We start from the raw sequence: 57,671 nt of genomic DNA on the forward strand, positions 1-57,671 counted from the left end.
GTAAAAAGCAACGCCAAGTGCGGTTGGCGTTGCTCATTACGCACCTTTAGGTGCTGCTGGAATAATGGCCCTTATAGGGCCGTTCTGCAAACCCCACGTTCAACGTGGGGTTATGATTTTCAGCATCTTGCTCTCTCCTTTCGTGCCTCTGCCTCAACGGCATCGGCAAAATAGTTGGACATTTCTTCGAGTGGGATCTGCAGCAGGCTGCAGGCCCGGAAGGCGTCGGCCATGCTCCAGGGCGTACGCCCATTCAGCCTGGCCGACAGAACCGAACCCGGCCAGCCCATTTCTGCGGCGAACTCCTGATCCTGATATCCGGCATCTTCAATCCGATGCCGCAGCTGCAGGAACAGCCTTCTTTGTACAGGCATTATGTTCCCTCCATTCTTTGTGGATTTCTGCCTTCAAAGCCATGAGAACCTTGAATTCAGCGGGGTCACGCTGCCACAACGGAGTGCGTACGTAACGATCAGCCTGCTCCAGATACTCGACGACCTTTTCAGCAGTGCTCATGGTTTACTCCTTTCCGCCCGCCTTGTGCGGGCTTTTTTATTCCACTGCCCCTTCGCTCAGCTGCCTGATCTCCTGGGCAATGCACTCTTCCCAGAAGCGCACATTGTCGCGAATCCCTTCCCGCGTCTTGCGCCACTCGTCATAGCATTTCCGGGCTTCGTGTGCTTGCCTGCCGGCCTGAGCGGTGTAGCGTTCAATATCCGCCAGCAGCTTGCGGTTCCGATCCAGCTTTGCCTGATATTCGTCCAGCTTGGCCAATCGTTCCGGCGGCACGCCATAGGCCCCGGTCTTACGGATGCTGGGCAGTACATCGTGGGTCACCCAGCGTTTGAAGGCTTTGGCCTCCGGCTTGTCCGACCGAAGGATGACGGAGTACAGGCCGGGTTCGTTGATGATGGTGGTTGACTGGACACGCCCCATCGAATCGATGAGGTCGGTCAAATCGACCTCATCCGGGTCGAGCCGCTTTTTGGTGTCGGTTATATTCCCGATATTCAGCACCCGGCAGACATCCCTCAGCACCCACCACAGGCCGTCATCTCGCTGGACGGTTCGCAGCTGCTCGCCGCTGTACACGAAAATCTGTAAGTTGTTCATGTGGTTCTCCTTTCGGTAGTTGAATTTAATTCAACTTTTCGAGAAAAAAATCTGGTCCTTCTGGACCAAGCTAATTCCAAGCAAATCGCACAGCGAATCAACCTCACTCACTTTAAACTCATTGTAATTGTCGATCTTGCGCTGTAAGGCGTATGGTGTGATACCAAGCACCTGTGCAATGTACTTGTACTTCAACCCAGACTTCTGAATCAAAAGTCTGAGAGCCACAGTATCGGTCAAAATACCACCTCCTTTCGTGGAATTTAATTCCACAACCAGATAATACCACTCGGTTGAATCAAAGTCAACTATTTTTTATGTTTTTATAAAAAAATATTGAATATGATTCAACGGTGTGATACTATCTAATCAAAGAAGGTGTTTTCATGTCAGAGATATACAAAAGAATACGAGAAAGACGCATTGAACTAGGGCTAACAGTAGAAGAACTGGCTCAGCGAATGGGTTACAAAGATAAATCATCTATAAGCAAAATAGAAAACGGTAAAGCTGACATTCCCCAGTCAAAGGTTGTGGCCTTCGCGAAAGCTCTAAATACCACAACTGCTTATCTGATTGGCGCCGATCAAGATAACACCATCCATCTCCCCTCCAACATCATCCCGGTGCCCCCTGCATCCAAGACCGTTCCCCTGCTCGGCACGATTGCCTGTGGTGTTCCAATTCTGGCCGAGGAAAATCTGGACGGCGAAGTCTCCCTGCCTGACTTCGTCCATGCCGATTTTGCTTTGCGCTGCAAGGGTGACAGCATGGTGGAGGCCCGCATCCTGGACGGGGATATTGTATATATCCGCAAACAACCTGACGTGGAAAACGGCGAGATTGCTGCCGTGCTGATTGGCGACGAGGCCACCTTGAAGCGGGTATATAAGTACCCCGGGCAGATTGTTTTGCAACCGGCCAACCCTAAATACTCCCCGATGATCTATGCGGGCGAATCGATCAATGATATGCAGATATTAGGTAAGGCGGTATTTTTTGTCTCTATGGTTAAATAACAATAGTCGAGGTGTACCGTAATGAAACTTCTGTCAATCGTCAAGTCGGCTCTCGCTTCTTCCCTTCGCACTTCCCCCACCGAGAAATTCGACTTAACCACTGTAGAAGGTATTCGAGCGATTCCGAAAACAGCTGTTGCAAAATCGATATTTTTTTCGACTGACCAGATTGAATATGTTTTGCAAAGAAAAGCAACCCAGTATAAAAGCGAGGGAAACTTCGACCTGGCAATCGAGTGTTTGCGAAAATCAAACGAATTGAAACAATACTCCCACACGGTTTATAGCGCGAAAGATTACTACCGCTTAGTGGATTACTTGAAGCTCGCAAGAAGATTTGATGAAGCCAGAGAAGAAAAAGCCAAATTAGACACAATGTTTAACGAAAAGGGAGTATCTCTGGATTTAATAGATGAATGCGAGAAAAGAGCAATCCCGCCCAAAAATCAAAAAAACGATTTGGTATCTATCGGTTACCTTGGTTGCTGCTGTAGCGAATGCGCAAAATTCAGATGCCGCGTTTATTCTTATTACGGAAAAGATCCAAGATTTCCACGCTACCCAGATTTTTTAAAGCAAAACCCAGATCATTGCGGGCTCATGGCTTTCCCTTTCCTTTTTGATTGTCAATCTCTATCTATGCCGTCTGGAAAAGAATTGAGAGGCGCTTCGCTTATTAAGTATTCCAATCGCCCTTTTGTGGATGATCGCTCCGCTGAAGAAAAGGAACTATACGAAAAACAGATTGCGGACGCAGAAAAGGACAGAATTGATCGTACTGCATATGATTGGCTTTGGGAGTATATGCCGGAAATATGTCCGAAAGGATATGGTGCCTACAGAAGAATGAGGAATTCAAACTCTCGGAATTTCCAGCGTATACAACAAGCGGCTTTGGAGCATGGGTTTGATTTACTAACCGGAACAATGACGAAATAACAAAAAATCCCCCACCGGCGGCAACCGGTGGGGGATGATGAACAGGCTTACTCACAAGGGTGAATAATCCGTCCGGACAACGAGATTATACCACCTCCCGAGTAGGCTTGTCAAAGTGCACCTACAGGGAGGTATTTTTATGTCAATTCGCACCAATACGGCCGTCTGGGTCGAGGGCCGCCATCGCTGGCAGATCAATGTGCAGAAGGACGGCGTGCGCAAAACCTTCACCAGCGCGAAGCCCGGCCGTACCGGCCAGCGAGAGGCCAATCGAAAAGCTGATGAGTGGCTGGAGCACTCGGTAATCAGCACATCCACCAAGGTGGACGTGCTCTACCCTCAGTTTTTGGCGTCCAAGCGGGCCACCACCAGTCTCAGCAACTGCCGCCCAATGGATGGCCGCTGGCGGAACAAGATTCAGCCGTTGATCGGCCAGAAGTCCATCGGCCGGCTGACTGATGGACTTCTGCAGCAGGTACTGGACAGAGCCCTTGCCGGTGGATATTCCCGCAAAAGTCTGCAGAACCTGCGGGCGGATCTATGTGCGTTTTTGAAATGGGCTCGCCGGAACCGTTACACCACTCTGACCGGCGAGGACCTTGAAATCTCCAAAGCTGCTCAGAGGGGTCAGAAACGCATTTTGCAGCCGAAGGATGTCCTGATACTCTTTAACGTAGACACCACCATCCTGCGCAAAAATAAGGCCGTGGAAGATTACATCAACGCATACCGGCTGGAGGTGCTCACCGGGCTACGGCCTGGGGAGATCAACGGGCTGGAATGGGCCGACTGGCACGGCGACCGGCTGGAGCTGCGCCGGGCCATCAACTGCTACGGCGAAACCACCACCGGGAAGAACGATAATGCCCGCCGGGTGGTTTACCTCTCTTCCCTGGCCCGCCAGGTGCTGGAAGATCAATATCGCATCACTGGACCGAAGGGGTCTGTATTCTGCGTCTCTAACCTCCAGCACTACCACAGCCGCTGGAAGCGATATTGTAAGGTCAATGGGCTGCCGGATATCGCGCCCTATGAAATCCGGCACACGTTTGTGAGCATCAGCGACGCCCTGCCGGAAGCCCAGATGAAAAAGCTCGTCGGCCACAGCCAGAGCATGGACACCTATGGTGTGTATGGCCACGAAGTGCAGGGCGAAGGAGAAGAGATCAGCCGCAACCTGGATGCCATCTTCTCGAAGATCCTCAGCGCCACATAAAGCCGTATGCAAATATGAAGTGTGTACCTTTGTGTGTACCTGAATACAAAAAAGCCCGGTAGAACCGCATTCTACCGGGCTTTTTCTGGCGGAAAGAGAGGGATTCGAACCCTCGGTGGGTTTATGGCCCACACACGATTTCCAGTCGTGCGCCTTAGACCAGCTCAGCCATCTTTCCATGTGGAGGTGCTGACCAGATTTGAACTGGTGAATGAAGGTTTTGCAGACCTTTGCCTTACCACTTGGCCACAGCACCAAATTTGGAGCGGCTTACGAGGCTCGAACTCGCTACCTCCACCTTGGCAAGGTGGCGCTCTACCAGATGAGCTAAAGCCGCAAATTACTGCTCAGATATAATACCATAGCCTTATGAAAAATGCAACCCCTAAACTGCCACTTTTTTCATTTTTTTATTTTTCTTTTTTAGAGCGATTTCCTTCCCCCACAGCTTCCCTCTTTTCTTCCCAAACCGGCCTGAGGAATCAAATGAAGGGCGGAAAAAGAAAAAAACCGGCAAGCACCTGATGACGCTTGCCGGTTTTGGTTGGGTTGGCGGGATTCGAACCCACGCATGCGGGAGTCAAAGTCCCGTGCCTTACCGCTTGGCGACAACCCAGCAGAAACGCCGTGCGAAAACGGCGGGATGATATAGAAAAAAGCGAACTCTTTCGAATTCGCTTTTTTAGTGGGGTGGCTAGTGGGATTCGAACCCACGGCCTCCAGAGCCACAATCTGGCGCGCTAGCCAACTGCGCCATAGCCACCACATGTTTGGTGCGCCCGGAGGGACTCGAACCCCCGGCCCACTGCTTAGAAGGCAGTTGCTCTATCCACCTGAGCTACGGGCGCTTAGTCGTTCTTCCCTGGGAGACGCTGCTCAAATATAATACCATCCCCCCCTAGTATTGTCAATAGGTTTTTTCGAGTTTTTTTCAATTTTTTTGATTTTTTCTTTTTCCCTCTGTTTTGACCATTTTCATGCGCTGAAACAGGGATGCCGGCGTAAAGCCAGCACCCCTGCTTGCAGCTTGCATGCATTATGCAAAAGAGAGAGAAAGAAGGATATTAGAAATGGTCAAGGGAAAGTCAAAAGGAATCAAGCTCACAGCATGCCCATCTTGGTCATTAAGGCCTTGATACGGTCCTCCTGCTCCTTGGTGACCGGCAGGAAGGGCACGGTACTGGTATCGCTGATGGGCAGACCGCGCAGCTGCAGCGCACGCTTTACCACCGGGATGAAGGGGGTGCCGATGCTGTAGATATCCATCCACTGGTCGATCTCGCGCTGGTACTTCTGGATGTTCTCCATGTCGTTTTCCCGCACGGCCTTGGCCAGTGCGCTGGTGACCTCAGGGATCAGGTTGGACAGGCCGCCGATGCTGCCGTTGCCGCCGCTGATCACATTATGTACAAAGTTATCGTCGTAGCCGGACAGAATCTCGAACTCCGGGAACTCGGGACGCATGGTCTTGATCAGTTCGCGGGTATGCTCCATGGGTACCACGGTGTCCTTGAAGCCCACAATGTTCTTGTGGCGGCGGGCCAGGTTCAGGGTGACCTGAGGCTTGATGTCATAGCCGGTACGGTCCGGGAAATTGTAGATCAGGATGTTGCCGTGGATGCCGTCGGCCACACGGTCAAAATACTCTTCCACACTGGCGTCGCTCAGGGCGAAATAGTAGGGAGGAATGATCATCACGGCCTCGGCGCCCTGATCGATGGCGTAATTGCCCAGCTCAATGGTCTCGCGGTAATCCATGCAGCTGGTGCCGATCAGCAGGCGGGTGCGGCCCTTGATGGTCTCGGCCGCAACACGGATCAGCTCTTTTTTCTGCTCCATGGGCATGCTGAAGAACTCGCCGGTGGAACCCATCACCACGATGCCGTCCACACCGCCCTTGATCAGGTGCTCATAAACCGCTTTATTGCCTTCCACGTCCAGGGTGCCATCCTCATGAAAAACGGTGACCACGGGAGTCATCCAACTGATTTTGCTCATAATCTGCTTGCTCCTTTTGTTCATTGATTTGCAGTTATTCTCGAATGCGGTTGCGGAGAACTCCAATGCCTTCCACTTCGCATTCTATCACATCGCCGGGCTTCATATAGCGTGGCGGGTCAAAGCCCATTCCCACGCCGGCGGGTGTTCCGCTGATGATGATATCCCCCGCTTCCAGCGTCATGCCGCGCGACAGCTCGCTGATCAGCTTTGGGATATCCCGAATAAACGCCCGGGTATTGGAATGCTGGCGCACCTCTCCGTTGAGGCGGCTCTCCACATTCAGATGCAGGGGCATGGTCAGCTCGTCCCGGGTGACGATCCAGGGGCCCATGGCGCAAAAGCCATCCAGGCTTTTACCCCGATACCATTGCACGTGACTGTGCTGCAGGGTGCGGGCGGAAATGTCGTTGAACACGCTGTAGCCGAAGATGTGCTTCTCCACATCCTGGGGTGCAATGTCACGCCCGCCTTTGCCCAGAATGACCGCCAGCTCCACCTCGTAATCCAGCGCCCGGTCCAGACCGGCATGACTTTCCACGCTTTCCTCCGGACCGGTCATCCGGCTGCACCGCTTGGAAAAATACACGGCAGCCTCCGGCTCCTCCATGTGGATCGCGGCGGCGCATTCCTGATAATGTGCCCGGTAGTTGACGCCAACACACAAGATATCATGGATGGGACGCTCCACCGGCGCCAGAAGCTGAAGCTGCTCCAGCAAAAGCCCCTCTGAAGGGCCACGGCCGCTTTTTGCAAACGCTTCCAGCGGCTTCATCTGTTCCGGCGCGGCCCGGCGGATAAACTCCAGCCAATCGGCGGCTTCAAGCCCCTCGCCCAGTGCGGAAACAGGCATGGCTCTTGTTCCCGTCGGGTCCAGGACCGCCAGCCGGGAAGAACTTCCCTCTTCAAATCGAATCAAGCGCATTGGCATTCGCTCCCTTTATTATATAAAGTAAGAGACCACGCAAAGACCCGCCCGTTTTCGAGCGGGCCTTTGCAGCCGGTTCAAGAATTATACGTAGTTGCAGACACGTGCAATCGCCATCTCGGTATAGCCCAGGCTTTCCGCCTTGGTCTGCTGGCCGTTGGCCACCTTCACCACCAGATCCAGCAGCTCGTCGCCCAGCTGCTCCAGAGTCTTGGGTCCGTAGATCACGGGGCTTGCGTCCACATCAATGTTGTCCACCATGTTGGCGTAGGTGATGCGGTTGCCGGTGATCTTGATAACCGGAGCGATGGGGTTGCCGGTGGGAGTGCCGCGGCCGGTGGAGAACACCACAATCTGGCAGCCGCCAGCCACCATGGCCGCCACGCTGGAAGGATCGTTGCCCGGAGTGTCCATGATGACCAGGCCCTCTTCCTTGTTCAGCTGCTTGGCGTAATCGTACACGGCATTCACCGGAGTGTGGCCGCCCTTGTGGATGCAGCCCAGGCTCTTCTCCTCCAGGGTGGTCAGACCGCCTGCCTTGTTGCCGGGGCTGGGATTGCCCTCACGCACTTCCTCGCCCACCAGCTGCAGCGCCTTTTCGTAGCGGTGCACGATCTCGTAGATGCGGTCGTGTACCTCCTTGTTGGCCGCACGGGCTGCCAGCAGATGCTCGCCGCCGATAAACTCGGTGGTCTCGCTGAGTACGCTGGTGGAATTGTGCTGGACCAGCAGGTCGCTCAGCTGGCCGATCAGGGGATTGGCAGCCAGACCGCTGGTGGGATCGGAGCCGCCGCACTCGGTGCCGATGATCAGCTCGCTGATGGGGAACTCCTCACGCTGCAGGATGGAAGCCTCCGCAGCCATCTCCTTTGCATAGCGGACCGCCTGCTCGATGGCCTTCAGCGTACCGCCGGCCTCCTGGATGATGACCTGCTTGAGGGGCTTGTTGGTGCGCTCCTGGATCGCTTTGACCACCAGATCCATCTGACAGTTCTCGCAGCCCAAAGAAATGACCACAGTGCCGTAAACGTTGGGGTTGGCGGCGTAGCCGGCCATCACGTCCATGGTAAGCTGCTGATCGCTGCCCACCTGGCTGCAGCCGTTCTGGTTGTTAAAGGTGACCGCGCCCGTTACCTGGGACGCCACGATCCGGGTGGTATCGGATGCACATACACTTGCGGGCAGGATCAGAATGTGATTGCGGACACCCACGCGGCCGTCCGGACGTTTGTAACCATAGAAAGTCATAGTCGTATCCTCCTTGTTCGTTCTCAGTCGTGCAGGTCTTCGCGCTTGCTCTCGATGTTGTGAGTATGTACATGCTCACCCATCTTAATGTCGCAGGCAGCCATGCCGATGTGCTGGCCGTATTTGGAGACCATGTCGCCCTTCTTGATGTCGTGGCGGGCCAGCTTGTGGTAGATGGTCACATCCGTCACTGCTTTCAGGGTCTGGACCTGTCCGTCCAGCATGTAGTTTACCTCGTCGCCGGCCTTGATGGGCTCGATGGCGACCACCACATCGTCCTTCGCGTCAATAATCATAGCGTTCAGCATAGGTTGTACTCTCCTTTTTCTTGGTTATACCGGCCACATGTATCCCCTGTGAGCCGTTTCACTCAAAATCAATCAGGCCTTTGCCTCTTGTGCCTTGCCCTCCAGAGGGATCTTGGGGCAGCCGTATTTCTTTGCCCACCAGCCGGTGATGAAGGGTACCAGAATGGCGGTGAGAACGGTGGAAGCAGCCACCTGAACAGTAGCCTCGCTCACGAAGGGAGCGTAGGAGGGGTCTGCCAGCGCCACCGCTGCCGGAACCGCCACTGCGTTGCCCGCCGTGGTAGCCACGGCCCAGCCCGCATAACCGGGACGGCGGCCGATGACACGGTCACAGAAGACGATGAAGGAACCGCCGACGAACACGGTGATCAGACCCAGAACGATGCCCTGCGGGCCGCCCTTGACCAGGTTGGTCACGTCGATGCCGGAACCCAGAGTAAAGCCGACGAAGGGGATCAGGATGGAACCGGCAGGAGCCAGGAAATCGGCCAGGCCCCTATCCAGGTTGCCCAGGATCATGCCCACCAGAATGGGGCCTACAGCAGCCAGCAGGGTGATGGGATCGAACTGCGCCAGGCCGGAAGCACCCAGCGCGATCAGGGTGAACAGAGGACCGTCGTTCAGGCTGAGCAGAGCCATGGAAGCCTGGTCGGACTCGTCGCCGTAGGTGCTCATCAGGGCCAGATACACGGAACCGTTGGAGTTGGTCACCGCACTGATGATTGCCAGGCTGGTCATGCCGAACACACCGTTCATGCCGAAGATCTTGCCCACGGCAATACCGATTGCCGCGCCGATAATGAACTTGGAGACCAGCAGGATGCCGCCCCGCTTCAGCACCTTGGGCATATCACGCAGCTGCAGGGTCGTGCCCAGACAGAACAGCTGCGCGCCCATGACTGCCGCCGCACCGGCATTGGTGAAGATCGCCGTGGTGTAGGAACCAATGCCCGTGATCTGCGGAAAGAATGTGTTGATGATGGAACCCAGCAGCAATGGGATCACCATCATACCCGCAGGTATCTTGTTGATAAACTTCATAATCATGATTGCCAAACCTCCCTTTATTTTCAGCCGGTCATCCCTGCCGGCTTCCTTTTCTAATTCGTATTTACGAACTTAATACGTATTCCCGAATCACTGGTTTTAGGATACCCCTCTGTTTTTCATTTGTCAATATTTTTTCCGGATTTGATTCTTTTTCATGAGGTTTGCACAAGGATAAATCAATTTCCTTGTGGAGTATGCTTTTGACTTTTTCCTGCGTTTTACATTTTGGATATTATTTGTTATGATAAAACTACTTATATTTTCCGAATCACTCTACCCAGAAAGAATGTGAACAAAATGGTCAAACCCGATGAACACCGCAGCACTTCCCGTGTGCTGGATATTCTGGAACTGGTCTCTTCCGAGGGTTCCGACGGCTTTACGCTCACCGAGATTTCCAGCCGTCTGAACGCACCGAAAAGCAGCCTGTTCCCCATCATTCACACCCTGCATGCGCGCCGTTTTCTGGAGCTGAACCCGGTCACCGGGCGCTACTGCATCGGCCTGGGCGCCTTTACGGTGGGTGTTGTGTTCGCCAACAAACACACCCTGCTGGAGCACATCCGCAACGAGATGCGCCAGGTAACCGAGGGCTGCGGCGAGATCTGCCAGATGGGCGTAGCAGACCGCGGCAAGGTGCTGTATGTGGCAAAGGTGGAATCGCCCAATGCGATCCGGCTGATCAGCTCGGTGGGCAAGCGGCTCCCCCTTTACTGCACCGCCCTTGGAAAGGCGCTGCTGATGTGCTGGCCGGACGATCAGATCCGCGCGCTGTATCCGGATGCAAGCCTGATGCCCGCCGTCACAGCCAACACCGTTACCACCCCGGAGGCCCTCATCGAACAGGTGCACCAGATGCGCCAGGCAGGCTACGCCAGCGAATGCGGCGAAAGCGATGAAAACATTCGCTGCGTGGCGGTTCCGCTTCTGGCAAACGGTCAGGTGATGGCGGCGCTCAGCGTGAGCGCCCCGCTGTTCCGCTTTGATGAGGAACGCCAGGCACTGGCCCTGGAAAAGCTGTTCATCGCCAAGCAGAACATTGAGTCCCTGCTCAAGCGGCCTGATTTCGCTCCTGAACTGAGCGGTTTTCTGGAATTGATCTAACCAAAAAGGCTCCGGCCGCATTGAACAGCAATGCGGCCGGAGCCTTTTTTGATTAATCTTTGATTTATTTTGCCGCCGGGCGGTTTTCCATCCGCCGCTGCAGCCCGCGCCAGAACACGGCAAACATGATCACCAGGATCACGCCCTTGCAGATGGTGGAGATGGAAATGCTCCACCAGATGCCGTTCAGGCCCAAAGCCGTACTGGTCAGGACCATGGCCAGCGGAATGCGGGCCATGGTGAGCACCATGCTCAGGATGCTGGGCGGGGCGGTATGGCCAAGGCCTGCGTAGGCCCCCTCCACCAGGATCTCCCAGCACATGAACAGCTCGGAAAAGCCCAGAATCACTAGATAGTCCACGCCCAGAGGCAGCACCTCCTGCTCCGGGATGAAGAAGCCGAAGATCGGCCCCGCCGCAAAGATAAGCAGACAGCTGCAGAACACGCCCCACAGACTCATCATAGCAAAGGCGGCGGCGAAGCCCTTCTTGGCCCGCTTCAGATTTCCCGCGCCGTAGTTCTGGCCGATAAAGCTGTTCACCGCGGCGGCAAAGCCGTCCGCCGTCATCCAGCTGATGGACTCGATCTGGCTGCCCACCTTCTGTACCGCCACCGCGTTGTCGCCAAAGGCAGCCACCATGCGGGCAATGTACATGGAGATCAGCGGGAACACCACGTTCATCACCGCCGCCGGACCGCTGATGCGCACCAGAGCGGCCAGCTCCGCCGGAGTGGTACGCTGGGTCAGCCGCACCTGGTCAAAGAGGCAGCTGTCCTGCCGGGCATAGGCAACCAGCAGCACAAACACCACCACCTGAGCCAGCACAGTGGCCAAGGCAGCGCCCGCCACCTCCATGCGGGGCACAGGGCCCACGCCGAAGATGAGCACCGGGTCCAGCACAAAATTCAGTCCCAGACCGCAGCACATGGCCAGGAAGGGGGTATGGCTGTTGCCGGTGGCGTTGACCACCGCAATCAGCACCTGATTCAGGAAAGAAAAGAACATGCCAAGGCCCACGATGATCAGGTATACCCGGGCCTGAGCCGCCACCTGGGGGCTGTTCAGCTTGAAGAAACCGATCAGCGGCCCCGCCCCTGCCACCATGAGCAGGGTGTACAGCAGCGAGATCACCGTTGCCAACTGAATGGCAGCGCCCGCATACCGGGCCGCCGCCTGCTTGTCCCCCGCGCCCAGGCGCTGGGCCACCAGCACCTGCCCGCCGGTCTTGCCCAGAATCGCCAGCCCGTTGGAGAGCCACATAAACATACCGGCCGCACCCACGGCGGCCACTGCTCCCGCGCCTACCCGGCCGACCCAGATCATATCCACCAGATTGTACGCCATCTGCACCAGCTGGGAGCCCATGATGGGCAGTGCCAGCGCGGTGAGGCTTTTCAGGATGCTGCCCCGCAGCAGATCCACCTGCTTTGCCATTGTACTTCCTCCTCCTTTTCCCGTTCAGCGAATGACGAGCCCCAGCACCCGGGCCAGGTCCGCCGCCTGATTCACGTTCACAATCGCACCCCGCAGCTCCTTGCCGGTATCGCTGACCACAATGCCCTCCATACGGCTGTCGGTGAAATCCAGCCCATTCAGAAGGGTACCGAAAAAGCTGGTTCCCATCAGGGTGCATTCCCGGAACGCCAGGCCCTTGTGGCGGCACTGAGCCAGAAAGGCCTCGCTCAGGTCGGTTTGCTTCATCAGCACCTGCTGCAGCAGTGCTCCCGTCAGGTTTGCCTGCCGGAGATTGCTGTTCTCCAGCCGCACATGCGCCAGGCGGCTGCCCGCAAAGCCTGCCCCCATAGCCTTGATGTTTTCCATCCGGCAGCGGCAGAAGTCTGCATCCTCCGCCTGCAGCGCCGAGCATTCACAGTTTCGGAACACCACATCCGCAAACCGGGCTCCGTGCCAGTTGGCCCCGGTGAACCGGCAACCCTGGAACAGGCAGCCCTGCACCTCCAGCTCGGTCAAATCCATCCCGGTCAGGTCCGCCCCCACGATCTGCCAGCCGGTGAGCGCATCGCCCCGGGCCAGCGCCATATCTACCAGCTCCTCCGGCCGCTCCGCCAGCTCCAGCCGGGCAGGCAGCGCAGGCTCCAGCAGCTTGTTCCGTTCCACGGTCCATTCCCTCCTGTTGCTGGCGGTAAGGGTCCTTCGCCTTTGCCGCCTTGTTTTGTACACATTTCTTCTATCATAATCCATTCAAGCGGGCGGTACAATCCCCTTTTGGCTTTTCTTTTCGCCAAAGCAAACAAACCCCGGCGGCCCCCTCCCATGGGAAGGGGGCCGCCGGGGCATTTTGAATGGAATTACAGGCTGGGCTCAGGCCGTGTTCAACCCTGCTTGCGGCGCAGCAGCACCAATGCGGCAGCGCTGCTCAGCGCCAGACCGCTCAGAGCAGCCACCGGCCAAAGGCTGTCGCCGGTCTGGGCAGATGCGGTACCTGTGGGTGCAGCCGTGGCAGACGGCGCCGCGGTGGAGCCGCTGCCGCTCTGGCCGCCCTGATCACCACCGCCCTGGCCCGGGTCGGGCGTGGGAGTGGGCACAGGGGTGGGCACCGGCGTCGGGGTGGGGGTCTCCTCCGGCTGCTCCGGTTCACCGGCATCCTTGGTATAAGAGCCGGTCACCACCAAATTCCGCTCCGGCATGGTCTCGGGCAGGTTCTGCCAGCCGCTGAAGGTGTAGCCCTCATGCGCCGGCGCGACGGGTGCGGCGATCTTCTCGCCTGCCTTATACTGCAGGGTGGCAAAGCTTTCCTCGGCAAAATACTCGCCGGTGATCCGGAAGGTCACGGTGTAGCGTGCATCTGCCTTCTTTTCCAGACTGCGCACAGCCCGGAACAGCTCGCTCGTGGCTCCGTTGATGGCTTCCTGGCTCTGCTGAGCCTGGGTCTGGGCGGAAGCGGACCGGGCGGCGGATTCCACAAACAGCGTGCCGTCCAGCGCGGCAGCCTGCTCCGCCTTGTCCTTCTTCTGCTGCATCCGGTCCCAGCTGGCCGGGGTGTACAGGCTCTCGTCCAGCTCTTCCAGGAACGCGATCATCTTTTTCAGGCCTGTGGCATTGGTGCGGTAATAGCTTTCGCCTGCCTGCAGAGCAAACTGGCGGTACATGGCCATTTCGCTGCCGCTGCCTGCGGTGATGCAGAACTTGCCGGTCTGGCTCAGGAAGTACTCGGTGCCGTCCAGCAGGGTGCTGATCCGGTAGCCGCCTTCCCCGTCGCCGGTGATGGCAAAACAGGTGGGAGTTTCCTTGAGCGGAGGATAGTTGCCCCCGGTCTCGCCCTCCACAGCCAGGTACCAGCCGGGCCGGGCCATGCTTTCCAGGGTATAGCCCTGCCCGGTTTTGGCCAGCTTCCACAGCTGGGTGTTGGCGTCAAAGCCGGTGTTCAGATTCAGCTCACCCGCTTCATCGCTCACGTCCACCTGGTCGGCGGCAGTGCCGGTGGCGCTGGAGTACAGTGCCTTGCCCCCGGCCACGATGGCATACACGCCGTCCTCAATGGCGGTCTGTACCTTCAGCAGCGGGTTCTCTCCACGGGCCACACCCTCGATCACGCCGCCGTTTTCAAATTCATCCGGCAGGGTCACGGTGTTCTCGTCGGACACATAGACCCGGACGCTGTCCTGCAGGGTGAGGGTCTTGTCTTCCATCTTCACCTGCGCGGTCACGGTCAAAGTACCCTTACCCGCTGCCTGAGCGGTCAGGGTCACAGTCTCGCCCGCGCCGCTCTCGGTCTTGTCCAGCGCAGCCACAGCGGTTTCCTTGTCGCTGGTCAGGCTCCACTGTAGCCGGGCATCCTGCGGGATACCCGCCGCGCTGGCGCTCACCTGGACGGCATCGCCCGCGTCACAGGCAATGTCGCCAGTGTTCAGGGTCAGCTGCGGGGCCTGGGCCAGATAGCTCCAGCCCTCACCCAGCAGATCGGTCATTGCAAAGGAATCATACAGGATGTAGCCGACGCCATAGCTGGTATCTTCCTTTTCATACAGCAGGCCCAGGGCTTCGCCCTCCAGCTGGGTCAGGCAGGAATACAGGTAGCTGCCGGGGTATTTCACATCCGCCGGGTTCAGCCAGGTCACCTGATTGGTGGCCGCGTCGATGCTGCCGATGCGCAGCACGCCATTGTTCCGTCCGCTGCCCTTGGGATAGGATGCGGCGATCAGGTTGCCGTACACGTTTCCTTCCGCGTCTACCAGAGCGCCGTCCACATTGATGAAGGACACCATGCAGTTGCCCACATAGCTCAGCGCCTCATCCTTGTAGGAGGGACCCCAGGTCACGCCGCCGTCGTAGCTGTCGGCATAGCTGATGGTACCGATGTTGTTGCGGGAATACATGCGGATGCCGCCGTCCGGCAGCAGAACGGTCTGGGACTCGCTGGTCTTGCCCACGTTGTTGGTCACATGCTGACCACGCTGCCAGGTGGCGCCGCCGTCATCGGTGTAGATGACGCTGGCCCGCTCCTGGCCGGTGGCGTTGTCGTAGACCTGGAACAGCACCCGCTCGGTGCCGTTCTCGCCCAGCCCCACGGTCAGGCCGCGGCCGGGGCACACGCCCACAAAGCCCTCGCCCGGCTGCTTCACGTTCAGGATCTGGGGCTCGCTCCACTGGATGCCCGTTCCGGTCACGGTGCCGGTGCGCAGCCAGATGTGGAAGGTGGGATAGATCTTCCATTCCGACTGGCTGTAGAACACGTTGTTCTGCACGGTCTTGCCGCTGATTTCCTGCTTGCACAGAGACTTCACGACCGCATTGCCGCTGGTCTCGTACAGGTTGTATTCCGCGTCCACCCAGGCGCCGGTGAGCGCACCGGACGCGTCCTTGATGGGATAGAGGGTCCGGTTCTGGCCCTCCACCACCTTGGTCTGGGGGTCCTTGGAATCGATGTAGTAGGTGTAATCCGCCGCCTTGGTGGAGGCGATGGAACCGGCCTCGCCCTTGGCGATCACCAGATTGCCGTTTGCGTCAAAGCCGGTGCTTTCCTTGCCGGCGGTGCCGCCGTTCTGCAGGCCGGAATAGGCCGGGCAGGCGTCCACCACCATGTAGATGGTGCCGTCCTCACTCTGGATCAGCGCCGGGTCGATGAAAGAGGCACTCTTCCGGTAAGCGCCGGGAGTCTGGTCCGGGAAGTCGGCAAAGTGGTTGATCATCTGCCACTCCCAGGTCTTGCCGCCGTCCTTGGACAAGCTGACCAGTCCGTCCAGGTTGTTGGCCGCGTCCATGGTGGAGCCCCAGCGGGCGTCCGCCGCGCTCAGAATCCAGCCGTTGTCCAGCGTGATCATGGCGGGAATGCGGAACCGGCGGCTGGAACCGGTCTCGTTCGGGATATAGGGCTGGTCCTGGGTCACGCCGGAATAGCCGCCCTCCACCGGGCCGTCGTAGCTGGCCAGATAGCTCCAGCCCTCGCCCAGCATGCCGGTGATGGTCAGATCGGTGTAATAGATGCCGCCCGCGCCGCCGTTTTCGGTGCTGCCGGGGCCGGCGGTGCCGGACTCAAACAGCAGGCCCAGCGCGTCGCCCTTCTTCTGGGTCAGGCAGGAATACTGGTACCGGCCCGCAAAATCCACCTGGGCATCGTTCAGCCAGGTGATGGTGCCGGTGTCGTTCATGGAGCCCACACGGATCACGCCGTCGGTACGTCCGCCGCCCGCCGGGTAGGAGGCAATGATCAGATTGCCGTAGACCTTGCCCTCCGGGCTCTTGGCATAACCGGCCGCATTGATGAAGGACACCATGCAGTTGGAGGTGTAGTTCAGGGCGCTGTCCGCAGTGGCCTGGCCCCAGGTCGCGCCGCCGTCGTAGCTGTCGGCGAAGGTGATCTGGCCGCCCAGGTTGCGGCAGAAAATGCGCATGCCGCCGTCCGGCAGGTTCACCACCTGAGACTCACTGGTCTTGCTGCCGCTGGCCAGATTGTTCACCCGGTCACCGCGGGTCCAGGTTGCGCCGTTGTCGTCGCTGTAGATCACGCTGGCGTACTCCTGACCGGTGGCGTTGTCGTACAGGGGGAATACGATGCGCTGCTTGCCCTCCACGGTGGTCACCAGACCACGGCCGGGGCACACGCCGGTGAAGGACTCATTCTCGGTGTACTTGATATCCAGGAAGGTGGGCTCGCCCCACACCAGGCCATCCGCCGTTACCTCGGCGCTGCGCAGCATGATGTAGAACACAGGATAGGCCTTCCAGGCGCTGCTGCGGTAGAACAGGTTGGTCTGTACCATCTCGCTGCTGCTCAGCTGCTCCCGCATCACCTTCTCCACCGGACCGGACGCGCCGTCCCAGGCGAACAGATCCAGCTCCGCATTCACCCACTGGCCGGTGGCTTCGCCGCTCTCGGTGGTGATGGGATACAGCTTCAGCTCCTGGCCCTGCACGGTGACCCGGGCAGGTTCAGCGTTCAGATCCACCCGGTAGGTGTAGGCACTCTTTTCCTTGGGAGCGTCGCCGTTCTCGCCGGCAAGGGCCACCAGCATGCGGCCCTGCTCGTCAAAGCCGCTGCTCTGATTGCCCATGCGGTTGCCGTACATCAGGCCCGCATAGGAGGGACAGGCATCCACCACCATGTACAGCTTACCATCCGGCCCCTGCACCATGGAGGGGTCGATGAAGGAGGCGCTGGCCTGGCTGGTGGCGCTGTTGGCCTGGTCGTCAAAATAGTTTACGATCTCATAGCTCCAGGTGGCGCCGCCGTCCTTGGAGACACTCACGATGGTATCCAGGTTCTGGGGGGAGTCGGCAGTGGTCTGCCAGCGCATATCCGCCGCAGCCACCATCCAGCCGTTGTCCAGGGTGGTCAGCGAGGGGATGCGGTAGTTTTTGCCGTTGCCGCCGTCCGGCTCGCCGTTCACAAAGGGCTGGCCCTGGGTGGTGCCGGTGATGGCTTTCTCCGGACCGCAGGCAGTCAGGGCCACGGTTCCCAGCTCCACCGTTTTGTCCTGGGTGTAAACCAGCTTGCCGGCCGCCGTGCCGGCGCCGCTGGCCTTGAGCGCGGTGAGCACACCATTTTCCAGCCGGAACGCGCCGTCCGGATTTTCGGTCAGGGCCCACTCCACCTTTGCCGGGTGCGCGCCCTGGGCGTCGGTGTAGATCCATTCGGCGCCGCCGGTCACTGCCAGCTGGCTGGTGCCTGCATAGCCCTGCTCTACCACAGCCTTGGTACGCACCAGGGCGGGCTGCTCGGCCTTTTTCAGGAACAGCTGCACCGGGCTGCCCTGTGCATTGGCGGTAAAGCCGCCGTTCTCCACCGCCAGCTTGGCTTCGCCTGCGCTGAGGGTGTAGGTGTTGTTTTCATTCTTCGTCACGGTGAGCAGCACCGGGGCGTCGCTGCGGAACACGCCTTCGCTGCCCAGGCCCAGATAAATCGGGCCGCTCTCGGTCATGGCGGTGAGATACACTCCGCCCTGGGTGCTGGTCAGCGACAGGTCCGCCCCAGCCAGCGCCTCTTCCGTATTGGTCAGCTTGCCGGTCCGGTCATCCCGCACCGCCGCGTTGGCGTTGTTCGCACCGCTGGTGGAAAGCACCCGGAAGCCCTCGTCATAGCCCACCACCGCATAAACGCCGTCGGTCAGGACGTCGGTCTGCGCCTGGGTGTAGCCGTCGATCTTCAGGTCGGTCTCGTTCAGGGTGATGTCCCGGGCGTAGAGCCACAGGGTATAGCTCTTGCCCTCCGCCAGGCTGCGGGGACCCCAGAAATCGGTGATGTTATTGGGGTACTGGGTGGTATCGCCCTTGCGGTTAAAGTCCAGCACCCGCTTGGCGCCGCTGATCTGCCAGCCGTCGCCCGCCTTGGCCACACCCAGGCTCACCCCCTGATCCGCCACCATGCTGCTCTCGGCCAGCGCCAGATAGTTGCCGCTCTTGGCATTCTGCAGGCTGAAGCCGCCGTCCATGGTGCTGCCCACCAGGGTCAGGTCCTCCAGAGCCAGGGAACTGCCGTCCTTCAGCCAAGAGGCCTGCACGCCCCCTTCCGCCAAAGTTAGCTTTGCGGTCACGGTTCCATCCGCGCCGCTGAGGGAGCCAGGATTCAGGCTCTTGCCCTCCTCGCTCAGATACAGCGCGTACACCTCATCCTTGTAGGCCTCGTCCTTGCCGCGGGCCACGATCAGATACTCTTTGCTCAGATCCAGCTGACTGCTGGTGTACAGCGAGAAGCCGGGGATCTGAGGCGCGTTTTCATCCGACTGGCGGGCATACAGATAGATGCTGTAGTCCGTCTCGGCCTGCGGGCCCCAGAAGTCGGTCTGGGCACTGGTGAACTTGCCGCCGTCGCCGTTGATGTTGAAGCTCAGCACCCGGTTATTCGCTGCATTTTTCAGCAGGTAGGAGCCGTCCGCCTTTTTCTGGACCGAGCAGAAGCTCTCAGCCGCAGCGGTCATGCTGCCGTCCAGCTTGAGCCACTGACCGGTGACGCTGTTGGAAAAGGCAACCTTGCCGTCTTCACTCTGTTTTGCATCCAGCAGCAGCTGGTCCAACGTGAGGGATTCGCCGTTTTTGAGCCAGGCGGCGGTGACGCCGTTCTCGCTCAGGGTCAGCTGGGCGGTCACCGCGCCCTTGGCCTTCAAGGCTCCGGGGCTGGTGGACGCGCCGTCCGCGCTGAGGTACAACGCATAAACGCCGGTCTCTCCCTCCCGCTGATCCTGGGCCACCAGGATGTACTGCTGTGCCGTGTCGATGACGTCGCCGGTGTACAGCTCAAAGCCCGGAATCTGGGGCGCAGCCTTTCTGGTCTGGGCCAGTTTGTCCGCTCCATCCTCCGCCACCGGCGCTTCGCTCACCGCCGGCGTTTCCGTGGGAGCAGGAGTTTCCGTGGCCACCGGTGCTTCGGTGGGAGCGGGTGTTTCGGTTACCGCGGGGGATTCCGTGGCCGCAGGCACTTCCGTTGCCGCAGGCACTTCGGTTGCCGCGGGCGCTTCCGTCTCTGCAGGCACTTCGGTAGCCGCAGGCGTTTCGGTTGCTGCGGGTGCTTCGGTGGGCAGAGGCAGTTCTCCGTCGGTCTCCTCCGTCGACACCGTCGGCTGCTCCAGCGGCAGCTCGTCCGCCGCAAAAACAGGGGCCGCCGTGCTGGCCATCACACAAACTGCCAGCAGCAATGCCACCATGCGTTTCAGTTTCAATCTCATGCTATCCTTAACCTTTCCGCTGTTTGCTTTTCATTCCTTGCGCAACGCTGTTTCTGTGCCTTCCTCCTTTCCTGTCCATTCATTTGCATATTGCACAGATTTTCTCGTCAATGATAGCATTTTTCAGTGATATGTATATCCATTTTTCCACTTTTTGGATTAATGGAAAAATTTTTCAGCCTTTTGTGTAAATTATGAAAATTTTCTTCATCAAAACGCCTATTTTTTCAATGGATTTTTGTTTGGTATGAATATTGCCTTTTTGCCGATCATATGTTCTAAGAAAACGCAGGGCCGACATTTATCACCGCATCATCCTTCTTGTTTCCCCGGTTTTGTGGTCTGTTTTCGCTGTATCGTTCATCCTGGTGCTTTATTTATCTTGTGCTTTCTTGCTGTGCATCGCTGCCTCTGAGCACTCCAACCGGGACGAGCCGAAGAGAAAACTCTGAAAGAGCGCCCTTTCTGGCGATGGCCGCTGCGCTCCTGTTCGATTTTTTCCAGGGTAGAACCAGCCGGCAAACAAACGAAAAAGCCCCGGTCGAACGACCGGGGCTTTGACTGACGAAAAGGAAAAATCCCGAATGCTTTCGCATTCGGGATTTTGGTGCGGATGAAGGGACTTGAACCCCCACGGTATCGCTACCACTAGAACCTGAATCTAGCGCGTCTGCCAATTCCGCCACATCCGCATATGCTGTTGTTGCAGCCAGCAAGCCGGAGCTCTTGCCCCTTGCCTGCTTTGTGGAGCAGGTGATGGGAGTCGAACCCACGTCCTCAGCTTGGAAGGCTGATGTACTAGCCGTTGTACGACACCTGCGCATCAGCTCTCTCGTGTCGGCTGCGAAATGTATTATAGCACGGTGTTTTGGAAAACGCAAGCCCTTTTTTAAAATATTTTTCAAAAATTTTTTCTGCTTTTTCTCCAGGGCCCGGTGAGAGGCATAAAGATATATGTTATAATTAATATTACTGCGCTTTTTGCAAGCCGCGCATTCCCCGGCTGGCCCTGCAGCCGTGTGCTGCTCCGCCGGGCAAATTTTCTGCGAGGGAGTTTTCATTTATGAGCCTGATCGAACTGTTTATTCTGGCAGTCGGCCTTTCCATGGATGCGTTCGCCGTTTCCATCTGCAAGGGGCTGAGCCTTCCCGCCCTGAAGCCCCGTCATGCCGCCATCACCGGCCTGTACTTCGGCGGCTTCCAGGCACTGATGCCCCTGGTGGGCTACCTGCTGGGCACCCAGTTCCAGCAATTCATCACCAACGTGGACCACTGGATCGCTTTTGGCCTGCTGGTGTTCATCGGTGTGAACATGATTCGGGAATCCCGCTCGGAGCCGGAGGAGCTGAACTGCCAGTTCAGCCCGGCGGCCATGCTGCCTCTGGCGGTGGCCACCAGCATCGACGCGCTGGCTGTGGGTGTGACCTTCGCCTTCCTGTCGGTGGACATCGTGCCCGCTGTAAGCTTCATCGGCGTGACCACCTTCTGCCTGTCCGCCGTGGGCGTGGCCATTGGCCACCGGTTCGGCGCCCGCTACAAATCCCGCGCTGAACTGGCGGGCGGCATCGTTCTGGTGCTGATGGGCTGCAAGATCCTGCTGGAGCATCTGGGCCTGCTGGCATTTTGAGCTGCGGCGTTGCATCCCGCCTCGTTTTGTGGCATAATCGTTTTATAATCCTTCTTGTCTTTTTGACAAAATCCGTAACCTCAGGGAGGCCCGCCGATGGAATTTTATGAATATCTTCCCTTTTGGCCCAAGCTCACCCGCGAGCAGCAGCAGTTTCTGGCCCAGAACGTGACGTTGCATCACGTGAGCAAGGGCGAGGTGGTGCACAACGGCTCCGAGGACTGCGTGGGCCCGCTGATTGTGGTACACGGCCAGCTGCGGGGGTACTCCTTTTCCGAAGAGGGGCGCGAGGTCACTCTGTACCGTCTGTTCGAGCGGGATGTGTGCATCCTCTCGGCCTACTGCATGCTCAACAGCCTGCAGTTCGACATCTCGGTGCAGGCGGAAAAGGACTGCGTCCTCTACCGTATCCCCGCGCCGGTCTATAAGAAGCTGATGCAGGAATCCGCCCCGGTGGCCAACTACACCACCGAGCTGATTGCCAGCCGCTTTTCCGATGTGATGTGGCTGCTGGACCAGATTCTCTACAAGCATCTGGACAGCCGCCTGGCCGCCTTCCTGGTGGGAGAAGCCCAGCTGAACGACACCACCGAGCTTCGCCTGACCCACGAGGAGATTGCCCATCATCTGGGCAGCGCCCGGGAGGTGGTGACCCGGATGCTCAAATACTTCCAGACCGAAAAGATGGTACTCATCGCCCGAGGCTGTATTACCCTGCTGGACATGGACAAGCTGCGCGAGGTGGCAAAGGACAGTTTGCGCTGAGTCTTCAAACCTTCACCAGTCCGGTATAATTAAGGTGATTATATCACGGATAACCGGCCCCAGCGCTGGTATACTAAGGCCAATGGATGAACTGCTCCGCAGCGAATGCGGAGCCCCTCAAATAAAAAGGAGTGTTATGAAATGAGCGTTGTAACTGTAAATAAAGCAAACTTCGAGCAGGAGGTCCTGCAGAGCAGCACCCCCGTTCTGGTGGATTTCTGGGCGACCTGGTGCGGTCCCTGCCGCATGATGGCTCCCATCGTGGATGAGCTGGCCGAGGAGAAGGCTGGTCAGGTGAAGGTCTGCAAGATCGACATCGACGAGAACCCCGAGCTGGCCATGCAGTTCGGCGTGATGAGCATCCCCACTCTGATGGTGTTCAAGAACGGCGCCATCGCCAACAAGAGCGTGGGCCTGAAGCCCAAGGCCGCTGTGGAAGAGCTACTGAAATAAGTTGATTCGCGAAAGCCGCTGGTGGAAACCGGCGGCTTTCTTTTTTGCGCGCACAAAAAACGCCTGCCCGGCTGTTTTGCCCGGGCAGGCGTTTTGATGCTTGCGGATTTACTTTTTCTTTGAAGTCTTCGGCGGCTGGGCCGGAGCCTTCGGGGCCTGTTGGGCAGGCGCCAGCATATACTTTGCCTTTTCCACACCGCGGCGGCGCAGACGCTCCCGGGTGGCGGTGCGCAGCAGACTGTAAAGCACCGAGCACAGCGGGATCATCACCAGCATACCCACCACGCCGAAGGTGCTGCCGCCCAGAGTAACCGCAGCCAGCACCCACACCGAGGGCAGGCCCACCGAGCTGCCCACCACGCGGGGGTAGATCAGGTTGCCTTCGATCTGCTGGATCACCAGGAACAGGATCACGAACACCACGGCCTGCATGGGGTTCTGGATCAGAATCAGGAACGCGCCCACAAAGCAGCCGATGAAGGCGCCGAATACCGGAATCAGCGCGGTGACCGCCACCAGCACACTGATCAGCAGGACATAAGGCATGCGGAACAGCAGCATGCCCACCGCGAACAGCGCACCCAGGATACCGGCCTCCAGGCACTGACCGGACAAAAAGTTCGAGAAGGTCTTGTTGGCCAGCCGCACCACCTCCAGCACCTTTTCCGCGTGCTCCGGCCGCATCCAGGCAAACAGGAGCATCCGTCCCTGACGGCTCAGCGTCTCCTTCTGGAACAGCAGGTAGATGGCGAAGATGAAGGCAATGAAGAAGTTCACAAAACCCGAGATGATGCCGGTGGCGGCGGTGACCGTGTTGCCCACCAGAGCAAGACCGCCGTTCTTCAGCCAATCCATCACCTGCTGGGTCACGTTGCGCAGGTTCAGATTCCCGGCCTCGCTCAGCCAGTCCGCCAGCTCAGGATAGCGGATCATCAGCTCGTTGGCCCACTCCTGAGCCTGCTCCCAGAAGGCGGGCATGCGGGCCGCAATGGTCTGCACGGTATTTTGCAGCTGCGGCAGCACCAGCAGCGACACCAACATGACCACGCCGATCACTGCGGCCAGTGTGAGCACCAGCGAGATGCCCCGATGGGCCCGCTGCAGCTTTTGGGGCAGATGGCCCTCGATGGCGCGCATGGGCACATTGAAGATGAAGGCCATGGCTGCACCCAGCAGAAAGGGCATGAGCAGACCAGCCACCATGCCCAGGAAGTTGCCCACCCGGTCCATATTCTGCAATCCCCAGTAAAGCAGGATGCAGAAGGCGGCAATGCCCAGTACATTGCGCAAAAAAGTTTTGTTTTCCATATTATTCTCCTAAACAGCGGATAAATTTCTTGTTCCATAGCCGGGGCGGCCTTGCTGCGGCCCGTCCCGGCATTGCCTTAACGATAGCATGTTTTTGCCGGTGATGCAACCTTATTCCTCGGCCAGGATCAGCGCAATCCGATCCAGCTTATCCTGTGCCGCGCGCCACAGCTCATAGTAGTCCGGCTCGTCGGGGTCGGTCTCCGGCTGGTAGCCGTTCTTGCCCGCCGCCCGGATCAGCGGCAGATAGTCCTTGTAGCTGTAGTTCAGGTCCACGTTGCCGTTGACGCCGCTGACCTGCCCCACCGAGGAATACTGCCACATGCCATAGTTTCCGCCATAGTCCACATAGCCCCGGTAATCGGCCACCCACAGGGGGTAATCCGCCAGCTGCTGGGTGTTGATGTAGCGGCGCAGAAATTCGGTGTAGCTGTAATAGCCCGGGAACCAGCCCTTCTGGTCCAGCACATCCATGGAAAACTGGATCAGACTGGTCACAGCGTCCCGCCCCAGGCTGGCCAGCGAAGCGTCCTCCGCGTCCACATAGACCGGATACTCCAGCCGGTGGCCTTCCAGAGCCTTTAAGAACACATCCAGCTCCCGGATAACCTCACTTTCGGTTTTGGCATAGGTGTAAAAATACGCCCCAACCCGCAGCCCGGCGGCGTGTGCCCCCTGCACATTGCGGGTAAAATAGGGGTCCACATAGGGCCCGCTCTGGTTGCTGGAACCCACCCGGATAATAGCGAACTCCTTGCCCGCCGCGGCCATGGCGGACCAGTCCACCACGCCCTGATAACGGGATACGTCGATCCCTTCCTGGAATACAGTCATCATGCTCCCCTCCTTGCCCGCATTGTATGCGGCAGAAAGGGAAAGCGTTCCGGCCCCGGCTTTTACACCACCAGGCCGCCGTTCACGCCCAGCACCTGACCGGTGATGTAGTCCGCGTCGTCGCTGGCCAGAAACAGGATGGCCTTCGCCACCTGCTCCGGGCTGCCCAGACTGCCCAGCGGCGTCTCCTCTGCCAGGGCCGCCTTGTCCTCGACGGAAAAGGCGGCCATCATGTCGGTCTCGATCACGCCGGGGGCCACACAGTTTACCGTGATGCCGCTGGGGCCCTCCTCCTTGGCCAGGGCCCGGGTCAGGCCGATCAGCCCTGCCTTAGCGGCGGAATAGGCCACCTCGCAGCTGCCGCCCACCTGCCCCCACATGGAGCTCACGGTCACGATGCGTCCCCATTTCTGGTGCAGCATGTGGGGCAGCGCGCACTGGCAGCAATGGAACGCGCCGCTCAGGTGTACGTCCAGCATCCGCTGCCAGGCCTCCGGGGTCACGTCGGTGAACAGCTCCTGCCGGGCAATGCCCGCGTTGCAGACCAGCACGTCCACCCCGCCGAAGGCCTCTTCCACCTGGCGGAACATGGCCTCCACCTGTGCCCGGTCGGCTACGTCTGCCTGCACCGGCAGCATCCGGCCCGGCCACTGGGCTGCCAGAGTTTCAGCCTCAGCCCGGCTGGTGTTATAGTTGACAACCAGCCGGTATCCGGCATGGGCAAAGGCTCGGGCTACCGCCGCGCCAATGCCCCGGCTTGCCCCGGTGACCAGCACTGTTTTTTCTCTCATTTTCCCTTTTTCTCCTCCCGTTTACGCCGCAGCATGGCAAAAAACTCCTGAAGCAGGGCGGCGGCCTCCTGCTCCCGCAATCCGCTCTCGATCACCGGATGGTGATTGAACGGGTAGGCGAACAGGTCCACCAGCGAGCCGCAGCAGCCCGCTTTGGTATCCTTCGCGCCGTAGACCACCCGCTTGATGCGGCTGTTGATGATGGCGCCGCTGCACATGGGGCAGGGCTCCAGCGTCACGAACAGCTCACATTGCCACAGCCGCCAGCCGCCCAGCTTTTTGCAGGCCGCGTCGATGGCCAGCAGCTCGGCGTGGTGAAGGGCGTTCTTCTCGGTCTCCCGGGTGTTGTGGGCCAGGGCGATGGGCTCGCCGTCCTTGGCCACCACCGCCCCCACGGGTACCTCGCCCAGGGCGGCGGCTTTTTTGGCTTCCTCCAGGGCAAGGCCCATCAGTTCTTCGTCGGTCATTGGGTTTCTCCTTCGTGAAAGATCATGTAAAGGTGGCGTGCAGCATCTGCACAGCCAGCAGCGCCGCCGCCAGTCCGTAGCCGGGGCAGCGAACCAGTATGCCCGCGCCATTGCCGTGCAGGCGGGGCACAAGCTTCGGCTTCATTGCCCACACCGCCAGCGCGGCGGCGGGCAGGCCGAACAGCAGCAGCGGCTGGACCCATGCCGGGTCCGCACCGGTCTGCCCCAGCAGAGCCAGGGTATTGTTGTAAAGATGAAAGGCCATACCCGGCCAAAGGCTGCCGCTGGTTTCGGCGCAAAGGCCCAGCGCCAGCCCGGAAAGCAAAGCAGAAAGGCAGGCCGGGGCCTCGCCGTGCAGCAGTGCGAACAGCACCGCCTGGCCCCATACCGCCGCCCGGCCGCCCCAGGGGCGCAGATAGCCCTGCATCAGCCCGCGGAAGAGCAGCTCCTCACCCACCGCAGGAACCAGCGCCAGCCGCAGCCACAGCAGCCCGGCCGGAGTGCCCGCCAGCTGCACGCCCGCGGCTTCCCCCAGCACGGCGCGCAGGCCGGTGCTGGCCAGGTTGCCCACCATGGTGAGCGCCCAGAACACAAGAAACAGCGCCGGGAGCATTCCCCTCCGGGGCCGCTTGAGGAGCACCGGGGCACCGGGCGGACTTGCCAGCGCCACCAGCAGAGGAGCGGCCAGTGCCAGCAGATTTTTGCCCAGCGCCACCAGCTCGCCCGCCGCCGGGGACAGGCTGTCCACCGATGGGCCCAGCAGCCCGCTCAGAGCAGAGTCTGCCGCCAGATAGACCAGCGCGGCCAGGCCGCATAGGGCGGCGGCCCGCTGCAATTCATGCGTCAACGGCTCCGTCGTCTGTTTGGAAAGCGTCCGTTTCATGCCGTTTTAACGCTTGTCGTCCAGATCGCGCCAGTCGGCCTCCACCACATCCGCATCGTCAAAGGCGGAATCGGTGAGCATCTCCTGCATCTGGTCGGCCATATCCTGGGCGGCCTTTTTCAGGCCTTTCAGCTGGATCGCGGCCCAGATGTACCCAACCAGATTCAATGCGCCCTCCACCATCAGAATCACGCCGATGGCCATGACCAGCAACTCCACGGTGCCGAACGGATTCCACAGCATCACCGCGCCCAGCACCACGCTGACCAGCGCCAGGATCAGCAGACTCCACCAGCGGTCATAGCCCGCCGCCCGCAGCTCAAAGGCGCTCTGCACCCGCATTACGCCGTCCATGATGACGAACAGGCCCACCAGAATGGGCAGGATGGACACCACGGTCTGGGGCCGGATCAGCAGAAAGATGCCCAGTGCCACCGCAGCCGCGCCGAACAGCCAGCCGAAGTAGCTGAAGAAGCCCCGTACCTCGGCCTTCAAAAAGCTGTAGATGCTGCCCACACCCTTCATCAGGATCACCAGGCCGAACAGCCCGCACACGACCCGAAGGGATGCCTCCGGCCAGAGCAGCAGTGCCAGGCCCACCAGAATGAACGCCACCGACGAGATGGGAAAAGTCTTGCGGAAATTTTTCATAATAAATTCCTCACTTCATACGGGCATGCTGTGTTTGAAATGCCCGTTTTGATACTTTTTTGATTATTATACCATAAAAACGATCGGTTTCCCGTTGCATAGCGCACATCCCAACTTTTTTGCGCCGCCGGAGTAAGTGTGGTATGATAAAGTGGAAAAATGCTGCGGCATTTCCACTGGAAAGTGCCGCCTTAAAGGAGTATTTCCACATGCCTGACTCGTTCCCTCCTCTTCTGGAAGCGCTGGCCTGCCACAGCACCGGCGGCCCCGCTCCCATGCACATGCCCGGCCACAAGCGGAATGCTGCCCTGGCTCCCTATCTGGCCGCTCTGGGCGCGGCCTATGACATAACCGAGATCCACGGCTTTGACGATCTGCACGAGGCCGAAGGCATTCTAAAGGATTCCATGGACCGGGCCGACCGGCTGTGGGGTGCGCAGCGCAGCTTTTATCTGGTAAACGGCAGCACCTGCGGCATCCTGGCCGGTATCCGGGCCGCTGTGGGCCGGGGCAGCAAGGTAATTTTAAGCCGCGGCTGTCACAAATCCGTCTACCACGCACTGGAGCTTTGCGGCGCGGTGCCGGTCTGGCTGGCCCCGCCGGTGGATGCATCCTTCGGTGTGCTGGCCTCCATCACACCGGAACAGGTGCGCGCCGCCTTGGACGCCCACCCGGACGCAAAGCTGCTGGTGCTCACCAGCCCCACCTATGAGGGCGTGATCAGCGACCTGGCCGCTATCTGCACCGCCGCTCACGCCGCCGGGGTCCCGGTACTGGTGGACGAAGCTCACGGCGCACATCTGGGCCTTGCCCCCGGCTGGCCCACCGGGGCGGTGGCCGCCGGGGCAGACGTGGTGGTCCAGAGTCTGCACAAGACCCTTCCCAGCCTGACCCAGACCGGCATTCTGCACCAGCAGGGCAATTTGATTCCGGCTGAGTCGCTGGCCCGCCAGCTGGGCATCTTCGAGACCAGCAGCCCCTCCTATCTGCTGATGGCCAGCATGGATGGCTGCGTGGACCTTCTGGAACGCAAGGGCGGCGAACTGTTTGCCCGCTGGCAGGCAGCGCTGGCCGCCTTTGACCGGGCGATTGCCGGGCTGAGCCGGCTGCGGGTGCTCTGCCACGGGGCGGACACACCGGAACAGCACCCCGGCCTTTTTGCCCACGATCCGGGCAAGCTGGCGATCTCCACCCGGGGAACCGCTCTCACCGGCCCCGGACTGATGGTTCGGCTGCGAGAGGAATTTTCCATTGAACTGGAGATGGCCAGCGGCGACTGGGCCATTGCCATGACCGGCCTGGGCGACACCGAAGAGAACCTGCTGCGGCTGGCCACTGCGCTGACCGCCATCGACAAGAGCCTTGCCGCCTGCCCGATGCCGCCAGAGGCCGAGCCGCTGCCCTTGCCTCCCGCCGCTTTGCCGGTGGCGCAGGCGCTGGAGCTGCCCTTTGAGGAGGTACCGCTTGCCGCCTGTGAGGGCCGGGTGAGCGCCGAATATGTGTGGGCCTATCCCCCGGGCATCCCGCTGATCGTGCCCGGCGAGAGTGTGGATCGGGTCTTTCTGGACTGCTGCGCCCGGCTGAACCGCCAAGGCGTGCGGCTGCACAGCACCGGCGGCACCATGCCCCGGGCGCTGCGGGTATTGACCGCTGCTTCCAATCTAAGCAAAGGAGATTGATCCCATGTTATCCAGCTTTTCCTATGCGGAGACCTTTGTAAACCGCCACCGGCGTATGGTTCCTGCCGCCGGGGTAATAAGCGGGCTGTTCTGCGCCTTGTTCCTGCTCTGGGCCTGTCAGGTGTGGTCCCCTCCCGCCTTCTGTTTGTTCTGGGGTATCTGCTTTGTCTGCGCGGTGCGCGGGCTGTGCGCCAGGCCCTCCCGCCGGGAGGGGCTTGCTTGCGGCGTGCTGGGCACGGTGTTCTGCTTTTTCACGTTAGGGCAGAACGCGGTGGCGGGAACCATGCAGTTTGACCTTTCCTTTTTGGCATTCTGGGTGCTGCTCAGCGCCCTTTGTTTCCCCATTCTGCTGGGACTGTGCCGCTTTCTGGCCCACTTGCCAGCCGCGGATTCCCCCACCGCCCCCGCCGGGCCGCTGTGGCGGCAGCTGGCGCTGTACACCGGGATCATCCTGGTGCTTTGGCTGCCGGTCTTTTTGTGCTGGGGCCCGGTGCGGCTGGACGTGGATTCGGTGCAGCTGCTGGAGCAGGCCTTTCACGGCGGGCTGAACGACGCCCACCCCATCCTTTACACTCTGCTGCTGCGGCTGATCCTCTGGCCCTTTTACAAGCTGGGCCTGATGGAGCTGGGCGCTTACCTGTTCGGCTTTTTGCAGATGACCGCCGTGGCCGCCATGCTGGCCTACAGCCTGGTCTGGATGCGGCGGCGGGGCGCGGGACTGATCGCCGTGGGGCTGGGCTTTGCTCTCTTCGGCGGCTGCACCATGTACGCCTTCCAGAGCCTGGTAGTCTGGAAGGACCCGCTGTTCAACGGGGTGCTGCTGCTCTACTGCCTGTTTTTGTTCGACACCGCCCGCTGCAAGGGGGAAAACCTGCGGCAGAAAGGCCCTCTGATTCATTTTGTGATGCTCACTCTGCTGCTGTGCTTTCTGCGGGGCAACGGCTGGCCCATCGCGGCGGTGGTCTGCCTTGCGCTATGCGCTTTACGCCCGGCCCGCCGCCGCATTCTCACTGTGCTGCTGCCGGTGCTGATCGGCGTGAAGCTGATCACCGGGCCGGTTTACGGCGCACTGGGCTTGCAGAGCACCCTCACCGCCGAGGCCTGGGCGGTGCCTCTGCAGCAGGTGGCCTATATGGCCGCCTCGGAACCGGAGGCCTTCAGCCCCCAGCAGGCTGAGACCATCGGGCGAGTGATTCCGGTGGAGGCCATGGCTCAGAGCTACAGCTCCATTACGGTGGACCCGGTGAAAACCAGCTCGGAATTCAACGCCGAGCATTTTGCCACGCTCCAGGGCAAGCTGGACCTGCTCTCGGTGTGGGCCCAGCTGCTGCCCGGCCACTGGCAGAGCTACCTGAAGGCCTGGCTGGCCGAGGTGGCGGGCTACGTGAGCCCCCGGTTTGACGGCGGCAGCTATTCCTTCCCCTATGAGGGCAGCAACGGAGCCTTCGGCATCACCAGCAAGGACATTGTGCTGGGCCTCACCGGCTGGGCTGGCCTGCGGGACGAGCTGGAAGCCCGGGCGGTGTTCGTTCCGCCCGCGCTCATGGCCTGGGGACTGCTTTTGTGCGGTGTGGTACAGCTGCTGCGCCTCCGTGCCCGGCTGCTGCTGGCCTATCTGCCGCTGTATCTGGTGTGGTTCGGTCTGGTGGTGGGCGCGCCCAATTATATGCAGATCCGTTACCTGCTGGCCTTCGCCTACTTCATTCCATGCGCGCTGTTCACCCTGCTGGCCCCCGTCGGGGCTGCCAAAGTAGGTATTGACGAAAAGGCCGCTTCCATTGTATAATAAACGCAAGTTTCTATAGGTTTCTTAAGCACCGGGCATTCCCGCCCGGTTCCCGGAAATTTATGGTATAGAAAGGGGGACGTATCGATGAACCGGATTCAGACTCTCGAGACCCGCGACCTGGCCAAGAGCGTACAGACCGGCGGCTGCGGCGAATGCCAGACTTCCTGCCAGTCTGCCTGCAAAACCTCCTGCGGTGTTGCTAACCAGATGTGCGAGCATAAGAACGACGAGAAGTAATTCTTGCCTTGCAGCATACCGCCTGCCGCATTGTGCGCAGGCGGTATTTTTTGCGTTTTCATCCAGCCGGGGCCTGCCCCCGCCGGATTTTTGAATAGATCCTTCTTTTTTCGATAGATTCATTACAGAAAGGAACCTTCGTTTCATGATCCATCAGTATAAACTCAACGGATACAACATCGTGCTGGACGTATTCAGCGGCTCGGTCCACGTGGTGGACGAGGTGGCCTACGACGTGATCGGCCTGTACGAGACCACTCCCGCCGACGAGATCGTGGCCAAAATGCTGGAAAAATACGCCGGCCGTGAGGATGTGACCGAGGCCGACCTGCGCCAGTGTCTCGAGGACATCGCCGAGCTGGAGAAGGCCGGCAAGCTGTTCGCCAAGGACATCTACGGCGACATGGCCTTCGATTTCAAAAAGCGGGTGACTGAAGTGAAGGCCATGTGCCTGCATGTGGCCCACACCTGCAACCTGAACTGCGAATACTGCTTCGCCAGCCAGGGCAACTACCACGGTGAGCGTGCTCTGATGAGCTTTGAGGTGGGCAAGCAGGCTCTGGACTTCCTGGTGGCCAACAGCGGCAAGCGCCGCAACCTGGAGGTGGACTTCTTCGGCGGCGAGCCCCTGATGAACTGGGATGTGGTCAAGCAGCTGGTTGCCTACGGCCGCAGCCTGGAGGAACCCAACAACAAGAAGTTCCGCTTCACCCTGACCACCAACGGCGTTCTGGTGGACGACGAGGTCATCGAGTTCGCCAACAAGGAAATGAACAACGTGGTCATGAGCATCGACGGCCGCAAGGAGGTCCACGACCGGCTGCGCAAGAACTACGCCGGTCAGGGCAGCTACGACACCATCGTGCCCAAGTTCCAGAAGTTCGCCAAAGCCCGCGGCGATAAGGAATACTATGTGCGCGGCACCTTCACCCACAACAACGTGGATTTCACCAACGACATCTTCCACCTGGCCGACCTGGGCTTCGACCAGCTGAGCATGGAGCCGGTGGTCTGCGCCCCCGGCGACCCCTACGCCCTCACCGAGGAGGACCTGCCCAAGATCATGGAGCAGTACGAGATCCTGGCCAAGGAGATGCTGCGCCGCGAGAGCGAGGGCAAGGGCTTCACCTTCTACCATTACATGATCGACCTGAACCACGGCCCCTGCATCTACAAGCGCATCTCCGGCTGCGGCAGCGGCACCGAGTATCTGGCCGTGACCCCCTGGGGCGAGCTGTTCCCCTGCCATCAGTTCGTGGGCGACCCGAAGTACAGCATGGGCAACGTGTGGGACGGCGTGACCAACACCGCCCTGCGGGATGAGTTCAAGCTGTGCAACGCCTACGCCCGCCCCGGCTGCAAGGACTGCTGGGCAAAGCTGTACTGCTCCGGCGGCTGCGCGGCCAACGCCTACCACGCCACCGGCAGCATCACCGGCGTTTACGAGTACGGCTGCGAGCTGTTCCGCAAGCGGATGGAATGCGCCATCATGATGAAGGTGGCCGAGGCAGGCATGAAAAAGTAATTTTTCCACAGCCTTTCCACGAAGTTTTCCACAATCCGGCACACAGCCGGTGAAAAACTGACCTCACAGGTTCAAAATCCCCCGGCAGCTGCGCACTGCGCATGGCTGCCGGGGGATTTTTGCCTTTGCCGTAAGAAAATCGCATGAAAACTGAAAGCCGGCCGCAAAACACCCGCGGCTATTTTTTGTTATAACAGAAGTATCCCAATACCACGCCCGGCAGCGAACCTTTTGCCGCCGGGCAAAGAAAGGCCGATGCTTGTTATGACCACTCAGCGCACCCTGCGCCCCCGCTGCCCGGTATGTCAGCCCGCGGCGGCCCGCCGTGTTACTCCCGCCCCGCGCCGCCGGGCAAAGCGCCGCCGCCGAAGCCGCCGCGGTCCGCGGACCCTGTGGGCGCTGGCCCTGCTGTTGTTCGCGGCGCTGGCATGGCTCAAAACCGTCTCCTTTGACGCGTCTGATTTCCCACCGCAGGATTTCGCTTTCTCCTCTTCCCTGCCCGCCCTGAGCGATCTCTCCAGCCCTCGTGCCGCGTTGCTGGACCGGACAAGCGGCGAGCTGATCGCCGGGCAGAATACCGACGCCAAGGCCCCGCCCGCCTCGCTCACCAAGATCATGACGGCACTGCTGGCCATTGAAATCCTGCCGGACCTGGACCAGACCGTGACTGTTCCCGCCGAAATCTTCAATGACCTGTGGGCGGAAAACGCCTCGCTGGCGGGGTTCGCGCCCGGCGAAGCGGTACCTTTGCGAGATCTTCTCTACGGGGCAATGCTGCCCTCCGGCGCGGAATGCTGCCTGACTCTGGCCCAGCAGGTCAGCGGCAGCGAGGAGGCCTTTGTGAAGCAGATGAACCGGCGGGCGGAGGAGCTGGGGCTGGAGCACACCCATTTCACCAACTGCACCGGTCTGGAGGACCCGGACCATTATGCATCGGCCGCGGGCCTTGCCCGTCTACTGGACACAGCGCTGGAAAACGAGACCTTCCGCCAGGTGTTCACCTCCCGCAGCTATACCACCTGCCCCACCGGCGAGCATCCCCAGGGCTTCACCATGTACAGCTCCATGTTCGCCCGGCTGGATGCCATGCCCGGCCAGGGCGGCGAGCTGCTGGGCGGCAAAACCGGTTACACCAGTCAGGCAGGGCTGTGTCTGGCCAGCCTGATCGGGATGGATGGCCGGGAATACATTCTGGTCACCACCGGCGCGCCCGGCGACCATTCCACCGAGCCCTACCACCTGCTGGACGCCCTGGAGGTCTGCAAGCAGCTGCGCAGCGGCACACTCAGCGCATGAAAAAAACGGAGCGATAAAAATCGCTCCGTTTTTTGTTTATCCCAGTGCCACGTCCAGGATCATCATCACCAGAAAACCGGCCATCACACCCAGGGTGCCCACGTTGGAGTGTTCGCCCAGATGGGCCTGGGGAATCAGCTCCTCCACCACAACATAGATCATGGCGCCCGCCGCAAAAGCCAGCAGCCAGGGCATGAAGGGCCCGATGAAGCCGGACAGCAGCACCACCAGAATGCCGAAGATGGGTTCCACCACGCCGGAAGCGCTGCCGTACAAAAACGCCTTGCCCCGGCTCATGCCCTCCTGGTGCAGGGGCAGCGAAATGGCTGCACCCTCGGGGAAGTTCTGGATGCCGATGCCAATGGCCAGCGCCATGGCCCCGGTGAGCGCGGCCTGTGCCCCGCTCTGCTGGGCCGCCAGCGCAAAGGACAGGCCCACCGCCATGCCCTCGGGAATGTTATGCAGTGTCACCGCCAGCACCAGCAGCGTGGTGCGCCGCCAGTTTGCGTGCAGGCCCTCCGGCTGGGCCGCGCCCGCGTGCAGGTGGGGCAGCAGCCCGTCCATCAGCATCAAAAAGGCCGCGCCCAGCACAAAACCGCCCGCCGCCGGAATCCAGCCGATCTGGCCCGCCGCCTCGGCCTGCTCAATGGCCGGGATCAGCAGGCTCCACACCGAGGCCGCGATCATCACGCCGGCCGCAAAGCCCAGAAAGATCCGCTGCATCCCCTCGCTGGTCTTTTTGCGCAGCAGGAACACCATGGCCGACCCCAAACTGGTCATGCCGAAGGTGACCCCCGTGCCCAACGCCGCCCAAAGCAACGCTTTCGTCATTGTTTCCTCCGTTCCGCGGGCCACAATGCCCGCTGTATGCTTCCTTTGCCTGAAGTATATAAGAGTAATTCCTATTTGTCAAGTGACTTTGTTGCACAGCTGTTTTCCCATTCCGGCCAAACCGAACAAAAAGCGGCTTTCCCGCAATTGCAGGAAAGCCGCTTTTCGGACAAACTCAGCAGTCGGTGTAATATTTGCCCAGCTCGTCCGCCGCCAGAATGGCCGCGTATACGCTCTCGGCATCCACCGGGAAGGGCATGTTGTGCAGGGTGTCGGCGTCGGCGCAGGCCAGCTTGGCAACCTCCATCAGCTGCTCCTGGGTGGGATTTTCCACGCCCAGGTCTGCCAGGGTGGTGGGCAGGCCCACCTCGGTGCAGAACTCCAGCACCTCTTCCAGCTCCTCCAGAGGAGCATTCTCCAGCACCAGCTGGACCAGGGTACCGAAGGCCACCTTCTCGCCGTGGTACAGGCTGTGGGTCTCGGGGATGGCGGTCAGGCCGTTGTGGATGGCATGCGCGCCTGCCAGGCCGCCGCTCTCAAAGCCCACGCCGGACAGGTAGGTGTTGGCCTCGATCACATTCTCCACCGCCTTGGTGCAGACGTGGCGCTCCACCGCCAGCTTGGCCTTCAGGCCGTCGGCCAGCAGGGTCTCGTAGCACAGGCGGGCCAGGCTCATGGCTGCCAGAGTCACCTTGCCGCCCACGCAGTTGGACGCGCCGGAGGCCTGGCAGGCCCGGGCCTCAAAGTAGGTGGCCAGCGCGTCACCCATGCCGGATACCAGCAGGCGGGCGGGGGCAGCGGCCACGATATCGGTGTCCACCAGGACCACGGTGGGGTTGGCGGGCAGGAACAGATAACGCTCGAACACGCCTTCATCGGTGTAGATCACGGACAGGGCGCTGCAGGGTGCGTCGGTGGAGGCGATGGTGGGCACGATGACCACCGGAGCGCCTGCATAGTAAGCGGCCGCCTTGGCGGTATCGTGGATCTTGCCGCCACCGATGCCGACCACCACGCTGCAGCCGGAGGCCTTGAAGGCCTCGACCACACGGTCGATCTCCTTCTGGCTGCACTCGCCGTTGAAGGTCTCATAAACCACCTTGGCGTCAGTGCCTTCCACGCTCTGGGCAATTTTGCCCTCCACACGCTTTTTGCCGGAAGCGCTTACCAGCACGAACAGATCCTTGCCGTATTTCTCACAATGCTCATACAGATGAGCCAGTTCCCCGCGTCCCTGCACGTAACGGGAGGGGCTGCCGATCACATTTGCCATGTTCACTCTCTCCTTTTCCGATGCGCGGATTCTTTCCGCGCAAAACTTTCTTCGGCCATTATACCACTGTTTTTCGAACAAATTCTACTGGCAATCGTTAAAAAAAGAACAGGCAAATTTTATGAATTCTGCCCTTACCGGGCCGTTTCCACGCATATCTTGCGCATCTTTCGTCTTTCCAAAAGTATGGCTTTTTTCATTTCTTCTTTTGTTTATTAAACGCTTTCCGGAATAATGCGGCATTTTTTTACGAAATTAAAGCTTTGTTCATAAACTATCAAATATTTTCATAGTATAATAGGGGCATGCGGCAAAAAAATTGGCCGGCGAGGGCTTTTTCAGGCTATTTTAGCAAAGCGTACCCGTCCCGGCGGCTTCGGCCTTTGGTTGACAAGATATCTTTTTATTTGTTACCCTATTAATATAGGTTTTTAAACGAACCGGAATGAAACAAGAGAGGGGTTCGAGATTCGCATGAATGTATTACTGGAAGAATTCGTGCTTCCGCGCGATTTGGAAATGATTTTGAACAACAGCCCCAGCATCATCATCCCCAAAACGGAGGAGATGCTGTATGATCTGATCTTCGGCAATGGCAGCACCAAGCAGATCGACGTTTCCTACGACGTGAACGGCACTCTGGTGAAGGAGGCCGACGTGGTGCGCTGCAAGAACGGCGCCGTGGTCAACTACGTGGAGGACTACATGCGCCGCCGCGATCCGGACTGCATGCGCATCGGCGATGACAAGCCCACCGACAAGCCCCGTTTCAAAGACGTTTACGGCTACGACTTCAACACCCTGAAGGTGGATACTTACAAATGGCTGGCCCGCCAGGAGCTGATTCTGGTGCCCTTCATGGCCGGCGGCTACGAATACGGCTACCAGGCCCTGCTGGTCTGCCCCCGCAACGCGGCTTTCTTCGCGTTCGCGCTGTCTCAGCTGCAGGCCTTCGTCTGCGCCAAGGACATCCACAACTTCAAGCCCCGTGCCATCGTGTATGTGGCTCCTCCTTTCCGTCACACTCACTTTGACGGCAAGCAGGTGTGCGTACACAACCGGCTGGACGACCGTCACGAGGTCTTTGCCTATAATCTGTATCCCGGCCCCTCCGCCAAAAAGGGCATCTACAGCGTTCTGCTGGACATCGGCGAGCAGGAGGGCTGGGTCACCGCCCACGCCTCCGCGGCCAAGATCGTGACCCCCTACGAAAACGAGATGGTCATGATGCACGAGGGCGCTTCCGGCGGCGGCAAGAGCGAGCTGCTGCAGGATGTGCACCGCGTGCCGGACGGCCGCGTGCTGCTGGGCACCAACCTGGAAAGCGGCGACCGTGACTACCTGCACATGAGCGATACCTGTACCATCTACCCGGTCACCGACGATATGGCCATCTGCCATCCCTCCTTCCAGACCGGCAGCGGCAAGCTGGCCCTGTACGACGGTGAGGACGGCTGGTTCCTGCGTGTGGACGGTATCACCGAGTACGGCTCCGACCCCATGTACGAGCGCATCACCATCCACAGCAAAAAGCCTCTGGTGTTCTTCAACATCGAGGGTGTGCCCGGTTCCACCTGCCTGGTGTGGGAGCACACCATGGACTCCACCGGCAAGCCCTGCCCCAACCCCCGCGTGATCGTTCCCCGCAGAATGGTGGACAACATCGTGGATAAGCCGGTTGAGGTGGATGTGCGCAGCTTCGGCGTGCGCATGCCGCCCTCCAGCGCCGCTCATCCGGACTACGGCATCATGGGCCTGATGCACATCATCCCGCCCGCCCTGGCCTGGCTGTGGCGTCTGGTGGCCCCCCGCGGCTTCAAGAATCCCAGCATCAGCGGCAACGCTCCTCTGGCCAGCGAGGGCGTGGGCTCCTACTGGCCCTTTGCCACCGGCCTGCGGGTGCGCCAGGCAAACCTGCTGCTGGAGCAGATTCTGGCCTGCCCCAACACCAAGTATGTACTGATCCCCAACCAGCACATCGGCGTATACCGCATCGGCTTCGCGGCCGAGTGGATCAGCCGTGAATATCTGGCCCGCCGCGGCGGCGTCAACATGAAGATGGACCGCCTGTCCCCCGCTCCCTGCGCTCTGCTGGGCTACTGCATGAAGGAGATGAAGGTGGACGGTCAGGACATCCGTTCCGCCTTCCTGCATCCCGAGACCCAGGATCAGCTGGGCATGGAGGGCTACGAAAAGGGCGCCCAGATCCTGTACGATTTCTTCGCCAAGGAGCTGGAAGCCTTCGACGTGGAGGAGCTGCACCCGGTGGGCAAGCAGATCCTGGAGTGCTTCAAAAAGCGCGGCAGCATTGAAGACTACTGCGCCATCACTCCCCTGGGCCTGAAATAAAGCTTCTGCCAAACAAGGCCTCCCGGCCGCTGACCGGGAGGCCTTTTGCATCTTATGCGGGCCTGCCCCGCTTTCCGGAGGAATTGTATGAAACGCTGCTTTTCTCTTTTGAACGGCGACCAGCTCGTCTGCACCGAGCAGGCCGCGATCCTCACCTTTTCTGGTCCCCGGGCGGTGCTTTCCACCGCGGCCAACGGCGGCGGCCTGCGCCGGGACCTGACCGCCGTATTCAATTACAGTGACTGCGGCCCCGCCGGAGTCTGCCAGCCCATGGAGGGTGATACCCTGCGGAATCATCAGCAGGCTGTGGCGCGGCGGCTGGGCCTGGACCCGGAACACACCGCCGGGCTGGACACCGCCGTTAATCTGGACAACATGGTCCTGGTTACCCGCCGCTGGCAGGAGCTTTGGGTCACGGCAGCAGTCTCTGCCGGGGCAGACGTGAACGCTCTCTGCGCCGGGGACCCGGCCACCCTCACCGAGCAGGACGGCCAGCCCTGTGCCGTTCCTGCGGGCACCATCAATATCTTTCTCATCACCGGTCAATCCCTTTCTCCCGGGGCCATGGTGGAGCTGGTCCTCACCGCCACCGAAGCCAAAACCGCCGTGCTGCGGGACCTGATGCAGGGCAGCAGCGTTTCGCCCCGTCTGGCTACCGGCACCGGCACCGACGGGCTGGTGATCGTTTGTGACGATTCCGGCACCTCGCCCTGCCTCTTGAACGCAGGCAAGCACTTCAAATTCGGTGAGCTTGCTGCCCAGGCCGTGAGCCAGGCGGTAACGGAAGCCCTGATGCGCCAAACCGGCCTGTGCCCGGAGTTCCAGCGCAGTCTGCTGCGGCGGCTGCAGCGGTTCGGCGTCACTGCCGATAGCTTGCGGGCCCGCTGCCCCAAAGAGCTGCCCGGCGGCGACACCGCCTTCCACCGGGCGCTGACCAAGCTGGACCATGACGCCTTTGCAGTGAGCGCGGCGGCGCTGTACCTTCATCTGGCAGACCAGCTGCAGGCCGGGCTGCTCACCGCCGCTCAGGCCGGTGACTGGGCGAACCATCTGCTGGGCGAGCTGGCCGCTCACTTCCATTTTGACGCGCCCGTTCCGGATGCCTCCCTGCCTTTGGAACAGCGTCTGGAGGCCTTTCTGTCGGCTCTCCTCTTGGCTCATCTGCGGGAACAGGAGCGGCTTTATCCCGCCCCCTGAAAGCGCCGCCATCCTTCGCTTTTCTTCCTCCGGCGTTTTTCCCTATCCGATTTATTGACATGTGTTTTTTGATGTGATATCCTTTTCAAACACCAGTCAATCATAGTACGACTTTCCCCTTTTTCAAGCAACATAATCTCTTCGTTTCAGACCAAAACAAGGAGGACTTCATGGACCTTTGCCAGCGTACAAAAGAAATCTGGGCGGCTTATCTGGCCAACTGCAACGCGGGCTCCTTCGACGGCCTGGCCAGCTTTGCTCCGGACTGCTCGATCATCGGCACCGGCAGCCACGAGCTTTACCGGGACCTGGAGCAGTTTTCCCGGGCGATGCAGGCGAACCTGGCGGACCGGGGCAGCATCCAATTTCATTTCCGGGATTTCTGGTGCACCGAGCAGGTGGTGGACGACCAGTGCAGTCTGGTCTACGGCGGGCTGTACATCCTGGGGGAAAGCGAAGAGAGCCAGGTCCATGTGAACATGGACAGCCGCTTCTCCATCCTGTACAAAAAGGTGGAGGGCGAGTGGAAGATCCTGCACCTGCACCAGTCCATCCCGAACCCTGAGCAGATGGAGGGAGAATATTACCCCCGAACCCTCACCCAGCAGATCGAGCGCTCCCAGGAGACCATTGAATATCTGACCCGCCTTGCTCAGCGGGACAGCCTGACCGGCCTGATCAATTTCAGCACCCTGCAAAGCATCTACACCGATCTGGACAAGCACGATGCCTGGATCTTCGTGGTGGACATGGACGATTTCAAGGCCATCAACGACAACCACGGCCATCTGGCGGGCAACCACATGCTCAAACGGCTTTCCGAGCTGCTCATGGCGACCGTGCGTTCTCACGATCTGGTCTGCCGCATGGGTGGTGATGAGTTCGTGCTGCTGTGCTGCGGACTGGGTTCGGAGCAGAACGCGCAGGACCTGATGCGGCGGCTTCTGGCCCGCACCGCCGAGGTTTCCAGCGAAGAGCCCGCCTGGACCGGCATCTCCATCGGCGGTACGCCCATCCACAGCGACGACTGCCTGGAAAGCGCCTTCAAGCGAGCAGACAAAGCGCTGTATCAGGCCAAAACTCAGGGCAAAAACCGAGGCAGCATCCTGTAAAATCCTCTCACCATTCCATACAAAAAACACCGCCCTGCCGGGAGCTTCCGGCAGGGCGGCGTCTTTTGTTTGTTAGAACTGGCCGTCCAGAAGCAGCTGACGGACCTCAAACAGGTCCTTGCAGCAGCGGCTGTACAGCGCGCGGATCTCCTCGTTGGGCTGGGCGATGTCCGGCACCATCACAGTGACCGCTCCGGCCGCGTGGCCAGCGCGCACACCGTTGAAGCTGTCCTCCAGAACGAGGCAATCCCGGATGTCCACACCCAGGCGGCGGGCCGCCTCCAGGAAGATATCCGGCGCGGGCTTGCTGTGGCGCACGTCTGCACCGCAGACCACCTGGTCAAAATACCGGGCCATGCCGGTGGTTTCCAGATTCTTCAGGATCAGCGCACGGGGGCTGGAGCTTGCCACGATGCGGGGCAGCTTTTTCTCCTCCAGCGTTTCCAGCAACTCGGCCAGGCCCGGCTTGCAGGGCACGCCCTGGGTAAACCGCTCCTCAGCCAGCTCCCAGATCTTCTCCACGATCACCTGCGGGTCCGCCTGGGGGAAGAATTTTCGAATGTGCTCATTGAGCTTCACGCCCGCAAGCCCCCGGCCTCCCGCGTAAAAAGCATCCAGATCCTCCGGCATGCGCAGGCCCAGCGCCTCGCAGGCCGGCTCCCACAAAGTATCCCACAGACGCTCGGTGTCAAACATCAGACCGTCCATATCAAAAAGAACCGCTTTTATCATAAAAGAATTTCCTTCCTTGTGTTTGTTTTCGCAGCCTCTATTCTACCCCATTTCCCACGGATTGGCAACCGAAGTTTCCGGCGCATCTGCGACAGCAGTGCACGGCGGGATTTTGGTGTTTGCCTTCCCCATCAGCGCCGGGCCCCGTTCCAGCCTGAGACCAGCCCGCAGGAGTTTGAACCGCATGCTTGCATGAAACAGAGAGCAGCCCGTTTTAGTGGACTGCTCTCTGTTTTTGTTGTTCAAATGTTTGTTCCAGTGTCCGGTGCAGTGCATCACAGTTTCAGATGAAACATGAAACGGCCTTCCATCGGAGTCGATTTTCCATAAAACTTCAATTGCCCGAGCCGCTTATGTGCTCTTGAAGGATACGTTGAAAATCTGCGCTATAACTCTCATTCCCGATTTCTTTGTATCCCGAATTCACATCGTCTCCTATCTTTAAGACCAAGGTGCTTTCATTCATCCAAACCGTCACTGTCATCTGTGCAACATTCGATTTTTCTTTCCCCACAAAAATAACCGCATTGGGAATCTCATCTGTAAGTTCAGATTTTTCAGCATCCTGTGTGTTCATTAAAGCAAAAAGAATGGTGCTGATTTCATCCGGATTCTTCAACGGTTCTGCCTTTGTAAAATCAATTCCCGACAATTCATTTCCCGCTGCATTCACAGAGATTCCAATCTGTATGCGGTAATCGCTTTGTTGCGCTTTTCTGATAAAAAACACATTACTTATAATCAACGCAACAATAAGCACGGCAATTGTAACTTTTCTCACCATTTTGTTCACACTTTCCCTGAAGTCATTTCTTCAATTCCGCGTGATAATCTCCATCTGTAATGTGCAATTCATAAACTTTTCCATTGGGAAGTTCCAGCGTTGTTCCGTCCGAAAAATGATCAGAGGGTAATCGCTCCAGTGTATCCGGGTCTACGGGAACAAAGATTTTGTAGTCGGAATTTTCCTCGATCAAAATTCCCTCGTAATATCCCGCTTTATAAATCACTTTGCCCTCTATCACATAATCTTCCGGTAAATAGTAATAATCTTCGCCCAATTCACAGGTTTCCATGTTGGGGGCCGGAAAACTCCCTGCCATGCTATTCTCCTGCCGTTTCACATTCCAAACAATTGCAGCAGCAAGAAGTCCCACAATAAGGATCGCAATCATTACTTTTGAACGTGTATGTTTCATCGTTGCCACCTCCCGTAGTTTAATCGTTTTCGCACTCAGCTCTCGTCTTTTCTCATTGCCTCCCTTCATTTTGTTTGTAAAACACTATTTTTATCAGCATATTCTATTTCCCACCAGATTCCCATAAAACTGTAACACAAAACAACAGCCTTCGCACTTCTTTTCCTGCGCCGTCGTCACAGCCTCGGCCAGATAGTAGCAATTCTGCTTGCCGAGGATGCAGCCGACCTTGCGGTTTTTCCAGAAGAAGCATTTGCGGCAGGTATCGGGCCTGTCCGCATAGTACCGGATTCCATCAATCAGAATGATTTTACGCTTTGCTTTTTTGCTCATTTCGATATCCTCCTTGCTTTGATCCGTTTCCGGCATCGTCCGAAAACGACAAAAGCCCTGTGGTGAGGGTCAGTCACCACAGGGCTATGTAAGATATCGATATTTCGTTTTCACGGGCACTTGAAGCCGTAATTATTACGCTTCACTCTTCTGGGACAAGCAAGAAACAGCGAGACACGCCAATCCGATTCCGAGCATGCCCATTCCCGAAGTTGCGTCCAATTCATCAGTTCCACCTCCACAATCGAATAGCACATCTTGGTGATGACCGGCTCCTCAATGGCAACGGGATTCTCATAGATTACAGTGTTTTCCATATGTATTTCCTCACTTTCACTTCGGATTGCGGTTGCCCGCAATGCTTATCAGGGAAACTCCACACATTCCGGAATGGGAAACGGGTCCTCGGGGTCCAGATGCAGGCTCGCCCGTATGCTTTCATCAATGCGCTGCATGTGCTTTTGACTGGTGCGCCCCAGATATTTGATGATCTGCCCCTTGTTGATGGTGACGATTTGCTCTGCCACGCTCATGGACGGCTCATTCAGACCATGCTGCTTGTTCAAAACATAGTGCGTCGGCTGCTTCAGCTTCTTCAGCTCCGTTGTGAGCGGCACGACGATCAGTGTCGGCCCGAAGAAGCTGCCGCTGTTGTTCTGGATATTGATAACTGGTCGGATGCCGCCCTGAATGTGGCCACGATGCTCCCCCAGATCCGCCAGATAAATATCCCCTCGTCTGTAACTCCAATTGTTTCTAAGCATGTAATTCGCCTCCTTCAAGGTTGTATATGGAAAGGGGCGAGATATCGCTTCTCGCCCAATAAAGCCATTGTTGGCTAAATCTCAATTTTATGTTATCCCCACATTTGTCCTCGACACCCCTGGGAACTGGCAGACGCTCAGGCCCGCCGGGAATACATTCAGGCGTCTGGCTGCTACCAGATCCATGGGACTCTCACCCCTCCGTGGTACTCACCGAGCTGCGTACAGAAGTATCATTATGCTGTGATGGATCATCGCTATATACCGGAAGCAATCCGATACTTACAGGCCGGTTCGCGCTCCTGTCTGGTGGCAATCGTTGCGCTTTGCCGCTGATGTGGCTCCTCATCACAGGTTTGTGCCTGAAGAATGATATGTACTTTTCAAGGTGCGCGGCAAGAAGTTTCTTGGCTCCTTACATGTTCAAGTTTATCCCGGTTGAGCGGAAATCTTTAGGTACCAGCAGTACCGGTTACCCGCCCTGGTTGTACGGATTTGCGGGCTTATACAGTTTGCGAGAATGGCATAGCCTAATTTTCTTAAAATCAAAAAAACAATAAAAAGGACCACTGGCTAACCGGTGATCCTGTAAAACGAGAGAAAACTCGCGGCTTTGACTCATCGTCGGAGGGCACGAGTTTCTGTTTGCGGCGGAAATGTGTGCATACCAGTACGCATCGCCTTTTAGTCACAAAAGATGGAACTCGTATATATTGATTTTCCAATCGGAGATTTTAGTTTTCAATAAGCTTTAGTAAAAAGAAACGATATAAATATAATTGGAGAAAATATCCGGTTTATTTTTTAGATTGTCAAAGTCGGTGTGATTCCGACTATACTAAACAAATTGAAATATTCCCATGATACACTAGCATCGTCATTCTTTTTTTATTTTATCTAAAAAATTTTTAGTGAGTTTCAAACTGAAACATGTCCAAACCAGATTTTGATCGAACGGACACAAAGTGCTAACATTGATACATAGTCAAAACACCCACCGGTACACACCGGCCAAAACCGAGAGGTGAAAAGATGAAACTGCAGAATCGTTCGTTTGTGTTTTATCTGTCCGGTCTTCGGGACAACGATACCGCTGTACAGTACTGGATTCATAAGCTGTACAGTGGCTATGATACAATGTTATTCAAGCTACCGTATACGCCGCCGTATCAGGATTTCGAATCGATCCGCGCGTTCCAGATACAAAGCCGGTTTCATCCTTTTACCGATACGCTGCAAAAGGAAAAACTGGCCGTGATCGATCTTTCTGAATGGATTGGTGTTGATGTGCAGTTAGACTACTTGGAAATCTTTTTTCAGTTTCTGCACGACTACCACTCTTTTTACCACTTCCAGTACATCTTTACGGTGGGGGCAGCCAGTCGAAACCAAGCAATGCCGCTGTGTCAGATGGCTTGCCGTTATCTTGCTTCCGGACGCATTCATGAGGACCACATGTTCACTACTCCTGCGCTGCTAGCCAGCTTCTTGCAGGCCAACTATCCTCTGCACATGGATGTAGCTCTGGGGTTAGCTAAGATATTTGCTGCACAGAAAGAGGGCCCAGCTCAGATAGACGCCGTAGTTAACGACTTGCTTAGCCGGGTGCGCTCCAAATCTGGCGACCTTATCACCAAACAGGACCTGCTGTGTCAGTTCGACCAGGTGCGGCACAGCAAGGCATTTTTGTTATACGAGCGCGAACTTTTAATCTGGAAGAACGAAAAGCAGACGACAGACAGTGGGAGGGGTTCCACATGAAAAACATGACGGCCTACGACTATCAGACGGCTTGGAGCAAGTATGCCTTTGAAGACGAAGATTGTCGTTTTCTCACAAACTCCGAAGAGGATCTGCAAAAGATCTGCGACTGTATCGACCTCAGCAATCCTGACCATCCAAAAACATCCGGCGGCATTCCTGTCCACTATGAGAACGGACGCCTATATGTGCTGAAAGAAGGCCCTCACACAAGAGTATGCGGAGAGTCCGGCAGCAAAAAATCCCGCACGGTGTGCCGCGGTGCACTGGTTTCTGCTGTAGAAAACAAAGACAGCATCATCCTGAACGACCCGAAGGGTGAGATCAGCGGCGATTCCAAAATTCAGGGACTGCTGCAGGAACACAATGTAAATGTGTACATTCTCGACTTTCGAAAATTTGATAAGGATGGTTTCAATTGTCTGGCACATGCCTACAAGCTGGCACGGAAGGGCGACATGAGCAGAGCATGCGCTCTGCTGGACAGCTTTGTGAACATGACGGTTGAGAAAAACAAGGGCGGTGACGATCCGTTTTGGAACAGTTCCGCCAGCAATCTGATCAATTTTGCAGCCAAAATCCTGCTGCGTGCGTTACTGCAGCTTCCGAACGGGGAAGAATCTTTCCATCTTGCCAGTGTGAAAAGCTTTATCCGGCAGGACCGCGACCATATGCGCATGATCCTGGCACGGCTGCGATCCGATTCTTCCAACCAACTGCTGCACGATCCCGTGGATGGCTTTGCTGAAATACTGGAAAACCCGGAACGCACCTATGCCTGTATCGTCCAGTCGGCCAATGCTTTGCTGAGCGCGTTCTGCTCCTCGGAAAATATTCTGAATATGCTCAGCATCCAAACCTTTGATCTGCGAAGCTTTTACGAACAGCCTTCGGTACTGTTTCTGGTAGTGCCAGATGAGCGAAAAACATACGACATGGTGGTCGGCTATCTAATTGATACCTTTTATCAGATTCTGGTGGAGGAGTACTGCGATGTATACCAGGACCACCGTCAACCACCCTGCTCGATTAAATTTGTGTGTGACGAAGCAGCATCAATTCACATCAACGACATGAGCAGCAAGATCTCAGCCAGTCGCAGCCGTCAGATTGACTGGACCCTGATCTACCAGTCTGACCGGCAGATGCAGAAAGCCTACCCGGACGATTTTGCCACCATCTGCGGCAATGCCAAAAACTATATTTTTCTTGGTTCCAGCGATCCTGAAATGCTGGCGGCAGTATCTGCTCAGACTGGCACCACCCATATTGCGCCCGGCGGACGAGCTGCTCCGCTTGTCAGTGTGGACGACTTGCGCCGGATGCGCAAGAAGAAGGAGTTCAAGGATGCTCTGCTGATCACTGGTAACCATCTCTATGCCGCAAAACTGCCGGATTATGATGTTTATCCGTTTCTCAAGGATCAGCCAACGCCTCCCTGGCCGACCCATGTAAAACAGGCAACACTACACGTATTCACCCCAGAAGAGCTTCTGGAACGTGTAAACCGTGGAGAAGTGGCACTGTACAAATAAAAAAGCCGAGGTCTCACAGGAAAAGAGGCTGTATGGAAGATCTATTCAAATAAGGAGGATTGTTGTATGCTGCCAAGTATCAAACGCATCACCAAAATCGGCCCCGAAGTGGTCGATCTGTTTACCTATCGTTTTACGGAAACGCGCAGTATCTGGCTGCTGGGTGAAGTGAATGACCGCACGGCGGCAGAGATCTGTCTGCAGCTGGAATATCTGGACGGCATCGGGAGCGAGGATATTTTGCTGTACATCAACAGCCCCGGTGGTTCCGTAGCGGCAGGTCTTTCCATTGTGGATGCTATCCGGCGATGCCGCTGTGATGTCGTTACGATTGCCACCGGCATCGCTGCCAGTATGGGGGCCTTTATCTTGTCCTGCGGAACGAAGGGAAAACGGTATGTGACACCGCTGGCGGAAGTGATGATCCATCAGCCGCTGGGTGGAGCACAGGGACAGGCGTCCGATATCGAGTTGGTGGCCAGGCATATTGTCCAGACCAAAATGCGGCTGAATCAGGTGCTGGCGGAAAACACCGGCCATACTGTCGAGGAGGTGGCGCTGGACAGTGACCGCGACTGCTACATGACCGCACAGCAGGCGATCGACTACGGTATTGCTGACTGTCTGCTGAAAAGTAATGAATTGTTGTGAGGGAAACTTGCAAGATATTCATCAGCGGTGTACTATTATATCGAAATAAAGTGGAAGTTTAGAAACAGGTAATGGAGGTATAAAGGATGCGGACATATACAGATGCACGCAGGATTTTGGAGTCCATGGGATATCCGGAGTTTCTTCCCTTGCAGGAAAAAGCGTTCCGGGACCCGGCGCTGTATGACCCGGAGAAAAACATTTTTATTACCGGAGATACTTCCAGCGGAAAAACACTGATCCCTCTGATTCACTATCTTCTGGAAAAAGAAAAGAACCCCGATTACAAAATGCTGTTTCTGGTTCCTTACCGTGCGCTGGCATCACAAAAGCAGTCTGAAATTCAAGAACTTCTGCACCGTGTACAGCCTAAACTGCATGTGGCATTGTCCACCGGCGAATACCGGGAAGAAGACGATAATATCCGCGCCGGTGAAGTGGATATGGCGGTCATCATTTATGAAAAGGCATATTACTTTGCCTGTAACACCGATGGATTCTTGCAACACTATCAGACGTTGGTGTACGACGAATTTGCCCTCAGTGAAGACGATACCCGCGGCGTGAACTGTGACCTGATGCTTCTGCGCGGACAGAGGGAGAAATGCCGTCTGTTTGCTCTGTCCACCCCGCATTATAACTGGGATCGCTACATTTGCAACAACGACTTTACTGCCATTCAGGTAACCGAACAAAGCAGCGGTGTCCCACGCGAAGAAATTCCGATCTTTCTGGACGCTGCCAGCAACAGCGGTCAGATCTGCGCCTTTCACGATTATAACGGAAAACCTATAGTTCTTGAAGGTGTACGTGAGCAGGGATCGAAGGATGATCTGATCGAGGATCTTTGTGTGCGGCACCTTGCACAGGGACATCGGATTCTGGTGTTTATGAATAACTGTGCCGAGGTTCGCAACCTGTCCCGAAAACTGGCTCACAGGCTACGAAAGAATCACCCGGAACTGCTGAATCCGGTGGACACAGACAGAACGGTATGTTTTCAGCGAGTTTTGGACGAAACCGGCGTACTGGAGGAAGATCTGCTTGATCTGATGGACCCGGACGAATGTCTCTCTTTTGCCCAGGGAATCTGTTACCATAACAGTTGGTTGGGCTATACACTGCGTTCGATGGTTGAGCGCGAGATTCTTACAGACGAAGGGAATCTGAAAGTCGTATTCTGTACAGAGACGATGGCCTACGGAATCAACTCCAGTGTGGACGTCGTTATCGTGGCCGATATGCACAAAAGCCTCAGAAGCCGCGATTACATTCCCGAAAAAGGAGAAGACAACCGGATGCGCATCCATGGAGATGGCCATCAGGTCAATCGTTTCCTGACGCTGAACGAATACCAAAATTACATTGGACGCGCCGGACGATATGGCCGCACAGACCGCGGGTATGCGTACGCTCTGATGATCCAGAAACCGGAAAAAAACTCCATTCGCGAAAGGTGGAGTCATCTGATGAGAATGCGGGAGCAGCCACTCACTGCAACCAGTACATTGCTTAAGCTGGACCCTTACTGCAACAGAAAAAATGGATGCAGCTATTTTCCGGACAACTGCCCCAAGTGCAGTCTGCAGGCCAACGAATTTGCAATGCCAGTGATGAGTCTGATCACGACGGAAGGCGTAACCTATCGCCAGATCAAAAACCAGCTCAAGCGGCTGCCCGGGCTGACACGGGACGGTGCATGGCTCGACCGCAACATCAACACCGCACTCAAGCGGCTCATTTGGTCCACTCGACCTACTCCCAGTGACTACGGTTGGGTGCGATTTGAAAAGGACGAGCTAAACGATGAGGTCACCTATCATCTGACCAAGTCAGGACAGTGCATGTCCGGTTTCATGGTCACGATGTATGAGGCAAATGTGATGATGCAATACCTGATGGGCAGAAGGAACAGTATGCCGGAACGGCGCAGCTATACGCCGCAAGCACTCAAGCAGCTGATCGAGCGCGACCCGTTCGACCTGTTTTTTCAGCTTTGTTATCTTCCCGAACTGCAAAAGATTGCGTTTGATTTTTTTGAGATCAACGACGTGGGCAATGAGGCAGGAAGCCATCGGCGTGATCTGTACCAGGAGCTGTGTACTAAACAGCTGCGCAGCTACCGAAAAAAAGCGATTTCCAACGAATTGTACAGGCAGCTGATCTATCCTGCTACCAATACCTACAATTATACGCTTGGACTTCCCACGCTGTACCGCACGCTGCTTTCCATCCTGATATATGAGTGGTACAAAAACGCATCGGTGGGGCAGCTCAACGACGAGCTGAACGCCGGTTCCGGGATCTTCACCATCACACCGGGACGTATTTCCCGTCTCAGCCAGCAGGTTTCTTTCTATCTGCAGGTGACACAGGCGCTGTGCCGGACTCTCTCTGACGAAGCGTATGAGGATATCGCCCAACTCCTGAACCGGATGGAGCTGTGTCTGTATTTCGGCATCCGAGAGAACGACGCCTGGAAAATCGATGTGTTGCAGCTGCGTCGGCTCACACGCCAGCAGCAACTGATGGTGTCACAGATTCTGGATTTCTGCGCCAATCATCCAGCCTTTACCTCGCCCGAACAGCTCACGCGCCGGGAGCGCGGAGACTGGAAACGGATTGTACGCATGCTCCGTTCGATTTCCGAAGATTCGGAGATCCCACAGACATTACGGAAAATATACCCAATCTTGAATACGGCCAAAGACCTGTTATATAAGGAGTGATTGTATGAATATGCATGAATTTCTCGCCGAACGCCGACTGGTCCCCGAAGGCAAAAAGTTTGCTGAGCGCGGAGAATGGGACGGCAAATTAACCAGTATGCAGGAAACCGTGGTCACGAGTGCTTCGTTCTGGGATCAGAACAAAAATATCGTTATCCACGGTCCAACCTCCAGCGGCAAAACGCTGCTGGCCGAGATCGCCGCACTGCACCAGATTCAGGAAGAAGGCAAGAATGTGCTGTTTCTGGTGCCGTTGCGCGTACTTGTCACCTCCCAGTGCCGACAGCTGCAGAGGGATTTTGAACAAATAACAAAAACGGACGGAAAACCGCTAAATATCTTTGAATCCTCGGCGGATTATCAGGACCACGATGCGGAGATCCTTGCCGGAAACTATGATATCGCAGTAATCGTTTACGAAAAGTTTTTTGCCATGCTCCACAACAGCCCGAACCGCATGCTGGATTGCTGCGGTCTGATCGTGGTGGACGAATTGCAGATGCTCAGCAGCGATGACCGCGGCCCTAAAATGGAATTTTCGATCATGCGGATACTGGAAGCTCAGAGGGAAATGCGCGCCCGGGGACAGTCGATTCGCCTTATCGGTATGACCACCTCCGAAAGTGGTGTGGAGAATGTATGCCGCTGGCTAAATGCGGAAAATCTGGGCAACGACGTCCGTCCTGTATCACTGAAACAGCATTTTGTTTCCTGTCGCTTATCTACTACAGTACGGCTGGGAGAGGTCTGGTCACAGTATATTCCTGGCGGTACAGAGCATGCACCAGAAGAGCAAGAGCCTCCCTTCCAGTTGGAAATCGCCGCTGCTGCAGAGGAAAAGGGGAAAGATAAAAGCACCGAAAAAAACCGCTGCTTTTTTGCTTTGCTGAAAAGATGGATGGAACGGCCAAATGAAGAGGATGCGAAGGCCAAAATTCTGATTTTCAGCAGTGCGAAGCGCAGTGTTCGCTTCCTTGCTAATGAACTTCGAAAAAAATACCCTCGCTTTGCAAGTCCGAATCCAGACAATGAAACAGATCGAAAAAAGCTTCAGTCGGCAATGAATGACGCGCTGAACGAATTTGGCGATGAGGATGATATCTCTAACCTTAGCGCACTGATCCAGCATGGAATCGCGTTTCATCACAGCGGGCTTCCCAGTACAGTACGCGAAGCCATCGAGAACGATTTTCGCAGCAAGAGCGGACAAATCCAGATTATCGTCTGTACTGAAACACTGATGATCGGTGTGAATCTGCCGGCAGACGTGGTGATCCTGTACGACAACACCGTCTTCCGCGGCGAACCGTTGCCCCTCCTACTCACCCTGCAAGAATACAAAAACTTCATTGGTCGCGCCGGACGTCTTGGCATGAGCAATGGCGGCGAAAGCTATATGCTGACCGAGCATCTGCACCAGGATTTCGCCACATACACTTCGTCCCAAAAAACCGAAATCGTATCTCCATTCAAAAAAAGCAGCCCTAGGGAGATCGCTCCCTATTTTCTGAGCTGGATCGGGAACAGCCGGGATGCCCAGGAACGCATCCTGTACGGATTAGAACAGGGTTTTTACTGCAATCAGGAGCAGCAGGAATCTGAAAACATCGAAAATTTTGCAAAAAAAATCTTGAAAGAACTGCAAAAGCTGGGAAAGAAAAACACCGACGGGAGTACATTGCGCCTTGTAGAGGAAATCGATATGGGGCTGGAGACAGCCTGGACACTTACAACGCTCGGAGGGTATCTGGCACCGTACGCTCTCACACTGAATACAGATGCGGTTCTGCTGAATTATGTCATTTGCCACCGTGATACGCTGCATATGGAACAGCTGCGTCTGGAAATGACCAGGGACAAGGAGCCACTTCCCAGTGCAGCGCTATTGGAACTGCTGTACACGATCTGCAAATGTACAGAAGTAGAAAAAAACCCGGTCCTCAAGCTTCCTACCAAAGAAGACCAGATTCGTGAACTGGGCCGGGGTCTGAAAAAGTATCTGCATAAGGTATATCCAAATCGTCCCCAGTCGCATACGGACCAAAAATCGCTTGGACAAATCGCCTATATGGAGAGCGTTTTGGAAAACAGGGAAGCTCTTGCCGCCATGCGTGCAGTGATCCTGGCATTGTGGATGGCAGGATGTCCGATCCGCTTTATCCGCAGATATACTAATTTCAACGTTTCCATCAACACAAGCGATGTGGAGCGTCTGTCCGAATCCGTTGCGTATTTGATGGAAGCGGTGAGCAACTGCCAAAAGGCGCTGGAGATGGACGAAGCGGATATTGGGGGCATGTATGCACTGTCCACCAGTATGAAATACGGGGTACCGCGTCCATTGGTACCTCTTGCCAACCTCCATGTGCGCAAGGTCACACGTCCGTTCCTGCTGAAGATCGGCGAACTGGCCAAAGCAGGTGGAAAAATGCCGGTGGAGTATATTCTGGCAAGCACGGAAAAAAGCTATGAATCTCTCCAAAAAGCTCTGCGTGAGCGTGAATATACGAACAACTACAAGCAGCAGCTTGAGAATCGTACACTGGAAATCCCCGACAAGCTCAATTCGTTGCTCACGGTGCTCGGCGGTTTCGACTGTTCCATCAACGCGGACGCAACGGTTGTTTACAATCGTCTGAAAGAGTTCTTTGAAGAACTTCGTCTCATTGAAAAGGACCCCACTGACAGCGGAATCCAGGTGCATGACGAAGAAGCTGGATTGCAGATTCAATTCAGCTGTAACGGTGGAGGCATCAGACAGATCTATTTCAAGACGCTGCGACCTGTATCGGACGAAGATAAGCAGTGGACAGAATCCGTGCTGGAGTTCCGAGACAAGGTCCATGAGGAAGCGGTGAAGGCCGGTATCCAGCACACTCATTCGGTCACCGTCCTGTGCGGCGAGCCACCCGCGGGTGCAGAAAATCTCCCAGCCGATGAACTGGTGATCTCCAGCGAGATGCTGGGTGTGCTGTTGCTGGCATGCCTGCTGGAAAATCTCGATATGACAAACGATCTGATCTGCCGGGTTCTGTCGGATCTACAGGGAAACTTCATCCTGGGCGGCTCCGGATTCTTCAATGGATACGGCCAGCTGTGGGAACTGGTTAAAGGCTATTCCCTGCCGCCCGTCCTTCCGCATGACAAGCATCTGCAACTGTTTTACTACCCCGGCCTGTTCGATTCCAAACGCGGCGTCCTGGCTAATCAAGCTGCATATATCGAATTCCCCTGGGGATATGAGGAATCGGCTGGCGGCCACCGAAGAGCGGCTTTCTATCATCCCGCCATGCAGTACAGTCGGCAGGGCAAGGTCACACTGCAGCACTGCAACATCATCTGCTGTAACGACGAGGACGCTGAACAGGTGAATACTCTGCTTTCAACAGCCGGGGCTATCTATGTAAAAGAGCCACAAACAGGTATGGATGAGCTGCTTCGTGAATTTTCTGAACGACTTACCAAAGAACAGAACCCCTGCACCTACGATGTGGGCATTTCCTTCCGAGGAATATACAACACACAGATGCAGACACTGCGCGAGCAGCTGGAACAGCGCGGAAAAACGGTGCTGTGCATGGAGACAGACAAGTTTGAACGTGAGATGGACAGCACAGATCTCCATGAGTCACTGCGAGAACATTTTTCGCAATGCCGCCACATCATTGTCTGCGATACCGCCGATTACGACCAGAGTTCTTACACCCTGGTGGAATACAACGTAATCGTGGACAAACTGACTTATGCGCTACAGAACTGTGAGCGCATCCCCGTATATCTTGTCAGTATCCCCGGTGTGAAGCGCAGCAGAAAACTTTCAAACTTCTTCCGCTACGGTTTCACCAATACCTACGATGAAAAAGCTGTCGACACGCTGATCGATAGATTGATCAACCAGATGGCTGAGGCTGATCAAAGCAACCAGGACACCGCATCCTCCCGTTAAATTTCAGAAAGCACCGTCCGCGCTTCCCTGTGAAGCGCGGACGGTGCTTTTGTGTACAGGCAATTTCATTTTGAAACTCTGTCATTGCATTTCTTTCGCATCATACAATTTCCGCTTATTATATAGACATGGAAAGCAACCACCCAGCACTGCGAAAGGAAAGGTCAAAAATGGTCAAATATAAAAAGCTTCCCAAAAAGCCCAATCGACTCAAGCTCCCGGTGTGGAAAAACGAGTCTTTTCCGCGTCTTGCAGGCATGATGGACAGCCTGATGCACAAAGCTCAGATCACTCATACCGCTCAGGAACAGGAGCTTCTGCACAGTGGACGCGTGGTGCGGGTACAGCGCCGCTTCCATGAGTATGAGTCGGCCATGCGGGAATATCTTCTCCATGTGTTGCTTCCCCTGGAGGAAGAAACCCGGCAATTGCTTGTAACCTGTAATCAGACTGTTCCGGAAAACTTTCAGCTGCATGCACACACCTCGGCCAACCTGCGAGCGGCAAGAGCAGCCGCCGCCCAGCGCCAGCAGCTGCTTGAGCAGATTCAGGAAAGCCGTGTGCAGCTGGCACAGCTGGTCCGTAAGTTGCAATATAAATGTGAAGTAGCCGAAAGTCAGCTGCAACAGGCTTTCTTCTGTGCCAATGCCGAACTGGCTCGCTACGCAAAGGCAACTGTGTTTGCTGTTGTTGAAAAGGAGATTCCCACCCTGACCCGCAGCTTTTATCCCGAACAACTACTTGACAAACAACTGCTGCTCCAGGCCAACAGCGTCACAACGGAGGTGTGAGAAGATGAAAAACCCATTTGCAAAGTTCCGACAGCGCCGCCGCGAAGAGAAGATCACCATCGACTGGCCACACCAATACATTGTACACCATATTTTGTACGACACTCCGAATGTGACCACCTCATGCGGATCGTATAAAGAGATCACCGAAGAGGATTTCAAAGGACTTCTGGATCATGTGCGGGAGACACTTGGAAAGCTGGATGTCAACGCTGACAGCTCTCACATTTTTGACACGTTGCTGAAGAGCAAGCAGACTACGCTTCTGTGTGATCTCACAGAGACCCGGCTGTTGCACCTACGGGATTCCATCGCGATGCGCACAGATATCGAGAAAGAATATCACCTGTACGAAAGCCGTATAAAACAGCTTAAAGCACTCCAGCAAGAGCTGGAATCCGAAAAACAAGCGCTGCAGCCCGGGCATTGGCAGAGAAGGAGGAAACAAGATGTTCAAAAAGAAGGATATCCTGCAGAACAGTAAATCCCATGGATGCAACCAGTGGCTGGTGGCTTTGATCGTACTCATCTGTACGGCAAGCGACTTTATCACTATTTATACCTTCTCGGCATCCACTTTCAACGAAACACCGATTATCTCCATCGTTGTTTCGATCGTGTCCGCCATCTGTCTGGATGCCAGTCTGTGGTATGCCGCGACCCTTATGAACCGGTGTACCGGAACCTCCAGTCCCGCGGTCCGTAACCGGTGCCGTGTGTTGATAGGGCTGCTGATAGCGGTGTTTGCAATTTCATACGCAGGTCTCATCCTACTGGCATGGTCGGATGCATCGCGGGCTGACACAGATCTTGTCACATCCGGTACGCTCACCCGTCTTCTGCTGCCCACAGCCACCTCGATTCTGTCGTTCGTAATGGGCCTTGCCTTGAACCCGAACGATGAACGTCTTTCACAGATCAACAGCCAGCTTGCCGAACTGAACCGGGAGCTGGACGTCACCACTGCCACCGTACAGAGACTGCAGGCGGCCTTCAGCCTGTACGACCCCGCACAGTACGATCTCGAGCAGTACCGGCTGGCGGTAGCCCGTCTGAAGGCGCACGGCAATGCCGCAGCACATGAGGTCCGCCTGATGTTAGCCCAGGAATTGGGCACAGCAGACGTTACCAACCAGTTACTATCCGACAACTCTTCCGAAGAACTATACAACCAGATCGAAGAGCTGGGGTTGCAGCTGGAAACCGCTCCCAAACCTGAATGCCATGCCGGAGTTATCCCTGCCTTTGAAAATGCCGAGAAACCTACTCCCGCAGAGGAGCAGGTTTTCGATGAACCGAGCCAGGACACAGCAGAAGAGGAGATCTTTGTACAAGTCGATTCCGAAGACGCGGCGGCCTAAACACACCACCCAAAAAGGAGGAAAACTATGGAGATCAAAAAAATACTGGTCGTGCTGCTCATCTCCGCTATCTCTCTGTTGTCCCTGTGCGGATGCAGCGCAGAGCAGCCTGTTGAGCCGATGAATGTCGCAGTGGTCACACTCAATGGTCAAAACATGCCGAAATATGATCAAGCTGCCATGGATAGCCTGATTGATCAGGCTGTATCGTCCGATAGCAACAGTACCGTGAGCCTGATTATTGCGGACGGCGAGCCACATCTGGCCGGGGAGACCATCTGTTTCAGCACGAAACAGGCCAAGAATGGTCCCCACTGGGATGAGGAAAAAGAAACTCGTCACAAACAGATCGACGCGCTTCTGACGCAGTATCAGGCATCCACTCCCGGCACGGATCTTCTGAACGCGATCCGGTTGGCCGGGCGGCAGCTTCAGTCCGGTCAAAATCCTCATAAGCTGCTTGCGATTATGCATTGCGGCCTGAATACAGCCTCTCCGCTGATGATGCAGAACACTGACATTACCTCATTGGGGGAAAACACAGTCCAGCAGTTGAAGGATGCCGGTTATCTGGCAGATTTGTCCGGATGCGAAGTCCGATGGTTTTTTTTCGGGGATACCGACGGTGACCAGCCTGTATTGAATCCGGCACAAACCGCCTCCTTACAAACGTTTTGGGAATCGTACCTCACGGCCTGCGGTGCTGCCTCTGTCACCTTCGAATCGACCCTCCCCTCCACCGGTCAGATAGCGGAAGCC

50 protein-coding genes and 8 tRNA genes (1 of these 58 running past the window's edge) are annotated in these 57,671 nt (G+C 57.1%); 24 read left to right on the forward strand and 34 right to left on the reverse strand.

What is annotated here, in order from left to right; genetic code table 11:
- Positions 1-119 precede the first annotated feature (119 nt).
- From B5G03_RS17140 to B5G03_RS13990, 4 genes are read right to left on the reverse strand one after another with little or no spacing between them, the layout of a single operon-like run.
- Entirely contained in the window at positions 120-374 is a 255-nt protein-coding gene (locus B5G03_RS17140) for a DUF739 family protein (protein WP_140401711.1), read from the reverse strand.
- Positions 328-516, reverse strand: a complete 189-nt coding sequence (locus tag B5G03_RS17455) for a hypothetical protein (protein ID WP_087182304.1) — start codon at positions 514-516, stop codon at positions 328-330. Before B5G03_RS17455 ends, B5G03_RS17140 begins: the two co-directional genes overlap by 47 nt.
- 36 nt (positions 517-552) lie before the next feature.
- Positions 553-1,113, reverse strand: coding sequence for a BRO-N domain-containing protein (locus B5G03_RS13985; protein ID WP_087182305.1), 561 nt, complete (start codon positions 1,111-1,113; stop codon positions 553-555).
- 30 nt (positions 1,114-1,143) lie between these two features.
- A complete protein-coding gene (locus B5G03_RS13990) occupies positions 1,144-1,353 on the reverse strand; it encodes a hypothetical protein (RefSeq protein ID WP_242962471.1) in 210 nt (69 codons plus the stop codon).
- Between the two features lie 146 nt (positions 1,354-1,499).
- On the opposite strand from B5G03_RS13990, the gene B5G03_RS13995 reads away from it, so the two are divergent.
- From B5G03_RS13995 to B5G03_RS14005, 3 genes are all read left to right on the forward strand, one after another.
- Entirely contained in the window at positions 1,500-2,132 is a 633-nt protein-coding gene (locus tag B5G03_RS13995) for a LexA family protein (RefSeq protein WP_087182306.1), read from the forward strand.
- 21 nt (positions 2,133-2,153) lie between these two features.
- Positions 2,154-3,071 carry a hypothetical protein gene (locus B5G03_RS14000; RefSeq protein ID WP_087182307.1) on the forward strand — a complete coding sequence of 306 codons (918 nt, stop codon included), beginning with the start codon at positions 2,154-2,156 and terminating at the stop codon, positions 3,069-3,071.
- 139 nt (positions 3,072-3,210) lie between these two features.
- Positions 3,211-4,287, forward strand: a complete 1,077-nt coding sequence (locus B5G03_RS14005) for a tyrosine-type recombinase/integrase (protein WP_087182308.1) — start codon at positions 3,211-3,213, stop codon at positions 4,285-4,287.
- Positions 4,288-4,373: 86 nt separating this feature from the next.
- On the opposite strand, the gene B5G03_RS14010 is transcribed toward B5G03_RS14005, so the two are convergent.
- The 11 genes from B5G03_RS14010 to B5G03_RS14060 all read right to left on the reverse strand — a co-directional run bounded on the left by B5G03_RS14010 (position 4,374) and on the right by B5G03_RS14060 (position 9,816).
- A tRNA-Ser gene (locus B5G03_RS14010) sits at positions 4,374-4,465 on the reverse strand.
- A 3-nt stretch (positions 4,466-4,468) separates the two neighbouring features.
- Positions 4,469-4,543, reverse strand: a tRNA-Cys gene (locus tag B5G03_RS14015).
- 5 nt (positions 4,544-4,548) lie between these two features.
- Positions 4,549-4,624: transfer RNA gene (locus B5G03_RS14020), tRNA-Gly, on the reverse strand.
- A gap of 204 nt (positions 4,625-4,828) precedes the next feature.
- Positions 4,829-4,903: transfer RNA gene (locus B5G03_RS14025), tRNA-Gln, on the reverse strand.
- A 70-nt stretch (positions 4,904-4,973) separates the two neighbouring features.
- Positions 4,974-5,050, reverse strand: a tRNA-His gene (locus tag B5G03_RS14030).
- Positions 5,051-5,058: 8 nt separating this feature from the next.
- Positions 5,059-5,135, reverse strand: a tRNA-Arg gene (locus B5G03_RS14035).
- A gap of 253 nt (positions 5,136-5,388) precedes the next feature.
- Positions 5,389-6,285, reverse strand: coding sequence for a dihydrodipicolinate synthase family protein (locus B5G03_RS14040; protein WP_087182309.1), 897 nt, complete (start codon positions 6,283-6,285; stop codon positions 5,389-5,391).
- Between the two features lie 34 nt (positions 6,286-6,319).
- Complete coding sequence (locus tag B5G03_RS14045; RefSeq protein WP_087182310.1) at positions 6,320-7,210, reverse strand: fumarylacetoacetate hydrolase family protein; 891 nt, start codon at positions 7,208-7,210, stop codon at positions 6,320-6,322.
- 87 nt (positions 7,211-7,297) lie between these two features.
- On the reverse strand, positions 7,298-8,461 hold the full coding sequence (locus tag B5G03_RS14050) for a UxaA family hydrolase (protein ID WP_087182311.1): 1,164 nt from the start codon (positions 8,459-8,461) through the stop codon (positions 7,298-7,300).
- Between the two features lie 23 nt (positions 8,462-8,484).
- The gene (locus B5G03_RS14055) at positions 8,485-8,769 is read right to left on the reverse strand and encodes a UxaA family hydrolase (RefSeq protein WP_087182312.1); all 285 of its coding nucleotides are present in this window, start codon (positions 8,767-8,769) and stop codon (positions 8,485-8,487) included.
- Between the two features lie 72 nt (positions 8,770-8,841).
- The gene (locus tag B5G03_RS14060; protein ID WP_087182313.1) at positions 8,842-9,816 is read right to left on the reverse strand and encodes a 2-keto-3-deoxygluconate permease; all 975 of its coding nucleotides are present in this window, start codon (positions 9,814-9,816) and stop codon (positions 8,842-8,844) included.
- A 300-nt stretch (positions 9,817-10,116) separates the two neighbouring features.
- Between B5G03_RS14060 and B5G03_RS14065 the strand changes: the two genes are divergently transcribed.
- A complete protein-coding gene (locus B5G03_RS14065; RefSeq protein WP_087182314.1) occupies positions 10,117-10,923 on the forward strand; it encodes an IclR family transcriptional regulator in 807 nt (268 codons plus the stop codon).
- 64 nt (positions 10,924-10,987) lie between these two features.
- Here B5G03_RS14065 and B5G03_RS14070 read toward each other — a convergent pair whose 3' ends face one another.
- The 5 genes from B5G03_RS14070 to B5G03_RS14090 form a co-directional block, all read right to left on the reverse strand.
- A complete protein-coding gene (locus tag B5G03_RS14070) occupies positions 10,988-12,358 on the reverse strand; it encodes an MATE family efflux transporter (protein ID WP_087182315.1) in 1,371 nt (456 codons plus the stop codon).
- Positions 12,359-12,382: 24 nt separating this feature from the next.
- A complete protein-coding gene (locus tag B5G03_RS14075; RefSeq protein ID WP_162613421.1) occupies positions 12,383-13,042 on the reverse strand; it encodes a pentapeptide repeat-containing protein in 660 nt (219 codons plus the stop codon).
- Between the two features lie 215 nt (positions 13,043-13,257).
- On the reverse strand, positions 13,258-20,037 hold the full coding sequence (locus B5G03_RS14080; RefSeq protein WP_087182317.1) for an exo-alpha-sialidase: 6,780 nt from the start codon (positions 20,035-20,037) through the stop codon (positions 13,258-13,260).
- Positions 20,038-20,648: 611 nt separating this feature from the next.
- A tRNA-Leu gene (locus tag B5G03_RS14085) sits at positions 20,649-20,735 on the reverse strand.
- Between the two features lie 53 nt (positions 20,736-20,788).
- A tRNA-Gly gene (locus tag B5G03_RS14090) sits at positions 20,789-20,863 on the reverse strand.
- A gap of 243 nt (positions 20,864-21,106) precedes the next feature.
- Between B5G03_RS14090 and B5G03_RS14095 the strand changes: the two genes are divergently transcribed.
- From B5G03_RS14095 to trxA, 3 genes are all read left to right on the forward strand, one after another.
- Positions 21,107-21,670, forward strand: a complete 564-nt coding sequence (locus tag B5G03_RS14095; protein ID WP_087182318.1) for a manganese efflux pump MntP — start codon at positions 21,107-21,109, stop codon at positions 21,668-21,670.
- Between the two features lie 96 nt (positions 21,671-21,766).
- The gene (locus B5G03_RS14100; RefSeq protein ID WP_087182319.1) at positions 21,767-22,435 is read left to right on the forward strand and encodes a Crp/Fnr family transcriptional regulator; all 669 of its coding nucleotides are present in this window, start codon (positions 21,767-21,769) and stop codon (positions 22,433-22,435) included.
- A gap of 141 nt (positions 22,436-22,576) precedes the next feature.
- On the forward strand, positions 22,577-22,888 hold the full coding sequence (gene trxA / locus B5G03_RS14105; RefSeq protein WP_087182320.1) for a thioredoxin: 312 nt from the start codon (positions 22,577-22,579) through the stop codon (positions 22,886-22,888).
- Positions 22,889-22,996: 108 nt separating this feature from the next.
- Here trxA and B5G03_RS14110 read toward each other — a convergent pair whose 3' ends face one another.
- The 6 genes from B5G03_RS14110 to B5G03_RS14135 all read right to left on the reverse strand — a co-directional run bounded on the left by B5G03_RS14110 (position 22,997) and on the right by B5G03_RS14135 (position 27,822).
- A complete protein-coding gene (locus B5G03_RS14110) occupies positions 22,997-24,196 on the reverse strand; it encodes an AI-2E family transporter (RefSeq protein WP_087182321.1) in 1,200 nt (399 codons plus the stop codon).
- A 111-nt stretch (positions 24,197-24,307) separates the two neighbouring features.
- Positions 24,308-25,033: a glycoside hydrolase family 25 protein gene (locus B5G03_RS14115; protein WP_242962473.1), complete on the reverse strand. Its 726-nt coding sequence runs from the start codon at positions 25,031-25,033 to the stop codon at positions 24,308-24,310.
- A gap of 59 nt (positions 25,034-25,092) precedes the next feature.
- Positions 25,093-25,821, reverse strand: coding sequence for an elongation factor P 5-aminopentanone reductase (ymfI, locus tag B5G03_RS14120; protein WP_087182323.1), 729 nt, complete (start codon positions 25,819-25,821; stop codon positions 25,093-25,095).
- A complete protein-coding gene (locus B5G03_RS14125; protein ID WP_087182324.1) occupies positions 25,818-26,288 on the reverse strand; it encodes a nucleoside deaminase in 471 nt (156 codons plus the stop codon). The genes ymfI and B5G03_RS14125 overlap by 4 nt, the downstream gene beginning before the upstream one ends.
- 22 nt (positions 26,289-26,310) lie before the next feature.
- Positions 26,311-27,171: a CPBP family intramembrane glutamic endopeptidase gene (locus B5G03_RS14130; RefSeq protein WP_087182325.1), complete on the reverse strand. Its 861-nt coding sequence runs from the start codon at positions 27,169-27,171 to the stop codon at positions 26,311-26,313.
- A gap of 6 nt (positions 27,172-27,177) precedes the next feature.
- Positions 27,178-27,822, reverse strand: coding sequence for an HdeD family acid-resistance protein (locus B5G03_RS14135; RefSeq protein ID WP_087182326.1), 645 nt, complete (start codon positions 27,820-27,822; stop codon positions 27,178-27,180).
- A 209-nt stretch (positions 27,823-28,031) separates the two neighbouring features.
- On the opposite strand from B5G03_RS14135, the gene B5G03_RS14140 reads away from it, so the two are divergent.
- From B5G03_RS14140 to B5G03_RS14160, 5 genes are all read left to right on the forward strand, one after another.
- Positions 28,032-29,501, forward strand: coding sequence for an aminotransferase class I/II-fold pyridoxal phosphate-dependent enzyme (locus B5G03_RS14140; RefSeq protein ID WP_162613422.1), 1,470 nt, complete (start codon positions 28,032-28,034; stop codon positions 29,499-29,501).
- 4 nt (positions 29,502-29,505) lie between these two features.
- Positions 29,506-31,287: a DUF6020 family protein gene (locus B5G03_RS14145; RefSeq protein WP_087182328.1), complete on the forward strand. Its 1,782-nt coding sequence runs from the start codon at positions 29,506-29,508 to the stop codon at positions 31,285-31,287.
- A gap of 87 nt (positions 31,288-31,374) precedes the next feature.
- Complete coding sequence (scfA, locus tag B5G03_RS14150; protein ID WP_087182329.1) at positions 31,375-31,527, forward strand: six-cysteine ranthipeptide SCIFF; 153 nt, start codon at positions 31,375-31,377, stop codon at positions 31,525-31,527.
- A gap of 145 nt (positions 31,528-31,672) precedes the next feature.
- Positions 31,673-33,052 carry a thioether cross-link-forming SCIFF peptide maturase gene (gene scfB / locus B5G03_RS14155; protein ID WP_087182330.1) on the forward strand — a complete coding sequence of 460 codons (1,380 nt, stop codon included), beginning with the start codon at positions 31,673-31,675 and terminating at the stop codon, positions 33,050-33,052.
- 264 nt (positions 33,053-33,316) lie between these two features.
- Positions 33,317-34,348, forward strand: a complete 1,032-nt coding sequence (locus B5G03_RS14160; protein WP_087182378.1) for a D-alanyl-D-alanine carboxypeptidase family protein — start codon at positions 33,317-33,319, stop codon at positions 34,346-34,348.
- 36 nt (positions 34,349-34,384) lie between these two features.
- On the opposite strand, the gene B5G03_RS14165 is transcribed toward B5G03_RS14160, so the two are convergent.
- Positions 34,385-35,179, reverse strand: a complete 795-nt coding sequence (locus B5G03_RS14165; protein ID WP_087182331.1) for a ZIP family metal transporter — start codon at positions 35,177-35,179, stop codon at positions 34,385-34,387.
- A gap of 175 nt (positions 35,180-35,354) precedes the next feature.
- Positions 35,355-36,452 (reverse strand): glycerol dehydrogenase, encoded by a 1,098-nt coding sequence (locus B5G03_RS14170; RefSeq protein ID WP_087182332.1) that lies wholly within the window; start codon positions 36,450-36,452, stop codon positions 35,355-35,357.
- Positions 36,453-36,926: 474 nt separating this feature from the next.
- Between B5G03_RS14170 and B5G03_RS14175 the strand changes: the two genes are divergently transcribed.
- The 3 genes from B5G03_RS14175 (at position 36,927) to B5G03_RS14185 (ending at position 41,110) form a co-directional block, all read left to right on the forward strand.
- Positions 36,927-38,801, forward strand: a complete 1,875-nt coding sequence (locus B5G03_RS14175; protein ID WP_087182333.1) for a DUF4914 family protein — start codon at positions 36,927-36,929, stop codon at positions 38,799-38,801.
- A gap of 87 nt (positions 38,802-38,888) precedes the next feature.
- Positions 38,889-39,998 (forward strand): adenosylcobinamide amidohydrolase, encoded by a 1,110-nt coding sequence (locus B5G03_RS14180; RefSeq protein WP_162613423.1) that lies wholly within the window; start codon positions 38,889-38,891, stop codon positions 39,996-39,998.
- Between the two features lie 170 nt (positions 39,999-40,168).
- Positions 40,169-41,110, forward strand: coding sequence for a diguanylate cyclase (locus tag B5G03_RS14185; protein WP_087182335.1), 942 nt, complete (start codon positions 40,169-40,171; stop codon positions 41,108-41,110).
- 72 nt (positions 41,111-41,182) lie between these two features.
- On the opposite strand, the gene B5G03_RS14190 is transcribed toward B5G03_RS14185, so the two are convergent.
- The 6 genes from B5G03_RS14190 to B5G03_RS14215 form a co-directional block, all read right to left on the reverse strand.
- Positions 41,183-41,842 (reverse strand): HAD family hydrolase, encoded by a 660-nt coding sequence (locus tag B5G03_RS14190; RefSeq protein ID WP_087182336.1) that lies wholly within the window; start codon positions 41,840-41,842, stop codon positions 41,183-41,185.
- A gap of 334 nt (positions 41,843-42,176) precedes the next feature.
- Positions 42,177-42,635, reverse strand: coding sequence for a hypothetical protein (locus tag B5G03_RS14195; protein WP_162613424.1), 459 nt, complete (start codon positions 42,633-42,635; stop codon positions 42,177-42,179).
- A 13-nt stretch (positions 42,636-42,648) separates the two neighbouring features.
- Positions 42,649-43,041 (reverse strand): hypothetical protein, encoded by a 393-nt coding sequence (locus B5G03_RS14200; protein WP_087182338.1) that lies wholly within the window; start codon positions 43,039-43,041, stop codon positions 42,649-42,651.
- 93 nt (positions 43,042-43,134) lie between these two features.
- Positions 43,135-43,374 carry a hypothetical protein gene (locus B5G03_RS14205; RefSeq protein ID WP_087182339.1) on the reverse strand — a complete coding sequence of 80 codons (240 nt, stop codon included), beginning with the start codon at positions 43,372-43,374 and terminating at the stop codon, positions 43,135-43,137.
- A 110-nt stretch (positions 43,375-43,484) separates the two neighbouring features.
- The gene (locus tag B5G03_RS14210) at positions 43,485-43,691 is read right to left on the reverse strand and encodes a hypothetical protein (RefSeq protein ID WP_087182340.1); all 207 of its coding nucleotides are present in this window, start codon (positions 43,689-43,691) and stop codon (positions 43,485-43,487) included.
- Positions 43,692-43,739: 48 nt separating this feature from the next.
- Positions 43,740-44,138, reverse strand: coding sequence for a type II toxin-antitoxin system PemK/MazF family toxin (locus B5G03_RS14215; protein WP_087182341.1), 399 nt, complete (start codon positions 44,136-44,138; stop codon positions 43,740-43,742).
- Between the two features lie 1,032 nt (positions 44,139-45,170).
- Between B5G03_RS14215 and B5G03_RS14220 the strand changes: the two genes are divergently transcribed.
- The 9 genes from B5G03_RS14220 to B5G03_RS14260 form a co-directional block, all read left to right on the forward strand.
- On the forward strand, positions 45,171-45,899 hold the full coding sequence (locus B5G03_RS14220; protein ID WP_087182342.1) for a hypothetical protein: 729 nt from the start codon (positions 45,171-45,173) through the stop codon (positions 45,897-45,899).
- Positions 45,896-47,434, forward strand: a complete 1,539-nt coding sequence (locus B5G03_RS14225; RefSeq protein ID WP_087182343.1) for a type IV secretory system conjugative DNA transfer family protein — start codon at positions 45,896-45,898, stop codon at positions 47,432-47,434. The genes B5G03_RS14220 and B5G03_RS14225 overlap by 4 nt, the downstream gene beginning before the upstream one ends.
- A gap of 66 nt (positions 47,435-47,500) precedes the next feature.
- A complete protein-coding gene (locus B5G03_RS14230; RefSeq protein ID WP_087182344.1) occupies positions 47,501-48,085 on the forward strand; it encodes a ClpP family protease in 585 nt (194 codons plus the stop codon).
- Positions 48,086-48,210: 125 nt separating this feature from the next.
- The gene (locus B5G03_RS14235) at positions 48,211-50,814 is read left to right on the forward strand and encodes a DEAD/DEAH box helicase (RefSeq protein ID WP_162613425.1); all 2,604 of its coding nucleotides are present in this window, start codon (positions 48,211-48,213) and stop codon (positions 50,812-50,814) included.
- A 4-nt stretch (positions 50,815-50,818) separates the two neighbouring features.
- The gene (locus B5G03_RS14240) at positions 50,819-54,760 is read left to right on the forward strand and encodes a DEAD/DEAH box helicase (RefSeq protein ID WP_087182346.1); all 3,942 of its coding nucleotides are present in this window, start codon (positions 50,819-50,821) and stop codon (positions 54,758-54,760) included.
- 170 nt (positions 54,761-54,930) lie between these two features.
- Positions 54,931-55,551 carry a hypothetical protein gene (locus B5G03_RS14245; protein ID WP_087182347.1) on the forward strand — a complete coding sequence of 207 codons (621 nt, stop codon included), beginning with the start codon at positions 54,931-54,933 and terminating at the stop codon, positions 55,549-55,551.
- A gap of 4 nt (positions 55,552-55,555) precedes the next feature.
- Entirely contained in the window at positions 55,556-56,035 is a 480-nt protein-coding gene (locus B5G03_RS14250; RefSeq protein WP_087182348.1) for a hypothetical protein, read from the forward strand.
- Entirely contained in the window at positions 56,001-56,912 is a 912-nt protein-coding gene (locus B5G03_RS14255) for a hypothetical protein (protein WP_087182349.1), read from the forward strand. The genes B5G03_RS14250 and B5G03_RS14255 overlap by 35 nt, the downstream gene beginning before the upstream one ends.
- A 27-nt stretch (positions 56,913-56,939) precedes the next feature.
- Positions 56,940-57,671 carry the 5' portion of an OmpA family protein gene (locus tag B5G03_RS14260; RefSeq protein ID WP_087182350.1) on the forward strand. The gene runs 441 nt beyond the window's last position, so 732 of the gene's 1,173 nt are visible here — the first part of the coding sequence; the start codon lies at positions 56,940-56,942; its stop codon lies off the right edge, out of view.

It is taken from the genome of Gemmiger sp. An50, from assembly GCF_002161595.1.
GTDB lineage: Bacteria > Bacillota > Clostridia > Oscillospirales > Ruminococcaceae > Allofournierella.

Bases quoted from the DNA above. Each gene is read 5' to 3' on its own strand.
- B5G03_RS17140 (WP_140401711.1), bottom strand. From the start codon at position 374: ATGCCTGTACAAAGAAGGCTGTTCCTGCAGCTGCGGCATCGGATTGAA.
- B5G03_RS17455 (WP_087182304.1), bottom strand. From the start codon at position 516: ATGAGCACTGCTGAAAAGGTCGTCGAGTATCTGGAGCAGGCTGATCGT.
- B5G03_RS13985 (WP_087182305.1), bottom strand. From the start codon at position 1,113: ATGAACAACTTACAGATTTTCGTGTACAGCGGCGAGCAGCTGCGAACC.
- B5G03_RS13995 (WP_087182306.1), top strand. From the start codon at position 1,500: ATGTCAGAGATATACAAAAGAATACGAGAAAGACGCATTGAACTAGGG.
- B5G03_RS14000 (WP_087182307.1), top strand. From the start codon at position 2,154: ATGAAACTTCTGTCAATCGTCAAGTCGGCTCTCGCTTCTTCCCTTCGC.
- B5G03_RS14005 (WP_087182308.1), top strand. From the start codon at position 3,211: ATGTCAATTCGCACCAATACGGCCGTCTGGGTCGAGGGCCGCCATCGC.
- B5G03_RS14040 (WP_087182309.1), bottom strand. From the start codon at position 6,285: ATGAGCAAAATCAGTTGGATGACTCCCGTGGTCACCGTTTTTCATGAG.
- B5G03_RS14045 (WP_087182310.1), bottom strand. From the start codon at position 7,210: ATGCGCTTGATTCGATTTGAAGAGGGAAGTTCTTCCCGGCTGGCGGTC.
- B5G03_RS14050 (WP_087182311.1), bottom strand. From the start codon at position 8,461: ATGACTTTCTATGGTTACAAACGTCCGGACGGCCGCGTGGGTGTCCGC.
- B5G03_RS14055 (WP_087182312.1), bottom strand. From the start codon at position 8,769: ATGCTGAACGCTATGATTATTGACGCGAAGGACGATGTGGTGGTCGCC.
- B5G03_RS14060 (WP_087182313.1), bottom strand. From the start codon at position 9,816: ATGATTATGAAGTTTATCAACAAGATACCTGCGGGTATGATGGTGATC.
- B5G03_RS14065 (WP_087182314.1), top strand. From the start codon at position 10,117: ATGGTCAAACCCGATGAACACCGCAGCACTTCCCGTGTGCTGGATATT.
- B5G03_RS14070 (WP_087182315.1), bottom strand. From the start codon at position 12,358: ATGGCAAAGCAGGTGGATCTGCTGCGGGGCAGCATCCTGAAAAGCCTC.
- B5G03_RS14095 (WP_087182318.1), top strand. From the start codon at position 21,107: ATGAGCCTGATCGAACTGTTTATTCTGGCAGTCGGCCTTTCCATGGAT.
- B5G03_RS14100 (WP_087182319.1), top strand. From the start codon at position 21,767: ATGGAATTTTATGAATATCTTCCCTTTTGGCCCAAGCTCACCCGCGAG.
- trxA (WP_087182320.1), top strand. From the start codon at position 22,577: ATGAGCGTTGTAACTGTAAATAAAGCAAACTTCGAGCAGGAGGTCCTG.
- B5G03_RS14110 (WP_087182321.1), bottom strand. From the start codon at position 24,196: ATGGAAAACAAAACTTTTTTGCGCAATGTACTGGGCATTGCCGCCTTC.
- B5G03_RS14115 (WP_242962473.1), bottom strand. From the start codon at position 25,033: ATGATGACTGTATTCCAGGAAGGGATCGACGTATCCCGTTATCAGGGC.
- ymfI (WP_087182323.1), bottom strand. From the start codon at position 25,821: ATGAGAGAAAAAACAGTGCTGGTCACCGGGGCAAGCCGGGGCATTGGC.
- B5G03_RS14125 (WP_087182324.1), bottom strand. From the start codon at position 26,288: ATGACCGACGAAGAACTGATGGGCCTTGCCCTGGAGGAAGCCAAAAAA.
- B5G03_RS14130 (WP_087182325.1), bottom strand. From the start codon at position 27,171: ATGAAACGGACGCTTTCCAAACAGACGACGGAGCCGTTGACGCATGAA.
- B5G03_RS14135 (WP_087182326.1), bottom strand. From the start codon at position 27,822: ATGAAAAATTTCCGCAAGACTTTTCCCATCTCGTCGGTGGCGTTCATT.
- B5G03_RS14140 (WP_162613422.1), top strand. From the start codon at position 28,032: ATGCCTGACTCGTTCCCTCCTCTTCTGGAAGCGCTGGCCTGCCACAGC.
- B5G03_RS14145 (WP_087182328.1), top strand. From the start codon at position 29,506: ATGTTATCCAGCTTTTCCTATGCGGAGACCTTTGTAAACCGCCACCGG.
- scfA (WP_087182329.1), top strand. From the start codon at position 31,375: ATGAACCGGATTCAGACTCTCGAGACCCGCGACCTGGCCAAGAGCGTA.
- scfB (WP_087182330.1), top strand. From the start codon at position 31,673: ATGATCCATCAGTATAAACTCAACGGATACAACATCGTGCTGGACGTA.
- B5G03_RS14160 (WP_087182378.1), top strand. From the start codon at position 33,317: ATGACCACTCAGCGCACCCTGCGCCCCCGCTGCCCGGTATGTCAGCCC.
- B5G03_RS14165 (WP_087182331.1), bottom strand. From the start codon at position 35,179: ATGACGAAAGCGTTGCTTTGGGCGGCGTTGGGCACGGGGGTCACCTTC.
- B5G03_RS14170 (WP_087182332.1), bottom strand. From the start codon at position 36,452: ATGGCAAATGTGATCGGCAGCCCCTCCCGTTACGTGCAGGGACGCGGG.
- B5G03_RS14175 (WP_087182333.1), top strand. From the start codon at position 36,927: ATGAATGTATTACTGGAAGAATTCGTGCTTCCGCGCGATTTGGAAATG.
- B5G03_RS14180 (WP_162613423.1), top strand. From the start codon at position 38,889: ATGAAACGCTGCTTTTCTCTTTTGAACGGCGACCAGCTCGTCTGCACC.
- B5G03_RS14185 (WP_087182335.1), top strand. From the start codon at position 40,169: ATGGACCTTTGCCAGCGTACAAAAGAAATCTGGGCGGCTTATCTGGCC.
- B5G03_RS14190 (WP_087182336.1), bottom strand. From the start codon at position 41,842: ATGATAAAAGCGGTTCTTTTTGATATGGACGGTCTGATGTTTGACACC.
- B5G03_RS14200 (WP_087182338.1), bottom strand. From the start codon at position 43,041: ATGAAACATACACGTTCAAAAGTAATGATTGCGATCCTTATTGTGGGA.
- B5G03_RS14205 (WP_087182339.1), bottom strand. From the start codon at position 43,374: ATGAGCAAAAAAGCAAAGCGTAAAATCATTCTGATTGATGGAATCCGG.
- B5G03_RS14210 (WP_087182340.1), bottom strand. From the start codon at position 43,691: ATGGAAAACACTGTAATCTATGAGAATCCCGTTGCCATTGAGGAGCCG.
- B5G03_RS14215 (WP_087182341.1), bottom strand. From the start codon at position 44,138: ATGCTTAGAAACAATTGGAGTTACAGACGAGGGGATATTTATCTGGCG.
- B5G03_RS14220 (WP_087182342.1), top strand. From the start codon at position 45,171: ATGAAACTGCAGAATCGTTCGTTTGTGTTTTATCTGTCCGGTCTTCGG.
- B5G03_RS14225 (WP_087182343.1), top strand. From the start codon at position 45,896: ATGAAAAACATGACGGCCTACGACTATCAGACGGCTTGGAGCAAGTAT.
- B5G03_RS14230 (WP_087182344.1), top strand. From the start codon at position 47,501: ATGCTGCCAAGTATCAAACGCATCACCAAAATCGGCCCCGAAGTGGTC.
- B5G03_RS14235 (WP_162613425.1), top strand. From the start codon at position 48,211: ATGGGATATCCGGAGTTTCTTCCCTTGCAGGAAAAAGCGTTCCGGGAC.
- B5G03_RS14240 (WP_087182346.1), top strand. From the start codon at position 50,819: ATGAATATGCATGAATTTCTCGCCGAACGCCGACTGGTCCCCGAAGGC.
- B5G03_RS14245 (WP_087182347.1), top strand. From the start codon at position 54,931: ATGGTCAAATATAAAAAGCTTCCCAAAAAGCCCAATCGACTCAAGCTC.
- B5G03_RS14250 (WP_087182348.1), top strand. From the start codon at position 55,556: ATGAAAAACCCATTTGCAAAGTTCCGACAGCGCCGCCGCGAAGAGAAG.
- B5G03_RS14255 (WP_087182349.1), top strand. From the start codon at position 56,001: ATGTTCAAAAAGAAGGATATCCTGCAGAACAGTAAATCCCATGGATGC.